The organism is Rhizobium aethiopicum (assembly GCF_014197535.1).
In the GTDB taxonomy this organism is placed as follows: domain Bacteria; phylum Pseudomonadota; class Alphaproteobacteria; order Rhizobiales; family Rhizobiaceae; genus Rhizobium; species Rhizobium aethiopicum_A.
Genome location: NZ_JACIFV010000015.1, coordinates 1 through 57083 on the forward strand (window position 1 = coordinate 1; position 57083 = coordinate 57083).

At 62.9% G+C, this 57083-nt stretch carries 53 protein-coding genes (1 of these 53 running past the window's edge); 36 read left to right on the top strand and 17 right to left on the bottom strand.

What is annotated here, in order from left to right; all coding sequences use genetic code 11:
• Positions 1-437: DUF4372 domain-containing protein (locus tag GGD53_RS19405; protein ID WP_184458491.1), on the bottom strand; the 437-nt coding region annotated here is incomplete at its 3' end.
• Positions 438-809: 372 nt separating this feature from the next.
• Between GGD53_RS19405 and GGD53_RS19410 the strand changes: the two genes are divergently transcribed.
• A complete protein-coding gene (locus tag GGD53_RS19410; protein ID WP_184458494.1) occupies positions 810-1850 on the top strand; it encodes a LacI family DNA-binding transcriptional regulator in 1041 nt (346 codons plus the stop codon).
• 101 nt (positions 1851-1951) lie between these two features.
• Positions 1952-2989, top strand: a complete 1038-nt coding sequence (locus GGD53_RS19415; protein WP_184458496.1) for a LacI family DNA-binding transcriptional regulator — start codon at positions 1952-1954, stop codon at positions 2987-2989.
• Between the two features lie 45 nt (positions 2990-3034).
• Here the strand turns inward: GGD53_RS19415 and GGD53_RS19420 are convergent, their stop codons facing one another.
• Positions 3035-4234, bottom strand: a complete 1200-nt coding sequence (locus tag GGD53_RS19420) for a multidrug effflux MFS transporter (RefSeq protein ID WP_184458498.1) — start codon at positions 4232-4234, stop codon at positions 3035-3037.
• 237 nt (positions 4235-4471) lie between these two features.
• On the opposite strand from GGD53_RS19420, the gene GGD53_RS19425 reads away from it, so the two are divergent.
• Entirely contained in the window at positions 4472-5176 is a 705-nt protein-coding gene (locus GGD53_RS19425) for a TetR/AcrR family transcriptional regulator (RefSeq protein ID WP_184458501.1), read from the top strand.
• A gap of 12 nt (positions 5177-5188) precedes the next feature.
• Here GGD53_RS19425 and GGD53_RS19430 read toward each other — a convergent pair whose 3' ends face one another.
• Positions 5189-5629 (bottom strand): response regulator, encoded by a 441-nt coding sequence (locus tag GGD53_RS19430; RefSeq protein ID WP_184458503.1) that lies wholly within the window; start codon positions 5627-5629, stop codon positions 5189-5191.
• A gap of 283 nt (positions 5630-5912) precedes the next feature.
• On the opposite strand from GGD53_RS19430, the gene GGD53_RS19435 reads away from it, so the two are divergent.
• The gene (locus GGD53_RS19435) at positions 5913-6452 is read left to right on the top strand and encodes a L,D-transpeptidase family protein (protein WP_184458505.1); all 540 of its coding nucleotides are present in this window, start codon (positions 5913-5915) and stop codon (positions 6450-6452) included.
• Between the two features lie 49 nt (positions 6453-6501).
• On the opposite strand, the gene msrA is transcribed toward GGD53_RS19435, so the two are convergent.
• A complete protein-coding gene (gene msrA / locus GGD53_RS19440) occupies positions 6502-7197 on the bottom strand; it encodes a peptide-methionine (S)-S-oxide reductase MsrA (RefSeq protein WP_184458507.1) in 696 nt (231 codons plus the stop codon).
• 197 nt (positions 7198-7394) lie between these two features.
• Here msrA and GGD53_RS19445 point away from each other — a divergent pair, with 197 nt between their 5' ends.
• From GGD53_RS19445 to cueR, 5 genes are all read left to right on the top strand, one after another.
• Entirely contained in the window at positions 7395-12863 is a 5469-nt protein-coding gene (locus GGD53_RS19445; RefSeq protein ID WP_184458509.1) for an alpha-2-macroglobulin family protein, read from the top strand.
• The gene (gene pbpC, locus GGD53_RS19450; RefSeq protein WP_184458511.1) at positions 12863-14944 is read left to right on the top strand and encodes a penicillin-binding protein 1C; all 2082 of its coding nucleotides are present in this window, start codon (positions 12863-12865) and stop codon (positions 14942-14944) included. The genes GGD53_RS19445 and pbpC overlap by 1 nt, the downstream gene beginning before the upstream one ends.
• 59 nt (positions 14945-15003) lie before the next feature.
• Positions 15004-17613, top strand: a complete 2610-nt coding sequence (gene treY / locus GGD53_RS19455; RefSeq protein WP_184458513.1) for a malto-oligosyltrehalose synthase — start codon at positions 15004-15006, stop codon at positions 17611-17613.
• A 158-nt stretch (positions 17614-17771) separates the two neighbouring features.
• Entirely contained in the window at positions 17772-20291 is a 2520-nt protein-coding gene (locus GGD53_RS19460; RefSeq protein ID WP_184458515.1) for a heavy metal translocating P-type ATPase, read from the top strand.
• Between the two features lie 9 nt (positions 20292-20300).
• Positions 20301-20690, top strand: a complete 390-nt coding sequence (gene cueR / locus GGD53_RS19465) for a Cu(I)-responsive transcriptional regulator (protein WP_064808024.1) — start codon at positions 20301-20303, stop codon at positions 20688-20690.
• 22 nt (positions 20691-20712) lie between these two features.
• On the opposite strand, the gene GGD53_RS19470 is transcribed toward cueR, so the two are convergent.
• Positions 20713-20997 (bottom strand): hypothetical protein, encoded by a 285-nt coding sequence (locus GGD53_RS19470; protein ID WP_088392196.1) that lies wholly within the window; start codon positions 20995-20997, stop codon positions 20713-20715.
• A gap of 187 nt (positions 20998-21184) precedes the next feature.
• On the opposite strand from GGD53_RS19470, the gene GGD53_RS19475 reads away from it, so the two are divergent.
• The 3 genes from GGD53_RS19475 to GGD53_RS19485 are packed head-to-tail and all read left to right on the top strand — an operon-like array spanning position 21185 to position 23209.
• The gene (locus GGD53_RS19475; RefSeq protein WP_184458517.1) at positions 21185-21724 is read left to right on the top strand and encodes a sigma-70 family RNA polymerase sigma factor; all 540 of its coding nucleotides are present in this window, start codon (positions 21185-21187) and stop codon (positions 21722-21724) included.
• Positions 21711-22478 (top strand): anti-sigma factor family protein, encoded by a 768-nt coding sequence (locus GGD53_RS19480; RefSeq protein WP_184458519.1) that lies wholly within the window; start codon positions 21711-21713, stop codon positions 22476-22478. Before GGD53_RS19475 ends, GGD53_RS19480 begins: the two co-directional genes overlap by 14 nt.
• A 20-nt stretch (positions 22479-22498) precedes the next feature.
• Complete coding sequence (locus GGD53_RS19485) at positions 22499-23209, top strand: Bax inhibitor-1/YccA family protein (protein ID WP_184458521.1); 711 nt, start codon at positions 22499-22501, stop codon at positions 23207-23209.
• 123 nt (positions 23210-23332) lie between these two features.
• Here GGD53_RS19485 and GGD53_RS19490 read toward each other — a convergent pair whose 3' ends face one another.
• The 4 genes from GGD53_RS19490 to repA all read right to left on the bottom strand — a co-directional run bounded on the left by GGD53_RS19490 (position 23333) and on the right by repA (position 28201).
• Positions 23333-24466: an RHE_PE00001 family protein gene (locus tag GGD53_RS19490; protein WP_184458523.1), complete on the bottom strand. Its 1134-nt coding sequence runs from the start codon at positions 24464-24466 to the stop codon at positions 23333-23335.
• Positions 24467-24640: 174 nt separating this feature from the next.
• Positions 24641-25858: a plasmid replication protein RepC gene (repC, locus tag GGD53_RS19495; protein ID WP_184458524.1), complete on the bottom strand. Its 1218-nt coding sequence runs from the start codon at positions 25856-25858 to the stop codon at positions 24641-24643.
• 154 nt (positions 25859-26012) lie between these two features.
• A complete protein-coding gene (repB, locus tag GGD53_RS19500; RefSeq protein WP_184458525.1) occupies positions 26013-27008 on the bottom strand; it encodes a plasmid partitioning protein RepB in 996 nt (331 codons plus the stop codon).
• Positions 27005-28201, bottom strand: coding sequence for a plasmid partitioning protein RepA (gene repA, locus GGD53_RS19505; RefSeq protein WP_184458526.1), 1197 nt, complete (start codon positions 28199-28201; stop codon positions 27005-27007). Before repA ends, repB begins: the two co-directional genes overlap by 4 nt.
• A gap of 202 nt (positions 28202-28403) precedes the next feature.
• Here repA and cobF point away from each other — a divergent pair, with 202 nt between their 5' ends.
• From cobF to GGD53_RS19530, 5 genes are all read left to right on the top strand, one after another.
• On the top strand, positions 28404-29168 hold the full coding sequence (gene cobF, locus GGD53_RS19510; protein WP_184458527.1) for a precorrin-6A synthase (deacetylating): 765 nt from the start codon (positions 28404-28406) through the stop codon (positions 29166-29168).
• Positions 29169-29231: 63 nt separating this feature from the next.
• A complete protein-coding gene (gene cobG / locus GGD53_RS19515) occupies positions 29232-30611 on the top strand; it encodes a precorrin-3B synthase (protein ID WP_184458528.1) in 1380 nt (459 codons plus the stop codon).
• A 2-nt stretch (positions 30612-30613) separates the two neighbouring features.
• Entirely contained in the window at positions 30614-31246 is a 633-nt protein-coding gene (locus tag GGD53_RS19520) for a precorrin-8X methylmutase (RefSeq protein WP_184458529.1), read from the top strand.
• Complete coding sequence (locus GGD53_RS19525) at positions 31243-31974, top strand: precorrin-2 C(20)-methyltransferase (protein ID WP_184458530.1); 732 nt, start codon at positions 31243-31245, stop codon at positions 31972-31974. The genes GGD53_RS19520 and GGD53_RS19525 overlap by 4 nt, the downstream gene beginning before the upstream one ends.
• Complete coding sequence (locus GGD53_RS19530; protein ID WP_184458531.1) at positions 31971-32735, top strand: precorrin-3B C(17)-methyltransferase; 765 nt, start codon at positions 31971-31973, stop codon at positions 32733-32735. Before GGD53_RS19525 ends, GGD53_RS19530 begins: the two co-directional genes overlap by 4 nt.
• Here GGD53_RS19530 and GGD53_RS19535 read toward each other — a convergent pair.
• A complete protein-coding gene (locus GGD53_RS19535) occupies positions 32699-33466 on the bottom strand; it encodes a cobalt-precorrin-6A reductase (RefSeq protein ID WP_184458532.1) in 768 nt (255 codons plus the stop codon). The two genes, GGD53_RS19530 and GGD53_RS19535, sit on opposite strands and share 37 nt — an antisense overlap.
• Here GGD53_RS19535 and cbiE point away from each other — a divergent pair.
• Both cbiE and cobM read left to right on the top strand, forming a co-directional pair.
• Entirely contained in the window at positions 33465-34697 is a 1233-nt protein-coding gene (cbiE, locus tag GGD53_RS19540; protein ID WP_184458533.1) for a precorrin-6y C5,15-methyltransferase (decarboxylating) subunit CbiE, read from the top strand. The two genes, GGD53_RS19535 and cbiE, sit on opposite strands and share 2 nt — an antisense overlap.
• A 4-nt stretch (positions 34698-34701) precedes the next feature.
• Positions 34702-35460, top strand: a complete 759-nt coding sequence (gene cobM / locus GGD53_RS19545; RefSeq protein ID WP_184458534.1) for a precorrin-4 C(11)-methyltransferase — start codon at positions 34702-34704, stop codon at positions 35458-35460.
• A gap of 57 nt (positions 35461-35517) precedes the next feature.
• On the opposite strand, the gene GGD53_RS19550 is transcribed toward cobM, so the two are convergent.
• Together GGD53_RS19550 and GGD53_RS19555 are read right to left on the bottom strand one after the other, a co-directional pair.
• Complete coding sequence (locus GGD53_RS19550; protein WP_184458535.1) at positions 35518-36330, bottom strand: TIM barrel protein; 813 nt, start codon at positions 36328-36330, stop codon at positions 35518-35520.
• A gap of 162 nt (positions 36331-36492) precedes the next feature.
• On the bottom strand, positions 36493-37521 hold the full coding sequence (locus GGD53_RS19555; protein ID WP_184458621.1) for a LacI family DNA-binding transcriptional regulator: 1029 nt from the start codon (positions 37519-37521) through the stop codon (positions 36493-36495).
• 129 nt (positions 37522-37650) lie between these two features.
• Between GGD53_RS19555 and GGD53_RS19560 the strand changes: the two genes are divergently transcribed.
• The 8 genes from GGD53_RS19560 to nadC all read left to right on the top strand — a co-directional run bounded on the left by GGD53_RS19560 (position 37651) and on the right by nadC (position 45622).
• The gene (locus GGD53_RS19560; protein ID WP_184458536.1) at positions 37651-38739 is read left to right on the top strand and encodes a fatty acid desaturase family protein; all 1089 of its coding nucleotides are present in this window, start codon (positions 37651-37653) and stop codon (positions 38737-38739) included.
• A 22-nt stretch (positions 38740-38761) separates the two neighbouring features.
• A complete protein-coding gene (locus GGD53_RS19565; RefSeq protein WP_184458537.1) occupies positions 38762-39076 on the top strand; it encodes a MocE family 2Fe-2S type ferredoxin in 315 nt (104 codons plus the stop codon).
• A gap of 10 nt (positions 39077-39086) precedes the next feature.
• Complete coding sequence (locus tag GGD53_RS19570) at positions 39087-40313, top strand: FAD-dependent oxidoreductase (RefSeq protein WP_184458538.1); 1227 nt, start codon at positions 39087-39089, stop codon at positions 40311-40313.
• Between the two features lie 26 nt (positions 40314-40339).
• A complete protein-coding gene (locus tag GGD53_RS19575; RefSeq protein WP_184458539.1) occupies positions 40340-41155 on the top strand; it encodes a 3-methyl-2-oxobutanoate hydroxymethyltransferase in 816 nt (271 codons plus the stop codon).
• 78 nt (positions 41156-41233) lie between these two features.
• Positions 41234-42172, top strand: coding sequence for an NUDIX hydrolase (locus GGD53_RS19580; protein WP_184458540.1), 939 nt, complete (start codon positions 41234-41236; stop codon positions 42170-42172).
• A 69-nt stretch (positions 42173-42241) separates the two neighbouring features.
• Entirely contained in the window at positions 42242-43213 is a 972-nt protein-coding gene (gene nadA, locus GGD53_RS19585) for a quinolinate synthase NadA (protein WP_184458541.1), read from the top strand.
• Positions 43210-44754: an L-aspartate oxidase gene (locus GGD53_RS19590; RefSeq protein WP_184458542.1), complete on the top strand. Its 1545-nt coding sequence runs from the start codon at positions 43210-43212 to the stop codon at positions 44752-44754. Before nadA ends, GGD53_RS19590 begins: the two co-directional genes overlap by 4 nt.
• A 1-nt stretch (position 44755) precedes the next feature.
• The gene (gene nadC, locus GGD53_RS19595; protein WP_184458543.1) at positions 44756-45622 is read left to right on the top strand and encodes a carboxylating nicotinate-nucleotide diphosphorylase; all 867 of its coding nucleotides are present in this window, start codon (positions 44756-44758) and stop codon (positions 45620-45622) included.
• On the opposite strand, the gene GGD53_RS32175 is transcribed toward nadC, so the two are convergent.
• Positions 45619-45753, bottom strand: coding sequence for a hypothetical protein (locus GGD53_RS32175; protein ID WP_281413923.1), 135 nt, complete (start codon positions 45751-45753; stop codon positions 45619-45621). The two genes, nadC and GGD53_RS32175, sit on opposite strands and share 4 nt — an antisense overlap.
• Before the next feature lie 140 nt (positions 45754-45893).
• Here GGD53_RS32175 and GGD53_RS19600 point away from each other — a divergent pair, with 140 nt between their 5' ends.
• The 5 genes from GGD53_RS19600 (at position 45894) to GGD53_RS19620 (ending at position 50445) form a co-directional block, all read left to right on the top strand.
• Positions 45894-47849: a BTAD domain-containing putative transcriptional regulator gene (locus GGD53_RS19600; RefSeq protein WP_184458544.1), complete on the top strand. Its 1956-nt coding sequence runs from the start codon at positions 45894-45896 to the stop codon at positions 47847-47849.
• A gap of 103 nt (positions 47850-47952) precedes the next feature.
• Positions 47953-48096, top strand: coding sequence for a hypothetical protein (locus GGD53_RS19605; protein WP_176536271.1), 144 nt, complete (start codon positions 47953-47955; stop codon positions 48094-48096).
• A gap of 14 nt (positions 48097-48110) precedes the next feature.
• Positions 48111-49373, top strand: a complete 1263-nt coding sequence (locus GGD53_RS19610; RefSeq protein WP_184458545.1) for a YcaO-like family protein — start codon at positions 48111-48113, stop codon at positions 49371-49373.
• Positions 49370-50113 carry a TfuA-like protein gene (locus GGD53_RS19615; RefSeq protein WP_184458546.1) on the top strand — a complete coding sequence of 248 codons (744 nt, stop codon included), beginning with the start codon at positions 49370-49372 and terminating at the stop codon, positions 50111-50113. Before GGD53_RS19610 ends, GGD53_RS19615 begins: the two co-directional genes overlap by 4 nt.
• A gap of 65 nt (positions 50114-50178) precedes the next feature.
• Positions 50179-50445: a hypothetical protein gene (locus GGD53_RS19620; protein WP_004668299.1), complete on the top strand. Its 267-nt coding sequence runs from the start codon at positions 50179-50181 to the stop codon at positions 50443-50445.
• A 41-nt stretch (positions 50446-50486) separates the two neighbouring features.
• On the opposite strand, the gene GGD53_RS19625 is transcribed toward GGD53_RS19620, so the two are convergent.
• The 3 genes from GGD53_RS19625 to GGD53_RS19635 form a co-directional block, all read right to left on the bottom strand.
• Positions 50487-50891, bottom strand: coding sequence for a helix-turn-helix domain-containing protein (locus GGD53_RS19625; RefSeq protein ID WP_184458547.1), 405 nt, complete (start codon positions 50889-50891; stop codon positions 50487-50489).
• 262 nt (positions 50892-51153) lie between these two features.
• On the bottom strand, positions 51154-51990 hold the full coding sequence (locus tag GGD53_RS19630; protein WP_184458548.1) for an amidohydrolase family protein: 837 nt from the start codon (positions 51988-51990) through the stop codon (positions 51154-51156).
• An 87-nt stretch (positions 51991-52077) separates the two neighbouring features.
• Entirely contained in the window at positions 52078-52863 is a 786-nt protein-coding gene (locus GGD53_RS19635) for an IclR family transcriptional regulator (protein ID WP_184458549.1), read from the bottom strand.
• 300 nt (positions 52864-53163) lie between these two features.
• Here GGD53_RS19635 and GGD53_RS19640 point away from each other — a divergent pair, with 300 nt between their 5' ends.
• Both GGD53_RS19640 and GGD53_RS19645 read left to right on the top strand, forming a co-directional pair.
• A complete protein-coding gene (locus GGD53_RS19640; RefSeq protein ID WP_184458550.1) occupies positions 53164-53898 on the top strand; it encodes an SDR family oxidoreductase in 735 nt (244 codons plus the stop codon).
• A gap of 77 nt (positions 53899-53975) precedes the next feature.
• Complete coding sequence (locus GGD53_RS19645; RefSeq protein ID WP_184458551.1) at positions 53976-55253, top strand: L-fuconate dehydratase; 1278 nt, start codon at positions 53976-53978, stop codon at positions 55251-55253.
• Between the two features lie 60 nt (positions 55254-55313).
• Here GGD53_RS19645 and GGD53_RS19650 read toward each other — a convergent pair whose 3' ends face one another.
• A complete protein-coding gene (locus GGD53_RS19650) occupies positions 55314-56207 on the bottom strand; it encodes an NAD(P)/FAD-dependent oxidoreductase (RefSeq protein WP_184458552.1) in 894 nt (297 codons plus the stop codon).
• Positions 56208-56328: 121 nt separating this feature from the next.
• Between GGD53_RS19650 and GGD53_RS19655 the strand changes: the two genes are divergently transcribed.
• Both GGD53_RS19655 and GGD53_RS19660 read left to right on the top strand, forming a co-directional pair.
• The gene (locus GGD53_RS19655) at positions 56329-56976 is read left to right on the top strand and encodes a TetR/AcrR family transcriptional regulator (RefSeq protein ID WP_184458553.1); all 648 of its coding nucleotides are present in this window, start codon (positions 56329-56331) and stop codon (positions 56974-56976) included.
• A 36-nt stretch (positions 56977-57012) separates the two neighbouring features.
• Positions 57013-57083 carry the 5' end (the start) of a class I SAM-dependent methyltransferase gene (locus GGD53_RS19660; RefSeq protein ID WP_184458554.1) on the top strand. Its footprint extends 793 nt past the window's final position, so only the first 71 of its 864 coding nucleotides appear in the window; the start codon lies at positions 57013-57015; the stop codon falls past the right edge of the window.

Consider the following 57083-nt stretch of genomic DNA (forward strand, 5'->3'; position numbering starts at 1 on the left):
ACCTTCATGCCGCGGATGCGGCCGTTCGACTTGGCCCAGTCACAGAGCTTGCCGAGCGGGATGGGGGTTGAATCGATCAGCCGCAGCATCGCGGTGCCCTCACGACGCATTTTGCGGCCGAGCTGGCTAGCCAGCAGCGCGAAGGTCTCGGCAAAGATGCCGGCCGGCCGCCGCCTGTTGGCATCCGACAGCGTCGAGCGCTGCAGCCGGCCGCAGCCGAGATGATAATGATGCTGAGCATTGGCGTTCCAGCCTGCTTCGAGCGCTCGCAGGCTGCCGGCAGCCCCGAACTGGGCATAGATCAGCGCCACCAGGTGATCCCAGCTCTTGAAGCATTTGTCGTAGGCATCGCCGTCGTGCCGATCGACGATCGCCTGGAATTGACGCCGATCGAGGCTTTCAATCAACTGCCCGAAAATGCTAGGCGTAAAGCGCATGCTCCGTTCCTTTTTCTGAGTCTCGACAACCAGAAAATAGACGGAAAACCTCCGTCTGACGGGGCATGCGCCTGCGGCATTTCGATTCACCCAGAACTTTCCCCGGACAGCCCTGCCACAAGGGGGAGGGGCTAACACGCTGCGCCAACTGCGCAGACGTCAGCCTTTCTGCGGATGCAAAGGGTAAAGCGGATGCGAGGGTGAAGTGGAAAGCAGGGGCCGGCATGTAAGCCCCTCCCCCTTGTGGGGAGGGGTTGGGGAGGGGTTTTTGACACGCCACCCGGCATGCGGGCGAGAGCACCATCGCAAAAAATCCCGCTCATCCCGCAGCCTGTCATCCGGCTGTCAGAGACAATCAATACGTGACAGCCGATGAATGATGGCCCCGTGCCCGACGGCAAGATGCCGAAAAAAGAGCGCATGCGTTTCGTCAGCGCCGAACAGGTGGCGCAGCTGGCGGGCGTTTCGCGTTCCGCCGTGTCTCGCACCTTCACGCCAGGCGCAAGCGTGGCGCCTGCAACGCGCGAAAAGGTGCTGCGGGCGGCTGAAGAACTCGGTTATCACGTCAATGATCTGGCGCGTGGCGTGCTTGCCAATCAGAGCCGCCTCGTCGGCATCGTCGCCACACGGCCGGAGGTGGGTTTTCGCGCGCATCTGGCCGCCGCTCTTGCCAAAGCCCTGATCCGACGCGGCAGCATTCCGATCCTCATCAACACCGGCCAGGCGGAAAACGAACTGCTCGCCGCTCAGAAGATGCTGATCGGCCACCGCGCCGAGGCGATCATCATCCTGTCCGGCTCGCCGCCGGCGAGTTTCCTCGAACTCGCCCAGCGCAACGGCCAGCCGCTCATCGTCATTGGCCGTTCGGAGCCCGACGCCGACCATGTGCGCGCCGGCAATTCAGAGGCCTCGCGCAAGGCGGCGACGGTCTTCTATGAAAGCGGCAGGCGTTGGCTGGCGGTGATCGGCTCCAATTCGGGAACGCCTGCGATCGTCGAGCGCGAAAGCGCCTTCATTTCGGCAGCCGAGTCGCTCGGTGCATCCGCTGTCGTCGCACGCGGTGGCGATTCGGATTATCAGGGCGGCGTCACCGCCGGCCGCGCCCTCTTCTCCGAAAGAATAAAGCCGGACGCTATCTTCTGCGCCAACGACCTGATCGCCTTCGGATTGATGGATGTCATGCGCCTGGAAGCGCGGCTGCGCATTCCGGAGGATGTCGCCGTCATCGGTTTCGATGACGTGCCGGAATCCTCCTGGCTGAGTTACCAGCTGACCACCTTCCGACAAGACCCGCTTATTATGGCGCAGCGCGCCGTCGATCTGATGGAGCGGCGGCTCGAAAACCCGGACTCGCCCCCGGGCTACGAACGCGTCATCCCGGAACTCGTCATCCGCCAGAGCTTCAAGCCTTAGCTTTTCGCAGACGCCATCCTGTGGCAAGAAGGATCTGGCAATCGAGGCGTTACGTCCTTTGCGCGTTTGCGCGGCGTCGTCAGAGAGGAAGATCGCTGCAGATGAAAGGAATTCGCCAGCTCGCCGAGCACCTCGACATTTCGATCGGGACGGTGTCCCGGGCGCTGAACGGCAAGCCGGATGTCAATGAAGACACGCGCCGGCGCGTGCTCGCCGCCGCAGAGGAGCTCGGTTACGTCGCCAACCAGTCGGGTCGCAGCCTGCGCCAGGGCGTGACCAACGTCATCGGGCTGATGCTCGAAGTCAGCCGCGAAACGGTCGAAAACAGCGACGACTTCTTCCTCGGCGTCACCGACGGGCTGCAGAGCGTCTTTTCCCGCCATAAGCTCGATCTGGTCATGCTGCCCTGCCCCGACGACGAGGATCCGCACGAATATCTAAAGCGCATGGTGGCGCGCCGCCTCGTCGACGCGCTGATCATCTCGGCGACGCGGCGCACCGACCGGCGCATCGAGCTTCTGGAAAAGGCCCGCATCCCCTTCGTGGCGCTCGGCCGCAGTGCGTCCGGCGGCAGCTATACCTGGATGGACCTCGATTTCGAAGGTGTGGCGGCACGCGGCGTCGACCGTCTCGTCGCCAAGGGCCACCGGCGGATTGCCGTAGCCGCTCCCTCCTCCGATATCAATCTCGGCTATATCTTCCTCGACAGTTATCGCCAGGCGCTGAAACGGCACGGCATTCCTTTCGACCCCGCCCTCATCATCCGTGTGAAGTCGAGCGAACAGGGCGGCTATCAGGCCGGCCACGAATTGCTGATGATCGAAGAGCGGCCGACCGCGATCATCCTTATCCACGAACTGATGGCGATCGGGCTGTACCGGCGGCTTGCGGAAGCCGGCATCGTGCCGGGGCGCGACCTTGCCGTCGTCGGCTTCCGCGAGGAGCCGCGCACGCATTTCCTGCAGCCGTCGCTGACCTCCTTCCGGATGTCGTTGCGTGATCTCGGCGCTCAGCTCGGCGAAACCCTGCTCGCGACCATGCCCGCCTATGCCGATCATTATCCGCAGGGCGCCCGCAACAGGATCTGGCCGCTGGAGCTCGTTCCAGGCGAAAGCGACGCCTTCACGCTGACCGGCTGAACCCCGTCACACGGGCGAGGTCTGCCGAGTGCGGCCTGTTTCCGGTTACTCGGCGGCAGCGACGGCGGTGCGGCGGCCGATCGTCGCCTGGGTGAGCACGAAGGCGGAGAAGGCGCAAAGCGCGATGCCGGCGGCCATCGGAACGGCGGTGCCATCGAAGAACAGGCTCGATATGACCATGGCGACGGCGGCGATCACGAAATGCAGCGTGCCCATCAACGACGAGGCGGTGCCGGCGATCGCGCCGTGATCCTCAAGGGCAAGCACAGCGCTCGTCGGAATGACGAGGCCGAGGAAGCCGTAGCCGATGAACAGGAAGGTCGCCATAACAGGCAGCTGGTTGAAGCCTGAAGCCATCACCACCGCCATGACGATCATGGCCAGCGCAAAGGCGCTGACGGCAATCCGCATGACACGCACCAGGCCGAAACGCTCCCCGAGCCAGCCCGTCGCCTGCGATACCGCGAAGAAGGAGACGGCATTGATCGAGAAGGCGAAGCTGTATTCGGTCGGCGTCAGCCCGTAATGCTGGATCAGCACGAAGGGCGAGTTGGCGAGATAGACGAGGAAGCTCGAAATGCCAAGACCGCCGATGAAGGTCAGCGTCAGGAAATTGCGGTCGGCGAGCAGCAGGCGATAGGCCTTCATGGCGCTGCCGAGGCCGCTGCCGTTGCGCTCCTCCCCCGGGCGGGTTTCCTCGAGCTGGGTCGAAAGCAGGACGAGGCCGATCACTGCGGCACCGGTCACGGCCCAGAATACGCCGCGCCAGCCGGAGAGTTCGATAACGGCGCTGCCCGTCAGCGGCGCCAGGATCGGCGATATCGAGAAGACCAGCATCAGCAGCGACATCAGCCGCGCAGCCTGGACGCCGGTATGCATGTCGCGGACGATGGCGCGTGGAATGACCATGCCGGCGGCACCACCGATGCCCTGGACGAAACGGAAGGCGATCAGCGTTTCGATATCGGTCGCAAATGCGCAGCCGATCGAGGCGAGCGCGAAAAGACCGATGCCGAGATAGAGCGGCAGCTTGCGTCCCCACATGTCCGACAGCGGCCCGTAGACGAGCTGCGCAAGCGCAAAGGAGATGAAGAAGGCGAGCAGGGTCAGCTGGGTGACGCTGTTATCGGCATGCAGGTCCTGGCCGATGGAGGGCAGCGCAGGCAGATACATGTCAATGGCAAAGGGACCGATGGCCGACAACAGGCCGAGAATGAGGGCAATGCGAAAGAAGGAAGCCGTCATAATGGTGATCTTTCGTAAAAGCGCAGCGGAGGCGCCGGATCGTCGCTCCGCGCTCTTTGGAATCGACGCATCGTGCTCTCCGAGCCGATGCGCTGGGTTCAATGATGATCGTTCGCGCGAAGACGAAGTTGGGAGCTCATATCTCCAGCGGCTGAACCAAGAGTGTCAATAAATTTGGACACGCCTGTAAAACTAGACGCCATTGTCTAAACCGTCAAGACGTCTTATCTTCGCTCCATGAAAGACAGCATGATACCGGCAGTCCGGATGGCGGGGCATACGCAACGTGGACAATGCGCCAAGCGTATGTCGATCCTCGACGCCGCCGCCGATGTCTTCTGCCGCCAGGGTTTTGCAGCCGCCAGCATCGACGAGATCGCCGCCGTTGCCTGTGTCTCCCGCCAGACGATCTACAATCATTATCGGGAAAAGGAGACGCTGTTCGTCGCCGTCGTCGAAGATGTGATGAACCGCGCCAACGCCATGCTCTTTTCCGTGCTGTCGACCTTTCCTGACAGCGCCGACGATCTGGAGGACGGTCTGACGGCGTTTGCGGTGCGCCTCAACAAAAACTGCATCTGCAATCATGACGGAAAATTCCTGCGCAAACTGGTGCAGACGGAGGGTGAGCGATATCCGCACCTCTTCGAAAGCTGGCGCCAGCAGGGGCCGGGCAAGCTGACCACTGCGCTTTCCGCGCTTCTCGCGCGCCTCGCCCACAGTCAAGCGCTTGCTATCGATGATTTCGACGTCGCCGCCCGGCAGTTCGTGGCGCTCGCCAATGCCGACCTGCAGATGATGACGCTGTTCGGCGGCACACCCAGCAATGAAGAACTGGAAAAGGCGGCGCGCAATGCCGTGCGGACCTTTCTCAAGGCCTATGGCAACCCGAAGGCCGAAAAGGCCGGCGGAGAGCCGCAGCTCGCGGCCATACTAGGCTGATCTCCCCTACGATCACGTAAAGACCGTCATCTGGGCCGGCACGACTGCGAAGCGGCCGACACGGCGCGCGGCAAGATATTTCAGCAGCTGTTCCACAAGCGAAGGCATGACCGGCTTCTGGACGACGCCGACCGCTCCCCTGACGCCGCCGGCGACGGTCTCGGGATTGCCGGTCATGAAGACGACGGCGAGACCATGCTCTTCCGCCAGCCGCCTGCCGAGCTCAGGCCCGGTCCGGCCATCGGCGAGATTGACGTCGACGAAGGCGATATCGGCGGAGGGCGCCAGCCGCAGCGCCTGTTCGCGATTGTTCGCAATGCCTGCGACCTGCATGCCGATCGCTTCCACCGTCGCGCCGAGATCAAGCGCGATCAGGAATTCATCTTCGACGATCAATACTCTCTGATTCATGAGATCATCTCGTTGGCAGCGCCGCACGACATTGATGGCCATGATCCGTCCTCTTGTTACGCACATACTTCGAAAGAAGGAGCCACTCGGCAGTCTGCCCTGCCGAAACTCATTGTCGTAACGGGAAACCTGACGATATGTTCCGCGGTGAAACGCGATTTTCGTCATTTAACCTGTTGTTAACGTTGATAAATCCTTAACACGGAGCCGACAAGGCAAAAACCCGCCGCTCAATCCTTGTTGAATTTCAACCGCCTACTTCTGGATGAGAGCGGGCAATGATACGATCGGATTATTCCATGGGGCTCGGCGATTGAGGATCACGTTGCGAAGCAAACTTATCGTCCTGATCATCGTGGCCGTCAGCCTGTTCGCCTATACCAAAGTGATGGCCAGGATCGGCTCGGGCTCGCCGCCCGCGGATGCACCGCCGGAGCAACGCGCCGACCTCATTCGCGTTTATAAGTCCGAACGCCGCATGGTCCTTTTCAGAGGCGACGCTGCGATCTCGACTTATCAGATTTCGCTTGGAAGTGCTGCCGATGCAGGCCCCAAGCACCGCGAAGGCGACGAGAAAACACCGGAAGGGCGTTACGAAATAGACTGGCGCAATCCGAAATCGGTAGCCCATCTGAGCCTGCACATTTCCTATCCGAATCCGAATGAGCGACATGAGGCCGAAGTGAACGGCTATCCGCCCGGCGGCAGCATCATGATCCACGGGCTGCCCAATGGCTGGGGCCTGCTCGGAGAGGCCCATCGACTGTGGGACTGGACGGATGGCTGTATCGCGGTCACCGATGCGGAAATGCGCGATATTTGGGCCCGCGTTCCCGACCACACACCCATCGACATCATGCCTTGAGCAACTGCGATCCGTACCGGATCAACCTCCGAAACTGAGCGGGCTCAAATCAGCCCTTGGTCTTCCCGACGAGGACCGGCTGGCTGCGGTAGTCGGCGGGAAACAGCGACTTCAAATTCTCGATCTTCGGCAGGTCGTTGTAGACGATATAGGGATAGGTCGGATTCCGCGTCAGGAAATCCTGGTGATAGGCCTCGGCGGGATAGAAGCCGGCGGCATCGGACACCTTGGTGACGATCGGCTTCGGGAAGACGTGCGCCTTGTCGAGCTGGTCGATGTAGCGCTCGGCCACCTCTCGCTGCCCGGGAGCGGTGACGAACAGCGCCGAGCGGTACTGGGTGCCGCGATCCGGTCCCTGGAAATTCAACTGCGTTGGGTTATGGGCCACGGCGAAGAAGATCTGCAGCAACCTGCCGTAGCTCACCTTCTTCGGATCGAACCTCACCTCGACGGCTTCGGCGTGACCGGTCGAACCGGTGCTGACGGTTTCGTACTGTGCCGTTTTAGCCTCGCCGCCGGCATAACCGGAGACGGCGCTCTCGACGCCCTTCACATGCTGGAAAACGCCCTGAACGCCCCAGAAACAGCCCCCGGCGAAAATGGCGATCTCGGTACCGGACCCTGCGGTTTCGTCAATGGCCGGCGGCGGAATGACGACCGCTTCCTCGGCGGCACACGCCATGCCCCCACCTAGCAAGACGACGGCAGCGACGAGGAGCGAGTTAAGGTTGGAAGAGATGGGCATTGTGCTACCTCCTAGGGTCGCCCAAATCCTTGCCCATCCTTGTAAAAGCGGCAAATCACAAGACGTTCACTCACGCCGATGTGAGAACCCAATGAAAGCGTGTGTTTGAAGAAGAAACAGCGCTCAAGTTGAGTTGACAATCTCGTGAGGAGTGAGGAGAGTGCCGCCGGTCTGAGCCAGCATTCCGGGGGGAACCTATGTCCGTGCGCTCGTTCTTTGCTTTCGCCACAATCGCATTTTTTTCCGCATTCGCCGTCGGCCTTCCAGCCGCCGCTGCGGAGACCAAGCGTGACATCCAGACGATCAAGGATGCCGATTTCTTCGGCTTCGATCTTCGCACCGAGCAGAACGTCTCGCTCGACCAGTGCAAGACCTCCTGCATCGGCGACAAGAGCTGCAAGGCCTTCACCTACAATCCCAAGGTGAAATGGTGCTTCCTGAAATCCGATTTCAAGACGATGAACGCCTTCCCCGGCGCCATCGCCGGCAAGATCGTCGAGACGGCAGCCCAGAAGGAACCGGATATCGGCGCCGCACCGCGCCCGGCTTTTCTGAGCAACGACCTCATCCAGCAGGCCCACGACTTCAGGGACAATCTTGCCCTGACAGACGGCCAACAGGGCCAGGGCGCCGACAGCCTGACGGCCAATGCCCGTCTCGACATGACCGCCAACAACCTGACCGACGCGCTGGTCGCCTTCCACGGCGCGTTGTCGCTCACGCCAGGCGATGCCGATCTCTGGCTCGAAACCGCCCGTGCCGCGATTTCCTTCGGCAGCACGGAAAGCAGCGTCACCGGCCAGGCCGTGGTCGACGCGCTGAACGGCTACGAGCTGACCCGCACCAAGGCCAAGCGTGCCGAGGCGCTCGCCGTGCTCGCCACCGCTCTCGAACGAAACGCCAATTACCGCCCGGCGCTCGACGCCTACAAGGCGAGCCTGGCGCTGGTTGCCTCCGACGAGGTGCAGAGCGCCTACCTGCAGCTCAAAACGACGCAAGGCTTCCGCATCACCGAACACACGGTCGACGCGGACAGCGCCACGCCGCGGGCCTGCGCCACCTTCTCCGAGTCGCTGGTCAAGACCACCGACTACACGCCCTTCGTGACGCTGAACGGCGAGGCCCCAAAGGCGGTCGAGACCAAGGACAAGCAGATCTGCGTCGAGGGTCTGACACACGGCCAGACCTACAAGATTGCCTTCCGCACCGGCCTGCCGTCATCGGTCGACGAGACGCTCGATGCGCCTGTTACCATCGACGTCTATATCAAGGATCGCAGCCAGATGGTGCGCTTCACCGGCGACAGCTTCGTGCTGCCCTCGACGGCGCGCCGCGGCATCCCGATCGTTTCCGTGAACCTGACCTCGGCCAATCTCAAGCTCTACCGCATCGGCGACCGCGCTATCGCGCCGCTCTTGACCAACTCGCAGTTCCTGACCCAGCTCGACGGCTACAGCGCCCAGACCATCGAGGATCAAAACGGCGAACTCGTCTGGCAGGGTGCGATCGAGATCGCCAACGAGCTCAACAAGGACATCATCACCAGCTTCCCCGTCGACGAGGCGCTGCCCGAGCGCAAGCCCGGCATCTACGTGATGACGGCGACGGCGCCGAATGCACCGGCGCAGGAGTGGGATTCGCAGGCGACGCAATGGTTCCTCGTCTCCGATATCGGCATCAGCACCTATGCCGGCACCGACGGGCTCAACGTCTTCACCCGTTCGCTCGCCTCTGCCAAGCCGATAGCAGGCGTCGAATTGCAGCTGCTTGCCAAGAACAATGAGGTGCTTGGCACGGCAACGACCGACGAAAACGGCCGCGCCACTTTCACCGCCGGCTTGATCCGCGGCACGGCGGCGCTGACGCCCGCCGTCATCGCCGCCAGGAACGGCGCCTCGGATTATGTCTTCCTCGATATGACACGCGCCGGCTTCGATCTCTCCGACCGCGGTGTTACCGGCCGCGCCTCACCCGGCGCGATCGACGTGCTGACCTTTACCGAACGCGGCATCTACCGCGCCGGCGAAACGGTGCATGCGCAGGCGCTTGCCCGCGACACCGACGGCAACGCCATCGAGAACCTGCCGCTGACCTTCATCTTCAGCCGGCCGGATGGCGTCGAAGATCGCCGGATGGTCAGCCAGACCAGCAATCTCGGCGGTTATTCCGTCGATTTCGCCACCCAGGAAAACGCCATGCGCGGCACCTGGACGATGAACATCTATACCGATCCGAAGGGCAGCGCGATCGCCAGCAAGAGCTTCCTCGTCGACGATTTCGTGCCCGATCGCACCGACATGGAGATCAAGACCGAGGCCAAGGAGATCGGCCCGGACACGCCGGCGAACATCACCATCTCAGGCAAATATCTCTATGGCGCTCCGGCCGTTGGCCTGACGCTCGAGGGCGATGTCGTCGTCAAGCCGACGCGTGAGAGCGCCGCCTACAAGGGTTTCTTCTTCGGGCTTGCCGACGAGGAAGCGAGCGAGGATTCGCGTCTGCCGATCGACGGGCTGCCCGAACTCGACGAAAACGGCGAAGCTTCGACCGACGTCACAGTCGGCGACCTGCCGGCAACGACGCAGCTGCTCAACGCCACCGTCTATATGCGCATGCAGGAAGCGGGCGGGCGTGCCATCGAGCGCTCGCTTGTCCTTCCGGTGAAGAGCGAGCGCGCTTCGATCGGCATCAAGCCGGAATTTTCCGACGAGCTGCCCGAGAATTCCGTCGCCAACTTCGCTGTGATCGGCGTCAATGCCGCCGGACAGAAGCAGGAGACGAAGGGCCTGCGCTGGAAATTCTACAGCCTCAACCGCGAATACCAATGGTATCGCGAAGGGACGGCCTGGAAATACGAGCCGGTCTATACCGCCGAGCAGATTTCCAACGGCAGTGTCGACGCGACGATGGACGGCGGCAAGATTTCCGTGCCGGTGACCTGGGGCCGCTACCGCCTCGAAGTGGAAAGCCCTGACGCCGACGGCCCGACCTCCAGCGTCGAATTCGACGCCGGCTGGTTCGTCGCCTCGACGTCGACCGAAACGCCGGACGGCCTGGAAATCGCCCTCGACAAGGACAGCTACAAGATCGGCGAAACCGCCAAGCTGAAAATCACGTCGCGCTACGGCGGCGAACTGATGGTGACGGCCGGAACCGAAAAGCTCGTTGCCGTAGAGAACGCCACGATCGGCGAGACCGGCGGCGAGATCGACATCCCGGTCACGGCGGACTGGGGCGCCGGCGCCTATGTCACGGCAACGCTCTTCCGCCCCGGCGACGCGCAGGACAGCCACATGCCGATGCGCTCGATCGGCATCAAGTGGCTGAAGGTCGACCCCGAACAGCGCGCGCTTGATGTGAAGCTCGATGCGCCGGAAAAGATGCTGCCGCGCGGACCGCTTAATATCAGCCTGCAGGTGGCGGGCGCCGGCGCCAACGAGGATGCCTATGTGACGGTTGCCGCCGTCGATGTCGGCATTCTCAACCTGACGCGCTATGAAGCGCCGAATCCGGAAGACTGGTATTTCGGCCAGCGTCAGCTCGGTCTCGAGATCCGCGACCTCTATGGCAGGCTGATCGACGGCTCGCTGGGCGCGACCGGCAAGCTTAGGACCGGCGGCGACGGCGGTGCGATTGCGCTGCAGGCAAGCCCGCCGACGCAGAAGCTCGTCGCCTTCTTCTCCGGACCGGTCAAGCTCGACTCCGAGGGCAAGGCGAAGGTCTCCTTCGACATTCCGCAGTTCAACGGCACGGCGCGCGTCATGGCGGTCGCCTGGTCGAAGACGGGTGTCGGCCACGGCGTCAAGGACGTCATCATCCGCGATCCCGTGGTGGTGACCGCAAGTCTGCCGAAATTCCTTGCCCCTGGCGACAAGGCCAATCTGCGCCTCGACATCGCCAATACCGATGCGCCGGCCGGCGATTACAAGCTGCAGCTGACCGGCAATGACGCGGTCGGCATCGAGCAGGCTTCGGCCGCCCAGACGATCCGCCTCGAAGCCGGGGCGAAATCCGAACTGACGCTTTCGCTCATCGGCAAACAGCCGGGCGCCGGCAGCGTCTCGATCAATCTTTCCGACGCCTCCGGCCTTTCGCTTGATCAGACCGTCGATGTACCAGTGCGCCCCTCATCCCTGCCGATCACCCAACGCAGGGTGCTGGCGCTGAAGCCGGGGGCCAAGCTGACGGTCGACAAGAACCTGTTGGCCGACAGCGTGCTGCCCGGCGCCTCGATCAGCGTCAACGTCACCCGTTCGGCGGCCTTCGACATTCCGGCGCTGCTAATGACGCTCGACCGCTATCCCTTCGGCTGCGCCGAGCAGACCACCAGCCGGGCGCTGCCGCTGCTCTACTTCGCCGAAGTGGCGAAGCAAGCCGGCATCGAAAACGACGAGGACGTGCACAAGCGCGTGCAGGATGCGATCTATCGCGTGCTCTCCTACCAGGCCTCGGCCGGCAGCTTCGGCCTCTGGGGTCCGGACTCCGGCGACGTCTGGCTCGATTCCTACGTCACCGATTTCCTGACGCGGGCCCGCGAAATGAAATATGACGTGCCGGAAAAGGCCTTCGTGCAGGCCCTCGAAAACCTGCAGAACACGCTCTCCTACACCACCGACATCAAGGGCCAGGGCGACCAGATCGCCTATGCCATCTATGTTCTTGCCCGCAACAAGAAGGCCGCGATCAGCGATCTGCGTTATTACGCCGATACGATGATCAACGACTTCCCGACGCCGCTTGCCAAGGCGCATATCGCCGCCGCATTGGCGCTTTATGGCGACGCCCAGCGTTCGAAGAACATTTTCATCGACGCGCTGCAGATGTCGCAGCAATCGATGGTGTCGCGCGTCAACCTCTCGCGCACCGACTACGGCACGATTCTGCGCGACGGTGCGGCGATCCTGGCGCTCGCCGCCGAAAGCCGGCCGGTACCGCCTGTCATCCCGGATCTCGCCAAGGCCGTTGCCAAGGAATGGGGCCGCAGCAAATACAAGAGCACCCAGGAAGAGGCTTGGATGCTGCTTGCCGCGCGCGCCCTCCAGGGCGGTGATGACGGACTGAAGATCGATGTCAACGGCGCGGCGCATAGCGGCGCCTATATGGCGCGCATGACCGGCGATGCGCTCGCCGATCATCCGCTGACGCTGACCAACCAGACGAACGACTCCGTCTCGGCTGTCGTCACCATCGTTGCCGCCCCCACCGTGCCGCTGCCGGCCGGCGGCGACGGCTTCCTGATTGAGCGCAGCTATTACACGCTCGACGGCGAGGAGGCCAATGTCAGCGAGGCGCAGCAGAACGAACGCTATGTGGTCGTCATCCACGTGCGCGAAACCAATGACTGGCAGTCGCGCATCGTCATCACCGACCTTCTGCCGGCCGGCTTCGAGATCGACAATCCGAACCTCGTCGACAGCGCCCAGATGACGAATTTCGACTGGATCGGCGAAATATCAGCCGCCCATACCGAATTCCGTTACGACCGCTTTGTCGCCGCCTTCAACCGCGCACCGGGCGACGAGCGTGAATTCAACGTCGCCTATGTCGTACGCGCCGTCACCCCCGGCACCTACGACCATCCGGCCGCAAGCGTCGAGGACATGTACCGGCCGGAGCTTTCGGCCCGCACGGCGACCGGCAAGATGGAGGTCGTAGCAGCACAATAATGAGGCTGTGGCACAAATTCGCGATCGGCTCCGCCGCCGGCATCCTGCTTGCCGGCGCGGCTCTCTTCGCGCTCGACGCCGCCGACCGGGCTTTTCCACCGCCGCTCGACAAGGCTGATGTGGTTTCACCGGAGGTGCTGGATGCCGATGGGCAGCTGCTGCGCGCCTTCGCGACGCCGGAAGGCCGTTGGCGGCTGAAGACTGTAGTCGCCGATGTCGACCCGCAATTCCTGCGCATGCTTGTTGCTTACGAGGATCAGCGTTTCTACGATCACGTCGGCATCGATGTCTGGGCGCTCGGGCGTGCCAGCCTGCAGTTCGTCCGCAACGGCCGCATCGTCTCCGGCGCCTCGACGCTTTCGATGCAGGTGGCCCGACTGATCGAGCCGCGCGCCGAACGCTCGTTTTCGGCAAAACTTCTGCAGCTCGCACGCGCCGTGCAGATCGAACGGCGGTTGTCGAAGGAAGAGATCCTCGATCTCTATCTCACCCATGCGCCCTATGGCGGCAACCTCGAGGGGGTGCGCGCCGCAAGCCTTGCCTATTTCGGCAAGGAGCCGCGCCGCCTGACGGTGGCCGAGGCGGCGCTGCTGGTCGGCCTGCCGCAATTGCCGGAACGGCGTCGGCCGGATCGCAATCTGAAGGCGGCGCAGGAGGCGCGCAAACGCGTGCTCGATCGCGTCGCAGTGGCCGAGGCCGTCGGCGATGGCGAGGCGGAACGAGCCGAAGCTGTCGCCATTCCGCCGCGACGCCTGCAATTGCCTGCCTTGGCCGCCCATCTCGGCGAAGCCGCATTGCGCAAGGAGCCTCTGGTCCTCAAGCATCGGTCGACGTTGAAGAAGCAGGTGCAGCAGGGGCTGGAATCCGTGGCGCGCGCCGCGGCGATGAAACTCGGGCCGAAGCTTTCGCTCGCCATGGTGATGGCGGATGCGCAGACCGGTGCGATCGTCGGCGAGGTCGGCTCGGCCGATTATTTCGACGCCAGCCGCTCCGGCTGGATCGACATGACCCGCGTCAATCGTTCGCCGGGCTCAACGCTGAAGCCTTTCATCTACGGGCTCGCCTTCGAGCAGGGCCTCGTCTCCCAGGAGACGATCATCGAAGACCGGCCGGCCGATTTCTTCGGCTACCGGCCACGCAATTTCGACATGAGCTATCAGGGCGACGTCACCGTCCGTGAGGCCTTGCAGCTCTCGTTGAACGTGCCGGCCGTCAAGCTGCTCGACGCCGTCGGGCCATCGCGGCTGCTGGTGCGCTTCCGCCGCGCCGAGGTGCGCCCGGCCCTGCCGCCGAACGAGACGCCCGGACTGGCGATCGGTCTCGGCGGCGTCGGCCTCACGCTTAAGCATCTGGTGCAGCTTTATACGGCGCTCGCCAATCGCGGCCAGCCGGCACGGCTCGGCGACGGTGTCACCGGCACACCGGGCAAAATCGACGGCGAACCGCTGTTGGAGCCGATCGCCGTCTGGAACGTAGCCGATATTCTCTCCGGCGTCATCCCACCGGCCGGCGCGCCGCAGCGCGGCATCGCTTACAAGACCGGCACGAGCTACGGCTATCGCGACGCCTGGTCGGTCGGCTATGACGGCCGTTACGTGCTCGGCGTCTGGGTCGGCCGGCCTGATAACAGCGCCGTGCCCGGTCTGACCGGCTATGGCACCGCCGCGCCGATCCTGTTCGAGGCTTTCGCCAAATCCGGCATATCAACGACGCCCCTGCCCCGCCCGCCCGCAGGCGCCGTGCGCATCGCCCAGTCCGAATTGCCGATCAGCCAGCGGCGTTTTGCGCTCAATGCCAGCGGCCTGCTCGTCGCCTCCGGCCGCGAGCCCGCGCCGCAGATCGTCTATCCGCCCGAGGGCGCCCATATCGATCTCGGCGCAAAGGGGGGCGATCTGTCGCCGCTGCTGTTGAAGCTGCAGGGCGGCCGCGCGCCCTTCCGCTGGCTTGCCAACGGCAAGCCCTTGCCCGATCTCTCGCGCCGGCGCACCCAGCAATGGCTGCCCGACGGCGGCGGCTATTCGAAATTGACCGTCATCGATTCAGCCGGACGCGCCGCAAGTGTGGGCGTTTTCATCGATTGAGGAACCAAAGACCGGGCACAACCGTTGGAAAGGGTCTCCCTCCAACGTCAGACGGCCTCATGACTCTTCCGACAGCGACCTACCGGATACAGTTCCGCAACGGCATGACCTTCGATCGTGCCTGCGACCTCGTTCCCTATCTCAAGACGCTCGGCATCAGCCACCTCTACGCCTCACCGATCTTCACCGCCGTCAGCGGCTCGACTCACGGCTATGACGTCACCGACGCCAATGAGATCGATCCGGCGCTTGGCGGCCGCGCCGGGTTCGACCGGCTGACGGAAAGCCTCGCCTCCGCAGGCATGGGATTGGTTCTCGACATCGTTCCGAACCATATGGCCGCTTCGCCTGAGAACGCCTGGTGGCGGGACGTGCTGGCCTTCGGTCCGCAGAGCGCCTATGCCAGCCATTTCGACATCGACTGGAGCGAACCGCTGACCCTGCCGCAGCTCGGCCAGGATTTCGAAGAGGCGCTGGCTTCAGGCGAACTGCGCCTCGTCCTCGACGAGACGCACGGCAACTTCGCCTTGGCCTATTTTCAGACGCTGTTGCCGGTCAAACCCGGCAGCTACGGCGCGATCGCAAACCGGCTCGACGATCTGGTCGCAACGCGAATGGCGGAGGCCGCGGCTGCGACGTCAGGCGAGGACTTCGCCCGCGCGTTGCGCGACATTCTCTTCGAGGGCGGCGATCGGGCGCTCCTTCGGGAGAAGCTCGAAGACGTCTCGTCCGATCGCGATTTCGTGAGAAGCCTGCATGAGGAGCAGCATTGGCGGCTGAGCCATTGGAAGGAAGCGGCGCGGCATCTGAGTTACCGCCGGTTTTTCGAGGTGACCGGACTGGTCGGGACCCGCGTCGAAGATCCCTCGGTGTTCGAGGACATGCATCGGCTGGTGCTCGAACTGGTGCGCCATGGCAAGGTGCAGGGCCTGCGCATCGACCATGTCGACGGGCTTGCCGAACCCAAGGCCTATCTCGACAGGCTGAGGTCAGCAGTCGGGGCCGACACCTACATCGTCGTCGAAAAGATCCTCGGGGCGGGCGAGAGCCTGCCGGAGAGCTGGCCGGTCGCGGGCACCACCGGATATGAATTCATCGCCGCTCTCGGCGAGCTCTTCATCGACGCCGGCGGCCTGCGGATATTGGACGATGCCTATCGCGGCCTCGCCGGCGAGGCCGGCGATCTCGATGAGGGCCGGCGCCTTGCCAAGCGACAGATGGTCGAGCGCAATTTCGCCGGCGAGACCGGCAGGCTGGTTGCGATGGCGGCGAGCATCTTTCCCGAAATAAGCCGAGAAGAGATCGCCACCGCCATACGCGAGCTGCTGATCGCATTCCCCGTCTACCGCACCTATGGCGACGGCGGTCCGCTGAGCTGGCAGGATTCGGCCGTCCTTGCCGCGACCGCATCGCAGGTCATGGCGCAGCTCGACGACCGGCGCGCGCTGGATCACGTGCTGAAGCTTCTTGAAGGCAAGATCGAAGGGGATGCGGCGCATGAATTCCGGATCCGCTTTCAGCAGCTGAGCGGGCCGGTCATGGCGAAGGCGACAGAGGATACGCTGTTCTACCGCTATAACAGGCTACTTGCCGCAAACGAGGTCGGCGGCGAACCCGGAAAGGCGCCTGAGGGGCCGGACGGCTTCCATCGTCGCATGGCCGAGCGGGCGCGGCTGCAGCCGCATGGGCTTTCGGCAAGCGCCACGCACGACACCAAACGCGGCGAGGATGCGCGCGCGCGGCTCTATGTGCTGAGCGAGGGTGCCGATGTTTTTGCTCAGGCGGTGGCGCGTTGGCGTGACATGAATAGGCCGTGGCTGAAGGATCTGCCGGACGGTGCAGCACCCGAGCCGAATACCGAATGGATGCTGTATCAAGCGCTCGCCGGCGTCTGGCCGGAGGATTTCGACAGAGGACAGATAGAAGAGCTTCGCGCCCGCTTTACCGATTACGCTATCAAGGCGGTGCGCGAGGCGAAATTGCGCAGCGCCTGGAGCGAACAGGATGACGCCTACGAGGAGGCGATCACGGCCTATGCGGCGGCGCTGGTGTCGCCGGACAACGACGCCTTTCTGGACGATTTCGAAAGGGTGCTGCAGCCCTTCATTGCGGCCGGCTACGTCAACAGCCTGTCACAGACATTGCTCAAGCTGATGGCGCCTGGAATTCCCGACATTTACCAGGGCGCGGAAGTTTTCGACTTCAGTCTTGTCGATCCCGACAATCGCCGGCCGGTCGATCATGCCAGGCTGAAGGCCTGGCTTGATGAAGCGGGACCGATCGCCAAGCTTCAGGCGGCGGCCTTGAAGCAGCGCATCGTTACAATTGGGCTGCAGCTGCGCCAGCGGCAGCCGGTGCTCTTCGCCAAAGGCGATTATCTGCCGTTGAAGACGACAGGCAGCCGCCGTGATCACGTGCTGGCTTTCGCCCGCGTGCACAACAGCGAATTCGCGATCACCGTCGCCCCGCGGCTGATGTTCGGCTGGCTCGATCCCGGCGTGCTTTTTGCCGGTCCGGAGTTCTGGGAAGACACGGCGATCGCGGTGCCCTCCCCTCTTCACGGGTTGAAGGCGGATCTCGTGACCGGAAAAACAATAGAGCCGGGAGGCAGCATTTCGGTCGCCGCACTGCTCGGGAGCCAGCCGCTCGGGCTGATCAGCCCGATCTGAGGATCGGGCGCGATTTGAGGATCGGGCGATGCCGCCGTCGCGCTGCGCAGCGCGGCGTTTTCGAAAAAATCGATGTCGTCAAAATTAGCGCTTGACCTTCCAGTTGCTGGAAGGTGGATAAGCCTCTCCAACTGCCCTTCGGGGCAAAGGAGATAGTCATGGATACCAAACACGAACACCATCACCACAGCCACGGCGACGGTCACTGCCATTGCGGCCATGATCATCAGGAGAAGGCGGCCGAACTGGTGGTCCGCGATCCCGTCTGCGGCATGACGGTCGATCCGCAAGCCGGCAAACCCTCGTTCGAACATATGGGTCGTCTCTATCATTTCTGCTCCGAGAGCTGCCGGACGAAGTTTGCGGCTCAGCCGCAGGATTACCTGACGGCGAAGGATCCCGTCTGCGGCATGGCCGTTGATCGTTCGACGGCAAAATACTTCGTGAAATTCGAGGGCGAAAAATTCTACTTCTGCTCGGCCGCTTGCCAAACAAAGTTCGAGGCCGACCCCTCGGCCTATCGCAACGGCGCCCGTCCGGCGGCAAAGCCGGCGCCGAAGGGTACGCTTTATACCTGTCCGATGCATCCGGAAGTCGTCAGCGACCGGCCTGGCGACTGCCCGAAATGCGGCATGGCGCTGGAGCCGATGGGCATTCCTCCGGCCGACGAAGGAGCGAATCCGGAACTTGTCGATTTCGTCAGGCGGCTTTGGGTCAGCGCCATCCTTGCCCTGCCGCTGCTGGCGCTCGGGATGGGACCGATGCTCGGCCTGCCGCTCCGGGAAGCGATCGGCGAACCGCTGGCGACCTATATTGAGCTATCGCTGGCAACGCCGGTCGTGCTGTGGGCCGCCCTCCCCTTCTTCCGCCGCGCCTGGGCGTCTGTCGTCAACCGAAGCCCGAACATGTGGACGCTGATCGGCCTCGGCGTCGGCACCGCCTATGTCTACAGCGTCGTCGCTACGCTTGCGCCCGGTCTTTTCCCGATGAGCTTTCGCGGCCATAGCGCCACCGTGCCGGTCTATTTCGAGGCGGCCGCCGTCATCGTGGCCCTGGTCTTCGTCGGCCAGGTGCTGGAATTGAAGGCACGCGAGCGTACCGGCTCGGCGATCCGCGCTCTGCTCGACCTCGCGCCGAAGACGGCGCGGCGCATCGATGCCGATGGCAGCGAGCGCGACGTGCCGGTAGAGGAGATTCAGACCGGCGACCGGCTGCGCGTGCGCCCGGGCGAGCGCGTACCGGTCGACGGTTCCGTCCTCGAGGGCCAGTCGACCGTCGACGAATCGATGATATCGGGCGAGCCTCTGCCCGTCGAGAAGACGACGGGCGACGGGCTGACCGGCGGCACGATCAACAAGAACGGCTCCCTCGTGATGTCGGCCGAGAAAGTCGGCGCAGACACTGTGCTGTCGCGCATCGTCGACATGGTCGCCAAGGCGCAGCGTTCGCGAGCGCCTATTCAGGGCGCGGTCGACCGGGTGTCGGCCGTCTTCGTGCCCGCCGTCGTCGCCATAGCCATGCTTGCATTCGTCGTCTGGGCAGCCATCGGACCGGAGCCGAGCCTGGCAAACGCGCTGCTTGCCGCCGTCGCCGTTCTGATCATCGCCTGCCCCTGTGCGCTCGGCCTTGCGACACCGATGTCGATCATGATCGCGACCGGGCGCGGCGCTGGTGAAGGCGTGCTGATCAAGGACGCCGAAGCGCTGGAGCGCTTTTCCAACGTCGACACGCTGATCGTCGACAAAACCGGCACGCTGACCGAAGGCAAGCCTGTGCTCACCGACATCGTCGCCGTCGGCGGCGTCGAGGAGAACCGGCTGCTGTCGCTGGCCGCGAGCCTCGAGCGCGGCTCCGAGCATCCCCTGGCCGAAGCGATCGTTGCCGGCGCCGAAGAGCGCGGTGCCGCCTTCGTGGAGGTGAGCGGCTTCGAGGCGAAGACCGGCAGGGGAGTCCAGGGCATAGCCGACGGCACAAAGGTGGCGCTCGGCAATGCGGCGCTGCTCGCCCATCTCGGCGTCGATCCTTCGGCGCTGTCGGAGAAGACCGAAGCCCTGCGCGGCGACGGCAAGACGGTGATGTTCGTGACGATCGACGGCAAGCTTGCCGGTCTCGTCGCGGTCGCCGACCGGGTCAAGCCGACGACATCGGCCGCGATCAAGGCGCTGCACGACAGCGGGCTGAAGATCATCATGGCGACAGGGGACAACGAGCGCACGGCGCGGGCGGTGGCGAAAAGCCTCGGCATCGATGAGGTCCGTGCCGACGTGCTGCCGGAAGGCAAGAAGGCGCTGATCGAGGAACTTCGCGCCAAAGGCGCCGTGATCGCCATGGCCGGCGACGGGGTCAACGACGCCCCGGCTCTTGCGACCGCCGATGTCGGCATCGCCATGGGCACCGGCGCCGATGTTGCAATGGAAAGCGCAGGCATTACCTTGGTCAAAGGCGATCTCAACGGGATCGTCAGGGCGCGGCGGCTGGCGGAGGCGACGATGCGCAATATCCGCCAGAATCTCGGCTTCGCCTTCGGCTACAACGCGCTCGGCGTGCCGGTCGCTGCCGGCATCCTTTATCCCGTTTTCGGCTTGCTGCTCTCGCCGATGATCGCGGCGGCGGCGATGAGCCTCTCGTCCGTATCGGTGATATCAAATGCGCTGAGACTGCGCTTTGCAAAATTATAGGAGACGGCAATGAATATCGGCGAAGCATCTGAGCGGTCCGGCCTGCCTTCGAAGACCATCCGCTACTACGAGGATATCGGCCTGATCCGCCCCGAAAGGGGCGGAAACGGCTATCGGGACTATGCTGCGGCCGATGTTCACAAGCTGCGCTTTCTGCAGCGTTCGCGCGGCCTCGGCTTCTCCGTCGAGGAATGCCGGCAATTGCTGGCGCTTTATGAGGACAAAGCCCGGGCGAGCGCCGATGTCAGGGACATTGCCGAGACGAAACTCGGGGAGATCGACCGCAAGATCCGCGAGCTCACGGAACTTCGCCGCACACTCGAGCATCTCGTGCATGCCTGCCATGGCAACGACCGGCCGGACTGTCCGATTCTCGAAGAGCTCTCGGACGGTCGCTGACCGCCTTAGAAACGCCGGAAGGCTAGCTGAACGTCCTGAAGGGAGCCTGCTCGGCGGGTTCGTCCTCGTCGCCGTCATCAAGCACGCCTTCATCGAGACGATGCTTGATCGCAAGCGCGTAGATCACGTCGAGAATATTGCGGTCCCTGAGATGAGGATCGGTCAGAGCGAGAAGAGAAGCCCTGACGATCTTCTTGCTGGTGGCTTTCGAGCACCGCGCCTTGACGAAATCATAGAGTGCCTCACCCGTCAGCCCTTCCATGGCGCCGTCCACGAGAGCTTCGTAGACCCGCTTCTTTTCCTTCATTCTTTATCTTCCCCTGCAAATCAGCGGCGTGATGATCTGTCATGTAATTGTCATAAACAATCGCCGATTTAGGGCGCACATGTGCTCGCGGGTGCTATTTCCCTCCGGTTCTTCGGCGGCAATCCGGCCGGCATGATTTTTTTATGCCGCCGGGAATAAAATCCGCCGCGCTTGCGTATACTCAAGCATGGAACGCAAAGACCGCCCCTTCGATGTCATCGGACAGCTTGCAGCGCTGAGGCGCTACGCTCGCGCGCTGGTGCGCAACTCGGATGAGGCGGAGGATCTGGTGCATGATGCTCTGGTGCGCGCCTTCGAGAAGAGAAAGAGCTTCCGAAGCGGCGGTAATCTGCGCACCTGGCTGCTTTCCATCCTGCACAATGCCCATATCGATCGTCTTCGCCGGAATCGGTCGCTGACGCGTCGCCACGACGAAGCGGTTGTCGAAGCCGAGCAGTCGCTGCCGGCCGGCCAGGAACATGCCGTGCGCCTGCAGCAGGTGCGCGACGCCTTCTTCGACCTGCCGGAGGAGCAGCGCGAGGCGCTGCATCTCGTTGCCATCGAAGACCTTTCCTATCAGGAAGCCGCTAATGCGCTCGGTATTCCGATCGGCACGCTGATGTCGCGCATCTCCCGCGCCCGGGCGCAGCTGCGCGAATTCGAGGAGAAGACGCCGCGCGTTTCGCATCTCAAATTAATCGGAGGGAGCGGCAATGAAAGCAGTTGATCCGATCATCGATGCCGATCTCGACGCCTATGTGGATGGCGAGCTCGATGTCGCCCGCCGTATTCAGGTCGAGTCCTATCTCTCGGAGAATCCAGCGATTGCCGCTAAGGTTATGGCCGATCTCAGCATGAAGGGTGAGCTGCGCCTGGCGCTTGCCGGCGAAAATGCCTTCGGCCGTGCCGAGACCCGCGATGCCGCTCGCCGGCTGGAACGCGGCCTTTCCTATGGCCGCATCCTCCAGTCCATGCAGCGCATCGCCGCCGTCGGCATTCTGGTCACCGCCGGCTGGGTGGCGCATAATTCCTTCGGCGCCTTTTCGGCGACCGAGGTGGCTGCTTCCGTTCCGGCCCCCGCCTATGTCGAGGATGCCGTCCGCGCCTATCAGACCGCGGCCCTGCGCGCCTCGATGCCGTCGCAGACCCCGACCAGCTATAGCGCCGAGGACATACGCGCCGCCACCGCGATCGTCATGCCCGAATTGCCGAAAGACTGGAAGATCGCCGACGTGCAGATATTCCCGTCCGAATTCGGCCCGAGCGTCGAGATGGCGATCAAGTTGGCCGATGGAAAGCGGCTCTCGCTTTTCGCCGTCCGTCCGGGAGCCTTCGAGGTCCGGCCGGTCAGCCATCTCGCACTCGAAAAAGCGGAAGCCGCCTATTGGCAGATCGGCGAGGTCGCCTATGCGCTGATCGCCGACGATAGCGGACTCAATCTCGATCAGGCGGCCGAACGACTCGCCCGTTCGCTCTACTAGTTCAAACCGAGGAGATCAGCATGAACCCGATCAATCCCCGATACGGAGCCGTCGCCGGCTCACAGGCCCTCTTCGACGAGGGTCTGCGCCAGCATATGCTGCGCGTCTACAACTATATGGGCCTTGGGCTCGTCATAACGGGCATCGTTGCCTTCATCGTCGGCTCGACGCCGGCGCTTTATGTACCGATCTTCGGCTCACCGCTGAAATGGGTGGTGATGCTGGCGCCGCTCGCCTTCGTCTTCTTCTTCTCCTTCCGCATCCAGACGATGTCGGCGAGCACCGCCCAGATCACCTTCTGGGCCTTCTGCGCCGTGATGGGCCTGTCGCTTGCCTCCGTCTTCCTGGTCTTCACCAAGACGAGCATCGCCCAGACCTTCTTCATCACCGCGGCCATGTTCGGCTCCATCAGCCTTTACGGCTACACGACCAAGCGTGACCTCTCGAAGATGGGCTCGTTCCTGATGATGGGCCTCTTCGGCATCATCATCGCCGCCATCGTCAACATCTTCCTGGGCTCGAGCGCGCTGCAGTTCGCTATTTCGGTGATCGGTATCGTCGTTTTCGTCGGTCTGACTGCCTACGACACCCAGAACATCAAGGAACAATATTCGGAAAATTACGATCAGGAATCGAACCAGAAGCTTGCCGTCTTCGGTGCGCTCTCGCTCTACCTGAACTTCGTCAACATCTTCCAGCTTCTGCTCAACTTCACCGGCGAGCGGGAATAGGATCGCGCTTCTGGGGGCAATGGAAGCGCAAGAGCGTCCGGTCTGCAATCTGTGACAGGATCGCAGACCGGGCGTTCACTCTCAAAGACACGGCCGGACGTCGACCCGGCCGTGTTTTTTATTTCAGATGATGCCCCATGCGCGATAGCGGCCGCGGCCGGTGATTTCACGAATGCCAATCTCGTTGACGAGGTTCAGCGCGCCGCGCGGCGTGATGCGCAGATGACGGGCGATCATCGCTGCCGATACCATCGGCCGCGACAGGATGAAATCGGCAAGCTCCGGCAGGCTGCTGTTCGAGCGACGGCCGCGAAAGCGCAGCTCCATTTGCGTGCGGGCCAGCGACAACCGATCGATTTCCTTGAGGCCGGCCGCCGCAGCCAGCTGCATCGCTTCGAGAAAAGCTTGCAGCCGCGTCGCCCGGTCGCGGGCCCGACGCCGCTCGTGGCGCACCAATTTCAGCCCGCCGTAAAAGGAAAAGAGATGCGAAGCGACCTTGCCGCGGGCGCGCAGGTAGCTTTCGACCAGAAGCCCGCCGAGCCAATGCTGACGCCGCAAAGGCTCGATCCTGTCCCAGGCTTCGAACAGGATGACGGCGCCGAGAACCGGCGGCAGGCTGTCGGCCAAGGGCAGCACGCCCCGCCACTCCGCGAGCCGCTGCTCCTCATCCCATTCCTCGTCGCCCAACAGGCCGAGAGGGTCATCGTTGCGCTTGACTGGAGATATTGCGGCCGCCTCGCCGGACGGCGCTTTGCCCGTATGGATGTCGATGAGCTTCTGCGAGCGGGCAAGAATCGCATCGATCTCGGCCAACTCGGCAGCGAGCGGCGCATCTTCATTCTCGCCCTCTTCGTCGGCCCCGACCGCAATCGCCTGGCTCTTGGCCTCGTGAGTGATGCCCTCCCCTTCCCCCGCGGTCGCGGTCAGCGTTGCCAGCCCCGAGGCGCCGAGCGCCCAGGACGGTTCGCCGGTCCAGATGCGCCGACGCGTCCGCAGCACCGAATGGGCGATCGTCAGTTCGTGGCTGGGAGCGCGGCTATCCATATGCGCGTCGTGCAGAACGAGGTCCTCGACGTGGACGAGCTCGCCGGCGACCCATAGCGCACCTGCGGCATCGAAGAAGTGGCTGCGTTCGGCAAATCCCTCACCAACCGACGAGCGCAACACCCGCTCGTCCAGCCGCGCCACCGCATCCTCCGCCGCGGCAAGCAATGGCAGCAGGATTTGGAGCATTACACCGTCGATATCGTAGCGCATTGTTAAGCTTTGCGGTTTTTCACAAATGGAAGCAAAAGGGCAGTTTTCTTCCGCCATCTATGACATGGTTAACGGTTCGTTTCAACAAAGTGCGGGAAGGAAGCGAAGAAGATGGCCGATGGCCGATCCACAATCCCTTTAACCGCTGCGACTGGCGCGAAGCTTTTGGGCCGTTCATCCCGTTTTTCTCGCCATCGGGGGACCATTGGCCCGCATCAACGCCATCAACATCGGACCGAGCGAGAACTCACCGCGCTCCGCTCGCCGCGTCAGATCACGCAGGTAGCCGCCCGCCGAATTGATATGGCCGCCGCGTTCCAGAATGCAGGCGATCACAGTGGCAGCATTTTCCGGCCCCATGACATCGCAGGCCTGCTGATAGGCGCTGGGGCTGACGCCGAGGGTTGAACGGACGACGACGGCGGCGGCCATCAAATCCCGCCAGCTGCCGATGCCGCCGCCCGGCCCATAGGCAACAATCTCGGGGCAGGCCTGCAGCACCATGGCAAGGGGGAAGGATTTCGGCGGCTCCCGCCGCGGCCGCGGTTCTTCCTCCGGCTTTGCGCCCTGCTTCGGTTCGAAGCTTGGTTCAAGTTCAGATATGGGGTGTGGGTTTGAATTATGTATGTGCCAACCGTTTCGGCTGTCATTGGCGTCTGTTTTTTTTGCTTTTGTCTTCGATTCCAGCGTCTTGACGATTAGTTCGCGGAAGGCTTCGAGATCGGTCAGCAGGTTCTGGAGCTCCGCGGTCGACGGACGGCGCGGCAGGCTTGCCGAGAGGCGATTGAAATGCTGCTGCATCTCGATCCATTCGCCGGCAATTTCTTCTTCCAGCGCGATCTCGATGAGCTTGGTGATGTCACGCCGGCAAAGGCTCAGCCGCTCTCTCAGGCGCTTCCATTCGAGCTTGTCGGCCAGCACCTGCGCCGCCTGGGCTTCGATCTCGCGAGCGCGCACGAGGAGTGGCGCCAGGCTGAAGCCGAAGGCCTCCCCGAGCCCGCCCTCGCCGTTGCGGCGGGCAAACCGTTTTCCGTTCGGACTGTCCCGCCGGATGATCAGGCCGGCCTCCACCAGCATCGCCAGGTTTCGGCGCAGCGTGGTGCCGGCCATGCCATGGGTGCGCAGTGACAATTGCTCGTTCGACGGAAAGACCACGAAACCGTTGGCCTCGGCAATCTCGTTCTTCGGATAGAAGGTCAACAGCGCGTTGAGAACGGCAAGCGCCCGGTCGGACACGCCGATCATGCTCTTTGCTTCGCAGAGCGCGCGAAAGATCTTCCATTTGTCGACCGATGCGTCCGGATCGACTTTGCTGGCATTTTCCTGGCTTGCCAGCATGCCAAACGTCATCGATCGCCGCCCAAAGGGCGTCGATACATATTGAGGCTCCATGTCCCTCACCTTTTTTCAAGGCAAAAGAAATCTACCACCCAAAAGGATGCCGAAGATGCTTGACACTGATTCGAGGAAGTGCGATTCTCAGATTGTCCAGATATGAGAAAGGCTTCCGCGACGGCAACGTTCGGAGGCTTTTTTCTTTTGCGGCTTACTCTCCTGCTTGCAACTTGCCGGCCTGATAGGCTTCGTAAAGCTCATCGAGACGGCGTGAAATGTAAGCGCCGAAATCCGGCGCGTCGCCGGTTTTCAACGCGATCGTGAAGGAATTGCCGGCGCTCTTGATTCGGCCGGCAATCTTGCCGCCGCTCTTCGGCTTCCAGTCATATTCCGTGGGCTCCGGCTTCGCATCTTTCCTGGCAACTTCGGCGACCAACAGCTCGAATCGGCGGTCGCTCTCCTCCGCCTTGAACCGATCCGAGGCGATGAGCTTCGCAAGCCGCGCCACCGTCGTCCCATTCCAGTCCTGGGCAAGCGCCACCCACTTGCGTCGTCCGATACCGGGTGCGTCCCCCACCGACCTGATGATTTCGGCCGGAATGGCCTTGGCGACCGACAACAGTTTCGATAGCTCGGTCTTATCGGTGGACAGCGCCTTCATGATAACGGGACGCTCAAAGCCCTTGAGCTCGAGATTGAGAGCAAAGACGGCACGTTCGATATAGGAAAGGTTCCGGCGCGCCGAATTCTCGATGCCCTGCGCAATGACGACATCGGTGTCGTCGAGCTGACGGACGATCGCCTGCACCTTACGCCCGAGCAGCTTGACGGCCTGCAGCCGGCGATGGCCGTAGGCGATCTGGTAACGCTCGCCGTCTTCGGGATGGCGTCGAACAAGGATCGGCACTTCCTGGCCATTGTCGGCAATCGACTGCACCAGCTCGTCCTCGCGATCGAGCGGCTGGTCGGCAAGGCGATCGCGGACGAAGGATGAATCGATCAGGTCGGGATCGAGTTCGACGATGCGCTCGCCGGAGAGCAAAGCCTCCTGCATCGCCCTGCTCTCCTCCTCCATGCGGCCAAGGGTCAGCGCCATTGTCCGAACCGGACCAGCCGATCCGCGCGAAGAAGGCTCCTCGTAGTTGGCCGCGGCCAACTCCTGCGCTGTATCGTCGAAAAGACCTTTCAGGCGATCGCGTCTGCTCATGTGCGGCCCCAGGCTTTGTGAATGCCGGCAAGAACCTCGCCATTGGCAGCGTTGACCGATTCCAGCGCCCGATCATAGGTCGAGCGGCGCACCTGCCCCTTCTCGATTTCAAAAAGCGTCTGTTTTGTCAGGCCGGCATCCGCGATTGCCGTCGATTTGAGAATGGTTGCCGTCAGCACGTCGTCGCCGAAGAGACTCCGTAGCAGCGCAACAATCTGCGACTGCGGCGCATCGAAGGGTTCGTGGCGGGTGACGACATATTTGATGAAGTCGTGCTGCAGGTCGCCGCCCGCCCTGCGAACCACGGAGAGAAGATCCGAGGTCATCAGCAGGAACTGCGACATGGAGGCGACATCGACCATTTGCGGGTGGATGGTGATGAGCAGCGACGTGGCGGCGCAAACGGCACCGAGGGTGAGGTAGCCGAGCTGCGGCGGGCAGTCGATCACCACCACGTCGTAATCGGCCTCGACCTCGGCAATGGCGACGCCGACGCGACGGAAAAACAGCTCGGCCGGTTTCTGGCGGTCATTGAGCGCCCGCGGCGTCTCATGCTCGAACTCCATCAGTTCGAGATTGCCGGGCACCAGATCGAGTCCGTCGAAATAGGTCTTGCGGACGATCTCCTTCAGCGGCTTACGAGCTGCATCGTAGCGAATGGCACCATACAGCGTATCGCCGTCTGAAAGATCGAATTCCGGCTGCACACCCAGCATGGAGGAGAGCGAGGCCTGCGGATCGAGATCGATCGCCAGCACCCGGTAACCCTCCAGCGCCAGATATTGCGCCAGATAGAGCGTCGTCGTCGTCTTGGCCGAACCGCCCTTGAAATTGGTGACGGCGACCGTCTGCAGCTTTTCGCCGGGGCGTCGCCACGGGAGGTAGCTCAGCGCATCCTTCGGCTTGAGATTCGCCATATAATGGCGCAATTCATTGATCTGCCCGAGCGTATAGGAGCGTCGACCATTCGAGGAAAGTTCCGGCTGCGGCCCCTTGCCATCCAGCGAAAGCTGACGAAGATACCCGTCAGAAACGCCGATCATTTGGGCGGCTTCGCCGGAAGAGAATGTGCGCAGCGTCTTCTGCGCAAGCGGCGGAAACAGCTTGTCGCGGAGGAGCTTCAGCTGCCGCGAAAGCTGGTTCGCATGCCGCTCGATCCGCACGTCTGTCGTCGATACGCTAATGTTGTCCAAAACACCCAATCCTTTTCGATGCGCTTTTCTGTCAACATAGCGTCAAAAAGCGTATCGAAAGTGACACGATTCGGGATTTACGGCAACAATAGGGGTCAAGCCGCCGTGGCGCGCGAGTTGGCCGCGGCCAACTCCCTGCCCCGCCCTTGCGGCCAGCCCGGTTTTTCGGCAATACCGCTTGGCCACACGGGGAAATATCCGCTTGAAGCATATCAATATCATCGGAATCGGCACGGGCAATCCGGAGCACGTCACCATACAGGCGATCAAGGCGATGAACGCCGCCGAGGTGATCTTCCTGCCGCTCAAGGGCGCCGGCAAAGAAGAGCTCGCCGAGATCCGGCGGGAGATCTGCGAGCGTTATGTCACCCGCTCAGGCGTCCGGATCGCGGAATTCGAGGTGCCGCAAAGGCAGACCGCAGACAGAAGCTACTCACAAAGCGTCGATGCCTGGCACGGCGAGATCGCCAATATCTATGGAGAATTGATTTCGGGGCTGCCGGACGGCGGCACCGGCGCCTTTCTCATCTGGGGTGATCCCAGTCTTTACGACAGCACGATCCGCATCATCGAACGCGTGCGCCAAGCAAACAGCATTGAATTCGACTACAGCGTCGTTCCCGGCATCACCAGCATCCAGGCTTTGGCGGCCAGCCACAAAATCCCGCTCAACCTCGTCGGCAAGCCGGTCGAGATCACCACTGGGCGGCAGCTGGCGCGGGATGGACTTCGCGGCGGCAGCACGGTTGTCATGCTCGATGGCGAACAGGCTTTTGCGAAGATCGACGATGCCGACGCCGAGATCTTCTGGGGCGCCTATCTCGGCACTCAGGACGAGATCATCCGATCGGGGCGGCTCGCAGACATCGCGGCCGATATTCAGGCGCTGCGGACCGAGGCGAGACAGCGGCACGGCTGGATCATGGACATATATCTTTTACGCAAGGGACGCGACTTCGAGGAATAGCCGCCGCCGTCATGTTTTGCCGCACAGGCCGCGATCATGTAAGGGATGATCAGAGGATTGAGAATGGGCACGAAGGCCGCCAAGGCAATCGACAGGACAGACGAGGCGGATCTCGATGATCGGCCGCCGGCGAAGCAACGCCCGCGCGGCGCCTGTCCGGCCCTTGCCGCACCGATGCCGACCGGCGACGGGTTGCTCGTACGACTGCGTCCGGCCGGTGGCGCCTTGACGCTGGCGCAATTCTCAGCGCTTGCCCGCTCGGCTGCGGAGCATGGAAACGGCATCGTGGAAATCACCGCGCGCGGCAACCTGCAGATCCGCGGACTACGGGCCGAGACCGTGAGACGTCTCACCGCCGATATTGATGCCGCCGGGATCGCCGTGCCGGACGGGCCGGCCATCGAAATATCGCCGCTGCACGGCATCGATCCCGAGGAAACGGGCGATCCGGAAGCGCTGGAAAAAACCTTGCGCAGCAAGCTCGCAGAGCTGCTCGCCTCGCCGCGGCTCGCGCCGAAACTCTCGCTCATCATCGACGGCGGCGGCGCATTCGGTTTGTCGGCGCTCTCGGCCGACATCCGTATCGTCGCACAGCCCGGCGCACAATGGCTCGTGACGATCAACGGCGACGGCGAGACGGCAACGCCGGTCGCGAAGGGCCCCATGGAGACAGCAATATCAGCCGTTGGCGAGATTCTCGATCTTCTGGCGGTGGGGCAGAGCAGGCGGGCGAGGGACATCGATCCGGCCCTTCTGCGGGCGCGGTTTCCCGCTATGGACGCCATCCGATTTCGTCCGTCGCATCAAGAACAAACGCCGCTTTCCGGCTTGCACCGACTGAAGAACGGGAAACACGTGCTTGGCGTGCGGCCGGAATTCGGCCAGATGAGGGCGCCCGATCTGACCGCCCTGCTCGACGACGCAAAAACTCATGGCGCAACAGCCATCCGGCTTGCGCCCGGCCGCGGCTTCTTCTTCACCGGCTTTCCGGCAGATGCGGCGCCGGCTCTGCAGATCACCGCGAGCAACCTTGGCTTTACCGTGCAACCCGGCGAGAAAAGCGAATATGTCGCTGCCTGCGCCGGCGCCGGCGCCTGCGGCTCCGCTTTCTACGAGACGAGAGCCATGGCGCGCCGCCTCATTGCCGCAGCACCCGTTCTCTTCGACGGATCTCTGACGATCCATCTCTCCGGCTGTTCGAAAGGCTGCGCCCATGCCGGGCCGGCGCTGACGCTGACCGGATCGGCGGATGGTTTCTGCCTCGTCATCAACGGCCTTGCCTCAGATCTACCGGATGAACGGATCGCTGGCGGTCGGATCGATTTCGCTATAGAGAGGCTCGCCCGGTCCATCGAAGACAACAGGAGCGCTGGCGAATCGGCCGCCGCCTGCCTTACACGGCTTGGCGCAACCAGCGTTTCGAAGGCGCCGCGACAGGAATAGGAATGCCAGACTACGATTACATCCGCAGCGGCGACGCGATCTACGAGCGTTCCTTCGCGATCATCCGCGCCGAGGCAGATCTTTCGCCTTTCACCGAAGACGAGGCTGAAATCGCCGTTCGCATGATCCATGCCTGCGGGCTCGTGGAAGCGGCGAAGCATTTCGTCTTTTCCACCGATTTCGTCAGCACCGCGCGCGACGCGCTGAAGGCCGGCGCGCCGATTTTCTGCGATGCGGAAATGGTGTCGCACGGCGTCACACGGGCGCGGCTGCCGGCGCTGAACGAGGTGATCTGCACGTTGCGCGATCCCGCAACGCCGGAGCGCGCACGCGAGATCGGCAATACACGCTCGGCCGCCGCCATGCATCTCTGGCTCGATCGGCTCGGCGGGAGCATTGTCGCGATCGGCAACGCGCCGACCGCGCTCTTCCATCTTCTCGAACTCCTGCGCGACGGCGCGCCGAAACCGGCGGCGATCCTCGGCATGCCCGTCGGGTTCGTCGGCGCGGCGGAATCGAAGGATGCGCTGGCGGAAAATTCCTATGGCGTTCCCTTCGCCATCGTGCGCGGCCGGCTCGGTGGCAGCGCCATGACGGCGGCCGCCATCAATGCGCTGGCGAGGCCGGGCCTATGACGACACCAGGCCGTCTCATCGGCGTCGGCACGGGTCCCGGCGACCCGGAGCTTCTGACCCTCAAGGCCGTGCGCGCCATCGAACGCGCGGATGTCATCGCTTACTTTGCCAAGCAGGGCAGGGGCGGTAACGGCAAGGCGATCGTCGAGCCGTTGTTGAAACCTTGGGTCACTCTGCTGCCGCTCTACTATCCCGTCACCACCGAGATCGACAAGAATGACGAACGCTATCAGAGCCTGATTACCGAGTTCTACGACCGGTCTGCAAGAGACATCGCCGGGCATCTCGACGCCGGGCGCACCGTCGCCGTTCTCAGTGAAGGCGACCCGCTCTTCTACGGCTCCTATATGCACCTGCATGTCAGGCTTTCCACGCACTACCCTACCGAAGTGATCCCCGGCATCAGCGCCATGTCGGGCTGCTGGTCGCTGGCCGGCATGCCGATTGTCCAGGGCGACGACGTGCTTTCCGTACTGCCCGGTACGATGGCCGAGAGCGAACTGACGCGCCGCCTTGTCGATACGCAAGCTGCCGTCATCATGAAGGTCGGCCGCAATCTGCCGAAGATCCGCCGGGCGCTTTCGGCAGCCGGCCGGCTAGCGGACGCCGTCTATGTCGAGCGCGGCACTATGGCGAATGCGGCGATGGAAAAGCTTGCCGACAGGAGCGACGGCGATGCGCCCTATTTCTCGCTCGTGCTGGTGCCGGGCTGGGAGGGCAGCCGATGAGTGGCAGGCTTTTCGTCATCGGCACCGGTCCCGGCAATCCCGAGCAGATGACGCCGGAAGCGCTGGCCGCCGTCGAGGCGGCGACGGATTTCTTCGGCTACGGACCTTATCTCGACCGGCTGCAGCTCCGCTCCGATCAGCTGCGGCATGCGTCTGACAATCGGGAGGAGCTCGACAGGGCAGGGGCGGCGCTTTCCATGGCAGCGGATGGCGCCAACGTCTGTATCGTCTCCGGCGGCGATCCCGGTGTCTTCGCCATGGCCGCTGCCGTCTGCGAGGCGATCGAGAATGGGCCGGCGGCGTGGCGCGCCGTCGATCTTACCGTGCTGCCCGGCGTCACGGCAATGCTGGCGGTGGCCGCAAGAGCTGGGGCGCCGCTTGGCCACGATTTCTGCGCAATATCACTATCAGATAACTTAAAGCCTTGGAATATCATAGAAAACCGGTTGGGTCTGGCGGCAAAAGCGGGCTTCGTCATCGCGCTCTATAATCCGATCAGCCGGGCGCGGCCGTGGCAACTCGGCGAGGCTTTCAAGCTGCTGCGCGACTATCTGCCGGCAACGACCCCGGTGATTTTCGGGCGCGCGGCCGGGCGGGCAAACGAGCGCATTGCGGTGCAGCCGCTATCGCAAGCGGATGCATCGATTGCCGATATGGCGACCTGCATCATCATCGGCTCCACCGAAACGCGGATCGTCGCCCGCTCCGGCAAGCCGGACCTGGTCTACACGCCACGTTTCATGGCGGGGGGAAAGAGGTGATCGATCGCCGCAAGCGCCGCCTCGACGGTTTCGACCGATGTGATGATTGGCGACGGCGCACGCGCCACCATCATCACCTCGATGCCGAGCAGGCGCGCCGCCTCGATCTTTGCATAGGTGGCCGTGCCGCCGCTGTTCTTGGCAATGATGACATCGATATGATGCCGCCTCAGCAAAGTGCATTCGCTTTCCAGCGTAAAGGGACCGCGGTCGAGGATGTATTCGACATTTGCAAGCCGAAGCGGCCGTTCGACGGGATCAACGCTGCGGATGAGATAGTGATGTTGCGGCGCCGCTTCCGCGTGGTGAGCGCCCTGCCGGCCCGACGCCAGGAAGATACGTCGGGGAGATTGGCCGAGTGCCGCGATGGCCGCCGGGATGCTCTGCACGTCCCGCCAGCGATCGCCCGGCAGGCGTTGCCATTCGGGGCGACGCAGAGCGATCGCAGCGACAGCGGCAGCCTCGGCTGCGACGGCGGCATTTTTGGAAATTCGTTCGGCGAAAGGGTGCGTGGCGTCGATCAGCAGGCCGTAGCCGCCGGCTTTCAGAAGATCGGCCAGCGCCATGGCACCGCCGAAACCACCGATACGGACCGGAACAGGCTGCACGGCCGGTTTCTCGGTACGTCCGGCAAGCGACAGCAGAACATCGCAATCATCACGCGCCGCGAGCGCTTCGGCGAGCAGGCGCGCCTCGGTGGTGCCGCCGAGGATCAGGATGCGAAGTCCCATGTCTGATGTCTTTCCCACTTGCAACAAGCGCTGGCTGACTATTATCGGCATCGGCGAAGATGGTCCAGCAGGGCTGGGCGAGGAGGCGAAGAGGCTGATCGCGACCGCACCCACCGTCTTCGGCGGAGCGCGGCACCATGCGCTTGCCGCATCGCTGATATCGGGCGAAAAGCTTGCCTGGCAGAGTCCCTTCGAGCGCTCGGTCGATGCCGTCCTTGAAAGGCGCGGCACGCCTGTCGTCGTGCTCGCCTCCGGCGATCCGTTTCTCTATGGCGTCGGCGCAACCCTCTGCCGCCGTGTCGCGGCCGAAGAGATGCGTGTCATTCCGGCGCCTTCGGCCTTCAGCCTTGCCGCGTCCCGGCTCGGCTGGCCGCAGCAGGACGTGACGACGATCTCGCTGCACGGACGCCCGCTCGACCTAGTCCGACCGCATCTGCACTCCGGGCGGCGCATCATTGCTCTGACCTCTGATGAGAAGGGACCCGGCGCGCTCGCAGCCTTGCTTGTCACCACCGGCTTCGGTCAGTCGAGACTTACCGTGCTAGAAGCCTTGGGCGGTGCGCGGGAACGGCAGAGATGCGTCGTGGCGGCGCATTTCGATCTCGCTGACATTGACCCTCTGAACGTCTGCGCGCTCGAGATCACGGCAGGGGAGGGGGCTCGCATCCTGTCTTTTGCCGCGGGTCTCGAGGATGATTTGTTCGAGCATGACGGTCAGATCACCAAACGCGAGATCCGGGCGATGACGCTTTCGGCGCTTGCGCCACGTCACGGCGAACTGCTTTGGGATGTCGGCGCCGGCTCGGGATCGATCGGCATCGAATGGATGCTGTCTGATCCCAGCCTGAAGACGATCGCCGTCGAGCAATCGCCGCAGCGGGCGGCGCGGATTGCCCGCAATGCATCCGCCTTCGGCGTGCCGCATCTCGCCGTCGTCGAGGGTTCGGCGCCCGATGCGCTGCGAGGCCTGCCGGAACCGGATGTGATCTTCCTCGGCGGTGGCGGCAGTGAAGCTGATGTCATCGACATTGCCATCGCCGCGCTGAAGCGGGGAGGGCGGCTCGTCGCCAATGCCGTGACGCTTGGCATGGAAGCGGTATTGATCGCCGAGCATGCAAAACGCGGCGGCTCCCTCACACGGATCGAAATATCGCGCGCTGCGCCGCTCGGCAGCATGAGCGGCTGGCGGCCGGCGATGCCGGTAACGCAATGGCGCTGGACGAAAGGATAACGGGATGACGGTGCATTTCATTGGCGCGGGACCGGGCGCTGCGGATCTGATCACGGTGCGTGGCCGCGATCTCATCGCCCGCTGCCCGGTCTGCCTTTATGCCGGCTCGATCGTCTCGCCGGAACTGCTGCAATATTGCCCGTCTGGCGCGCGCATCGTCGATACTGCCCCGATGTCGCTCGATGAGATCGAGGCGGAATATCTCCGCGCCGCTGCCGCCGGCCAAGACGTCGCCCGGCTCCACTCCGGCGACCTCTCCGTCTGGAGCGCGGTGGCCGAGCAGGTGCGCCGGCTGCAGAAGCACGGCATCGCCTATACGATGACCCCGGGTGTTCCGGCCTTTGCCGCTGCGGCCGCAGCACTCGGGCGCGAACTGACGATCCCGGCCGTCGCCCAAAGCCTGGTGCTGACCCGCGTGTCCGGCCGCGCTTCGCCGATGCCGAATGAAGAGACGCTGGCGAAATTCGGCGCGACGGGCGCTACACTGGCGATCCATCTGGCGATCCATGCGCTGAAACAGGTGGTCGACGAGTTGACGCCGCTCTACGGCGCAGACTGCCCGGTCGTCATCGTCGTCAAGGCCTCCTGGGCGGACGAGCGCATCCTTTCCGGCACGCTCTCTGATATCGAGGCAAAGGTTGCGGCTGAACCGATCGAACGCACGGCGATCATCTTCGTCGGACCGTCGCTCGCGGCGGAAGATTTTCGCGAGAGCTCGCTCTATGATCCGGCCTATCAGCGTCGGTTCAGGGGCCGGGAATAACGTCTCACGATCGGCCGCTCGCCAGCGGCCGATCGTGAAGAGAACGTGCGTCGGGCCTCAGACCCGCGCGGTCAGATAATCCATGCTGGCGCGCAGCGCAGCGGCCGGATCCTTGACCGCATGAACTTCCGCAGCAAAAGGTTCGAAGGAGAACGGGCCCTTATAGCCCGCCTGCAGCAACGCCTTGATCTGCCCGGCATTGTCGAGCCGGTCGTCGCCGTCCACGAGCACGCGATGGGAGTCACGCATATCGGCAACGGAAACCGAGGGATCGCTGACGCCGGAAATGTGCACGAGGCCGGCGAGCTCGGGGAAGGTTGCTGCTTCGCCGGCAAGGTGATGGTGGAACGTGTCGTGGACGAGCTTGAAGGTCGACTGCACGCCGAGTTCCCTGATCGCCTCGGCCGCCTCGGTCTTCGAACGCAGCGAGCAGATCTCGAAACCGAGCGGCTCGACGAGGCCGATGATGCCGGCTTTGTCGAGCATCGGCTTCAGTGCTGCCAGGGACTGGCGCAGATTGGCCCGGCGTTCGCCGTCGGCGCAGCCTGTGCCATCGTTCTTCGGAACGAGGACCAGCGCCTTGGCGCCACAGGCGGCGGCATAGTCGATCAATTCCCTAGCTTCCCTGGCGCGGGTTTCGTTCCATTCGTTGAAGCGCTGCAGGGCGTTGATCGAAATGATCGTCAGCCCGTGGCGGACGGCGGCTTCTCTGATCGCTTCGGGTTTGGTGCCGTCGAGAATGGCATTGCCGGAAAGGTCGTTGCGGATCTCAACGGAATCAATGCCGAGCGACTTTGCCAGCGCGAAGAAATCGTCGACAGCAAGCGACGGCGCGGCCATGTGGTTGAGGGCAAAGCGGATCGAAGTCATGACGGGTATATCCTCCTCGTCTCCGCGACAGAAGCGGAGCAGTACTCGTGAATGGGCGAGCGAATCTCTATCCGAATTTGCCGGGCAATCCATCCGTCATTGCCGGCGCCCGCCCTCATTGCTGAAAGAATTTCAGGCGGAATGATAGAATTCCATCACTCCTCAGATATTCTCGGAAATATAGATATTGAAAGGCAGGAAGGATTGGCCGGGAACGGCAGCCTCACCATGTTCTATCGCGCCGAGCATCAGCGATAAGAGCTCCTTGCAGAGAGCGGGCAGGGGAGTGGCGACCACCATGGTGACGATGTCGTCGGCGAGACCAGCCTTGCTCTCCGGCGTCAACTCATTGACGACAAGCACGATCCGGCCGCCGACATCCTCTTCACGGAACGCCGAAATCGCCCCCTCCATGCCGCCGCCGCAGACATAAAGCCCGACGAGGTCGGGATGCTTCTGCAGCAGCGTCAGCGTTGCCTCATGGGTGATTTCGGCGGTCTCCAGGTTGATCAATGTTTCGACGACATCGAATTCAGGCGCATTCTCCCGGAAATAGGAGCGGAAACCGATCTCCCGCAGTTCATGGCCGTGGAAGCGGTGACTGCCGACAAAACAGGCGACCTTGCCTGGCCTGTGCGCCGTGCGCGCAATCATCCACGCGGCGGTGCGTCCCACCTTGCGGTTGTTGACGCCGACATAGGCGTCGCGCACGCCGGTGGCGAGATCGGAGAGCAGCGAGAAGACGGGAATGCCGCGCTCCTTCAATTCCTCCACCGCGGTCGTCACCGCGGGATAGTCCGGGCCGACGACGGCTACGGCCTGATTGCGGGCGCCGAGCGATTTGATCTTCTCATTGATGGCGGCAGGGGTCGTCGCAGACGGGTATTCGATCTGGACCTGGAGACGGGCGGTGGTGACGGCGCGCGCCGCTGTTTCGATTTCGCGGGCGAAGGTCTGATAGAAGGCCTGCGTCGGCTTCTGCAACAGGAAGGCGAGCTTGTATTGCGGCAGATCTTCGAAGACGCGCTGGCGGATGAGGCCGACCGCGTGATAACCGATCTCCTGCGCCGCATCATAGACCCGCCGCGCCGTTTCCTCTCGCACACGATGACGAGCGTTGAGAACGCGGTCGACAGTGGCGACGCTGACGCCGGAGGCGCGGGCAAGATCGGAGATGGTGGGACGGCGCATGGTGTTCCTGATGTATTCGCTCATGGATGCGAGCCATTCATGATGGCTTTTGATAGATTACATCAAGCCTGCATTGAGCGTCGCCCAAAGTCAACCTATTCTCCGGGCAACGGCATAGGGAGGCGGATAATGGCGAGCCAGACAAAGAAACGTGACTACGACCTGCTCGGTGAAAGCGGCCGCACCGCGGTGGAGACGGGACTGGCGGCTGCCGAATGGTATCACACCGAGATTCCGCGCAAGGAGATGAAGGCGCTGATGCAGCGCTCCGATGCGCCGGCCATCCGTGACACGGTCATCTGGCTCGGCAGCATGCTGGTCTTTGCCAGTCTCGGCATCTATTTCTGGGGTTCCTGGATCGCGCTGCCCTTCTTTCTCGCTTACGGCGTGCTCTACGGCTCGGCCTCCGACAGCCGCTGGCATGAATGCGGTCACGGCACCGCGTTCAAGACGCGCTGGATGAACGACGCCGTCTACCAGATCGCCTGCTTCATGATCATGCGCAATCCGGTGACCTGGCGCTGGAGCCATACGCGCCATCATACCGATACGGTCATCGTCGGCCGCGATCCGGAGATCGCCGTCATGCGGCCGCCGGATCTCTTCCGGCTAATCCTGAATTTCTTCGGCATCCTCGACGTCTGGCATACCGCCGTCGACATGCTGCGCAACGCCTTCGGCGTCATCAGCGCGACGGAGAAGACCTTTATTCCGGAGATGGAACAGCCGAAGGCAATCCGTTTCGCCCGCATCTGGCTGGCGATCTACGTCGTCACCATCGCAGTTGCCATCGCCATGGGTTCGATCCTGCCGCTGATGCTGATCGGCCTGCCGCGCCTCTACGGCGCCTGGCACCATGTCCTGACCGGCCTCCTGCAGCATGGCGGCCTTGCCGACAACGTCATCGATCACCGGCTGAACAGCCGTACGGTCTATATGAACCCGATCAGCCGTTTCATTTATTGGAACATGAACTACCACGTCGAACATCACATGTTCCCGATGGTGCCCTATCACGCGCTGCCCCGGCTGCACGCCATGATCAAGCACGATCTGCCGGCGCCGAACCGGTCGATCTGGTCGGGCTACCGCGAGATGATCCCGGCTTTCCTGCGCCAGTTGCGCAACGAGGATTATTTCCTGAAGCGGGAATTGCCGGCCACCGCGCGGCCCTACCGCGAGGAATTCCACAGCGAACTCGCCCCGGCGGCGCAATAATCACAATCGAGGGAGGTTAAAGATGAGCGGAAACTGGATCGAAGTCTGCGGCAAGGACGAGATCGACGAAGAGGATGTCATCCGCTTCGATCACGGCGGGCGCACCTTCGCGGTCTACCGCAGCCCCGACGACGAATTCTTCGCCACCGACGGGCTCTGCACGCATGAACATATCCATCTCGCCGACGGGCTTGTCATGGATGAAATCATCGAATGCCCGAAACATAACGGCCGCTTCAACTACAAGACGGGCGAAGCCAAGGGCGCGCCGGTCTGCGTCAATCTCAAGACCTATCCGGTGAAGGTCGAAGGCGGCTCCGTCTTCATCGCTGTCTGAGGAGGCGGATGTGGCTCATTTCGTCATCCTCGGTGCGGGCGAATGCGGTGCCCGCGCCGCTTTTGCTCTGCGGGAAAAAGCTTTTGCCGGCGAGATAACGCTTGTCGGCGCCGAACCCCTTCACCCTTATGAACGGCCGCCGCTTTCGAAGGCCGCTGCCGCCGATGCCGGCGATCCGAAATTCATCGCGGCTGCGGAAAAATACGCCGAAAGCGGCATCAGGCTGCTGACCGGTCTTGAAGCCAGGGATTTCGATCCTGCCTCCCGCACCGTCATGCTTTCGGATGGCACTGCGCTCTCCTACGACAAGCTTCTGCTGGCGACGGGGGCGGCCGCGAGATCGTTCCCCGGCGCTCCGGAAGGCAATCCGCATATCCGTTCGCTGAGGACGCATCACGATGCGGCCGCTCTGCGCGAGGCGATGAAGCCGGGGCGGCATATCGCCATTATCGGCGGCGGCTTCATCGGGCTCGAACTTGCCGCGACGGCGCGCCTGCTTGGCGCCGACGTCACCGTTATCGAGGGGCTGGAGCGCGTGCTGAAACGCGGCGTGCCGGAGGAGATCGCCCATCTGCTCACCGAACGCCACCGCGCCGAAGGCGTCGATATCCGCTGCGGCGTCTCGATCGAGGTGTTGACCGAGGAAGACGGGAAGGCCGTCGTCAAACTGTCGACTGGCGAGGCGGTAGAGGCCGATCTCGCCCTCGTCGGCATCGGCGCGCGGCCGAATGTCGACATCGCCGAAAGGGCGGGGCTTGCAATCGAAAACGGCATTGCCGTCGATACCTATCTCCGGACCTCGGCGCCGGATGTTTTTGCCGCCGGCGACTGCTGCTCCTTTCCGCTGCCGATCTATGGCGGCCGGCGTGTCAGGCTCGAATCCTGGCGCAATGCCCAGGAGCAGGGCACGTTGGCCGCAGCCAACATGCTCGGCCTCGACGAAGCCGTTTCATCCGTGCCGTGGTTCTGGTCGGATCAATACGACATGACGCTGCAGATATCAGGCCTTGCCGAAGGGGCGGTGCTGCATCTGCGCCGCGACCTCGGACCAGACGCCTTCATTCTCTTCCACCTCGATGCCGATGGCCGCTTGGTCGCTGCAAGCGGCATCGGACCGGGCAATGCCGTGGCGCGCGACATCAGACTTGCTGAAATGTTGATCGCGGCTGGCGCCCATCCGGACCCTGCCGCGCTGACATCAAGCAAGGTCAAGCTGAAATCCCTTCTGGCCGCCTGAGCCTCCCGATATTTTCAAAGGAATTGATGATGAAAAAACATAAGCGTGCAACCGTTGCCGATCTGCTTGCGGAAAAGGGCAAGCGCCAGCTGACCATGCTGCGCGTCACCTCGCTCGAGGAGGCCGAAGCCGCTGAAAAGGCCGGGATCGACATGGTCTCTGTACCACCGTCGCTGCTCGGTCCGGTCTTCCGCGAGATCGCCCCCACGCCCTTTGCCATTCCCGGACTTGAATATGGCGACCATGTCTCGGCGGAAGATTATCTGCGCGCCGCCTTCGCGGCGCTGAAGACCGGCGGCGATGCCGTCTATTGCGCCGCGAGCCTGCAGACGATCCGGCGCCTGCGAGACGAGGGCATCCCGGTCTGCGGCCATCTCGGGCTGATTCCCTCGAAAGCCACCTGGACCGGAGGCTTCCGCGCCGTCGGCAAGACGGCAGCAAGTGCGGCCGAGATCTGGCGGCAGACCAAAGCGCTCGAGGAGGCCGGCGCCTTCGCCGCCGAAATCGAAGTCGTGCCGGGAGATGTCGCCGCCGCCATCAGCAGCAACACCTCGATGCTGATGATCTCGATGGGCGCGGGCAGCGGCTGCGACGCTCAATATCTCTTCGCCGACGACGTGCTCGGCGCCAATCGCGATCATTATCCCCGCCATGCCAAGGTCTATCGCAACTTCGCCGCCGAACATGACCGGCTGCAGCGCGAGCGCATCGCCGCCTTCACCGAATTCGCCGAGGACGTCAGGACCGGCGCCTATCCGGAAAAGCGTCACTGCGTCGGTATCGACGAGGCCGAACTGAAGATTTTCCTCGACCGGCTGACTAACGAGACGGACAAGCGCTGACGCCTTCCCGGCGACTCCCTTCTTCCCAGCGGGAGAAGGGGAAAGTTGCATTGGCTTCCGTCGCCGGCTGTGGCAGGAATGATCCATTCGATTCATTCGGAACGGAGTATTCGCCCCCCTGTGACGATCGGCTTTGCGCATGCGGAACTGATTGCAGTGCTCGTCGCGGTGACGGGGGATGAGCCGCGCGTCATGACCATCCGCTCCGGCAACGCGCTACCGTCGGGCCCATTCGAAATGGGCCATCGTACCCTGCAATCGGGCTTGCGCGAATGGGTGCAGGAGCAGACGGAACACCCGGTCGGCTATCTCGAACAACTCTATACCTTCGCCGATCGAGACCGGAACAACGAGATTCTTGGCGGGCGGACGATCTCGATCAGCTATCTCGGCCTCGTCAACGAGCAGGCCGGCGCCGGCCGGCCGGGATGGCACGGCTGGTACGACTATTTTCCCTGGGAAGACCATCGGCAGGGCAGGCCGGCCGTGCTGGACAAGATCGAGGCACGCCTCAGAAGCTGGGCGGATGCCGATCCGGCCCGGCGCGACCATCGCCATCGCCGCGCCGATTTCACCTTCGGCCTCGACGGCGGCGGCTGGAATGAGGATCTGGCCCTGCAACGCTATGAACTGCTTTATGAAGCCGGCCTCGTGGCCGAAGCCGGTTGCGGGGTCGAGGCCAATCTCGGCCGGGCGATGTTTGCCGATCACCGCCGCATTCTGGCGACCGGGATCGCCAGGCTCCGCGCCAAGATTAAATACCGCCCGGTCGTCTTTGAACTGATGCCGGAGAGTTTTACGCTTTTGCGGCTGCAGCGCACGATCGAGGCTCTGGCGGGGCTGACGCTGCACAAGCAGAATTTCCGCCGCCTGATTGAACAGCAGGAACTGGTCGAGGAAACCGGCGGAACCGAAAGCGAAACCGGCGGCCGGCCGGCCAAGCTCTTCCGCTTCCGCCACACCGTGCTCGAAGAACGGGCGCTCGCAGGAACGAAATTACCGCTCTCCCGCAATTGACATATGCTCATAACGAGAATATGTCTTTGCCTATGATATGCTCAAATAGAGTATAATTAGGAGCCGGTCATGAATCACCCAGTTTCCGCATCCTCGCTCTACAACCGCGTCAGCCGCGTCATCCCCAAAGCCGAATGGATGTCGTTCGCGGACGACGTGGACGCCATTCTCGAGCTCAAGCGCCGCCGCAATGCCGTCATTCTCGCTCACAACTATCAGACGCCTGAGATTTTTCACGGTGTGGCCGATATCGTCGGCGACAGCCTGGCGCTCGCCCGCAAGGCTGTCGAGGTCGATGCCGATGTCATCGTGCTGGCCGGCGTGCATTTCATGGCCGAGACCGCCAAGCTTCTGAACCCTGGGAAAACCGTACTGATCCCCGATCTCGGCGCCGGCTGCTCGCTGGCGGATTCGATCACCCCGGAGGATATTGCGCTGCTGCGCCAGGCTCATCCCGGCGTGCCCGTCATCACCTACGTCAATACCTCGGCCGCGGTGAAGGCCGCCTCCGACATCTGCTGCACTTCGGGCAATGCCAAACAAGTGGTGGAGTCGCTCGGCGTGCCGAAGGTGCTGATGATCCCCGACGAATATCTGGCACGCAACGTCGCCCGTGAGACGGACGTCGAGATCATCGCCTGGCATGGGCATTGCGAAGTGCATGAACTCTTCACCGCCGACGATGTCCGCCAGCTGCGTGAAAGCCATCCCGGCGTGACGGTGCTCGCCCATCCGGAATGTCCGCCGGAGGTGGTGGCGGAGGCCGATTTCGCCGGCTCCACCGCTGTGATGTCGGATTATGTCGGCAGACAGAAGCCGGCGCGCGTCGTGCTGCTGACCGAATGCTCGATGAGCGACAACGTCGCAGTCCACCATCCCGACGTCGAGTTCATCCGCCCCTGCAATCTCTGCCCGCATATGAAGCGGATCACGCTTGCCAATATCCGCACCGCACTTGAGGAAAATCGCCATGAAGTGAGGGTCGACCCGGCCATCGCTTTCGCCGCCCGCCGTGCCGTCGAGAGGATGCTGACGATATGACCGAGATCCTCAAGCAGTTGGCCGGCCGCACCGTCATCGTCGGCAGCGGCCTCGCCGGGCTGATGACGGCGCTGACACTGGCGCCGGAACGCTCCATCGTCGTCACCCGCGGCGCCCTCGGCGCCGAGACATCGAGCGCCTGGGCGCAGGGCGGCATTGCCGCCAGCATCGCCGCCGACGACAGCGCTGCACTGCATCTTGCCGATACGCTTGCAGCCGGCGACGGGCTCTGCGACCGGAGCGTCGCCGCCGGCATCATTGCGGAGGCGCCGACGGCCATTGCAGCACTGGAACAAGCCGGAGTCCGCTTCGACCGTAATGAAGCCGGGAAACTCTCGCTCGGATTGGAGGCCGCCCATAATCGCCGCCGTATCGTCCATGCCGAAGGCGACGGCTCGGGTGCGGCGATCATCGCAGCGCTGGTGCGTGCCGTGGCGCGCACACCTGCCATTACCGTGCTCGAAGGCTTCGAGGCGCGACGGATTTTGATGGACGGCGAGCGCGTCGCCGGGCTGCTCTGCGCGACCGCAAGCGGCGGGGCCGCGGTTCTTCCGACGACAAGGCTGGTGCTCGCCACCGGCGGGATCGGCGGGCTTTATGATGCGACCACCAATCCGATGGGCAATTTCGGTCAAGGAATTGCGCTCGCGGCAAGGGCGGGTGCCGAGCTTGCCGATATGGAATTCGTGCAGTTTCATCCGACGGCGCTCGATTCACGCCGCAGTCCCCTGGCGCTTGTCAGCGAGGCGGTGCGCGGCGAGGGGGCCTTGCTCGTCAACGAACGCGGCGAACGGTTTATGGCTCGCATACCGGGCGCCGAACTTGCGCCTCGCGACGTGGTAGCGCGCGCCATCAGTGCCGAGATCGCTCGCGGCGGCCGCGTCTTTCTCGACGCTAGCAAGGCGCTCGGCAGCCGCTTTGCCGCACGCTTTCCCGTCATATCAGCCCTTTGCGGCGAGGCCGGCATCGATCCGGCCAAAGACCTTGTGCCAGTGCGTCCGGCCGTGCACTACCACATGGGCGGCGTCGCGACGGATGACAATGGCCGCAGCTCGGTCCCCGGCCTCTGGGTCGCCGGCGAGGCCGCGTCGACCGGTCTGCACGGCGCGAACCGGCTTGCCAGCAATTCGCTGCTCGAGGCGGCGGTCATGGGCATGCGGGCGGCGCGCGACATATCGGCTATGCCGGCGGGCGGCACCGGCGCCATCTTCGCAGAACAGCTGCCGGCGCCCACCGACGCATCCTCCATTCGCACGATCGTCTCGCGCCATCTCGGCGTATTGCGCAATGCAGATGCCCTTCACGGAACAATCGCCGCGTTGCTGCCACTTGCCGAGGGCGACGGTCCTGCCGCCGATCCGGCCATTGTCGCATTGCTGATCGCCGTCTTTGCCAGCCTGCGGATGGAATCGCGCGGCGCCCACGCCCGCACCGATTTTCCCCTGAAGCTCGCCGATACGCAGCGCCGCCGGATGCGGCATTCCCAAGCGCTGGAGATTGCCCGCGCCACACCACCCTATTCGCTGGCCAGGAGCGCCTGACATGAGCCTCGCCCCCCTTCCGCGTCTGATTATCGAACGCCCGGTGCGGGCAGCCCTGCTCGAAGATCTCGGCCTTGCCGGCGACATCACCTCGGCATCGGTCATTCCCTCAGATCACCGCTCCACGGTGGTGATGGCCGCCCGCCAGCCCGGCGTGATCGCTGGCCTCGATACGGCCGACCTCGCCTTCACGCTCGTCGACCCCGAAATCGTCATGCGCCGCCACATCGCGGACGGCGATGCGGTCAAATCAGGTGACGTCATCGCTACCATCGAGGGTCCTTCGCGCGGACTCTTGACCGGTGAGCGCACCGCGCTGAATTTCCTCGGCCATCTCTCCGGCATCGCCACCGTCACGGCCGGGATTGCCGCCGCCATCAGCGGCACCAAGGCCTCGGTCGCCTGCACGCGCAAGACGACGCCAGGGCTGCGGGCGCTGGAAAAATATGCAGTGCGGGCCGGCGGCGGCATGAACCACCGTTTCGCGCTTTATGACGCGGTGCTGATCAAGGACAACCACGTGGCCATATCAGGCGGCGTTGCCGAGGCGATCCGGCGGGCGCGGGCCTGGGTCGGCCATCTGGTGAAGATCGAGGTCGAAGTGGACAGGCTCGATCAGCTGCAGGAAGCGATGGCGGTCGGCGTCGATGCCGTTCTGCTCGACAATATGACGCCGGACCAGCTGCGCGAGGCCGTCGCCATCGTTGCCGGGCGGGCAATCACCGAGGCATCCGGCCGGGTGACGCCGGCAACGGCCGCTGCAATCGCCGCTTCCGGCGTCGACCTTATTTCGGTCGGTTGGCTGACGCACAGCGCACCAGTGCTGGATATCGGCCTCGATTTCGTCGAGCCCGCCGGCGCGGCTTAAACCAGCGCCAAATAGATCGCGCCGATGCTGTGATCGATCAGGATCGCTTGCTGTTGGTTGCGGCTGTCGAGGCCGCAACGGCTGGAATAACGGATCCAAATCACGTCGGGGCGCAAAGTGTTGGCAAGCATTTCCGGCCGCTTATGTGAGAAAATGCAAATATTCGGTGTAAAAACTTCTTTTTGCGCTATGCGCGGGCCTATTATCGCTCTAACATGTTCCTGAGCGACCGGTGCACATGCGCGTCTGGTCTTCAGGGGTGAGAAGCGGGATGCAACGGACATCAGGACAGATGTCGACGAACAGGCTTTGCCTGCTCGGAAGACCGCGACTGCTGGCAGCGGGGAGGGAACTCCCCTTGCCGGAGAAGTCTTATTTTCTCTTCGCCATGCTCGCCGCCGAAGCCAATCTCGAACTCGACCGGGAAACCGTCAGGCGGCAGCTCTGGCAATCGGAAGCCCCGGAAAAACGCGCAGGCAGTCTGCGCCAGCTGCTGGCGCGCATCGAGCAAAGCATTCCCGCCGACCTTCCGCCGCTGCTGAAAGCGACCCGAACCCATATCGGCCTTGCCGACGGCTGGGAAGTCGACGTCCATATACTGAAGCAGAAGGGGCCGCTCGCGGCCGAAGACGGCGACATTCTGAATGGCGAATTGCTTGAAGGCGCCAAGTCGCCGACGCAGGGCGCCGAAGACTGGCTGACTTTCGAGCGCCAGCGCATCGATGAATTGCGCGCCGCCCATCTGACGCGGCTGGTGGAAACCGCTGAAGACAGATCGGATGAAGAGCAGGTGGTCTTTGCCCGTCGCCTGCTGGAGCTCGACTCCGCCAGCGAGACGGCCTATCGGGCCCTGATGCGCACTTATGTCAGGATGAACGATCCGGCCGCGGCCCGCCAGTCCTATTTGAAGTGCAAGAGCCAGTTGAAGGAAGAGTTCGACACCGAGCCGGAGGAAAGCACCACCGCGCTCGCCCGCGAACTCGGCCTGATCCCAGCAGCTCAGGCCGCAGCGACCGAGCGTCCGTCGGCAGCGCCCGACGGCTTCGCCGATCTGCTCGGCCAGCCGCGGATTATCATCCTGCCGCCGGAAAGCATTTTCACCGACCCGCTAATGGAGCGCGTCGGCAGGGCCCTTCTTGAAGACGTCACCATCGGCCTCAGTCAGCAGCGCGGCTTCAAGGTGATCGCAGCCCATACGAGCCTCGAAATTCTCAGCCGTTCGGTAGATCCGGCCCGCGCGGTGCCCCGTGCGCTCGACCTCAGCTTCGACTATGCGGTCTACGTCACCATCCAGGGCCGCGACGAGGATGTCTATGCAACCTGCCGTCTGACGAGGACGACGACGTCGGAGGTGATCTGGGCTCTGGAACTGCCGCTGGTCATGCAGAAGATCAGCGAATCCTTCGCGCATCTGACACGGCGCATCGTCTCCTCGCTCGCCGACACGGTCGAACGCCACGAGCTGGCGATGCCGATCGGCGAGGCGCCGCCATCCGCTTACCGTCTCTATCTCGAAGGCAAACGGCTGATCGCCCAGACAGACCTCCAGCATCTGCGCCAGGCGCGCAAGTGGTTCAGATCCTCGCTCAATCGCTACGAGAATTTCTCGGCCGCCCATGCCGGCGTGTCGCGTGCGCTCGGCATGGAATGGCTGATCCGCGGCATGCAGGACACTGACCTGCTCGACGAGGCGAATGGCGCCGCCCGGCTGGCACAGCAGTCCGACCCGAACAGCGGCCGGGCCTACCGCGAGCTCGGCTTCGTGGCGCTGTACCGCCGCCGTTTCGACGAAAGCCTGGACTATTTCCAGCAGGCCCAGGATCTCAATCCCAACGACGCCGACATCCTCGCCGATTACGCCGACGCGCTCTGCCACTACGGCGATTTCGACAAGGCGCTGGATCTGAACAATGCGGCTTTCAAACTCAATCCGCTGCCGCCAGATTATTACTACTGGAATCGTGGCGGCATCCACTTCGATCGCGGCGAATACAACCAGGCGATCGAGGCGCTTGAGCCGGTGCAGTCGAAACAGGCGACCGCTCGACTGCTGGCAGCCGCCCACGCCATGGCGGGCGATATGAAAAAGGCCGGCAAATACGCTAACGTCGTTCTAGAAAATTTCCCCGATTTCCGCAGCGAAGACATCCGCCATTTCGTTCCCGACCGCGATCCCCGCTATACGGAAACGCTGATTCATGGCCTCCAACTGGCCGGACTTCCCTGATTGCATGGCCTTTTAACGAAGCCTGTAACGGTTAAATGACGCAGACAATGTTCCTCTGCAATGGTTAACGGCAGCCGGCTGCCTATCCCATTGGAGATGGACAATGAAAACCACTGTTGAAACCCATGCAGCAATGCCCTCCCAGCCACGCTTCTCAGCCGCAGCCAAGGCTGCGATGAAGCAGGACGAACTCAACGTCACGGCAAATGCTCTCGAAAACCTGACCCATGCGCTGAAGTTCCGCTAAGGGGCGAGATCGGTATGTCCGCCTTCGCCGATCTTGAAACACTAGCCGATGATCTCAAACGATCATCGGCAGGCGTCAGCGACTATCACGACCGTGCAATCACGCCGGCGCAGACACTTGCGGCCATCAGGCCGCATCTGCGCGAATTCGGCATCACGCGCGTCGGCCTGCTGACCGCTCTCGACGTGCTGAACATCCCCGTCGCCTTCGCGACGAGGCCGAACAGCCACACGCTTTCGGTTTTCCAGGGCAAAGGCATCGACAATGATGCCGCCATGGCCTCGGCCGCCATGGAGGCGATCGAGACGCGGATCGCGGAAAATGCGCCTGCCGACCTGACGCAGGCGACGGTGGAGAGCATGCGGGCGGAACGCGCCGCTATGATCGATCTCGATAATGTAGCACGCTGTGCGCCCGATGAAATCGGCGGTGACCCCATCCCCTGGTGCTCCGGACTCGACATCCTGTCCGGCAGCAGCGTCTTCGTCCCCTGGTGGCTTGTCGGCCTCGACCATCGCGGCGAGCGGCCGCCGGGCTTTGAGCAGTCGAGCGATGGGCTTGCCTCCGGCAATACGCCGGCCGAAGCGGTCCTGCACGGACTTTGCGAGCTGGTGGAGCGCGACGCCTGGGCTCTGACCCAGCTGAAATCGCCGCAGCGCCTCAAGGAGAGCCGCATCGACCCCGCCTCCTTCGGCGATCCGGTCATCGACGTCATGACCGACCGGATCACGCGCGCCGGCATGCGGCTGCTGCTGCTCGACATGACCACGGATATCGGCGTTCCGGCTTTTCTGGCCGTCATCATGCCGGGCAATCTTTCCGACCGCGTCGACGCGCGCTGGTCGCATGTCTGCGGCGGCTGCGGCTGCCATCCAGATCCCGTGCGCGCCGTGCTGCGCGCCATCACCGAAGCGGCCCAGAGCCGGTTGACCGCGATCGCCGGCAGCCGCGACGATTTCTCACCGCGCATCTATCAGCGGCTCGACCGGAGTGCGGCGATGCAGCAGCTGGTCGAACTCTGCGAGAGCGACGGCCGGATGCGCGCCTTTCAGAGCCGCCACCGCCGTGCCGCGACGATCCAGGAGACCATCCGCCACATAGCCGACCGGCTGGTGGCGAGCGGGATCGAGCAGATCGTCGCCGTGCCCTTTGCCCATCCGGCTTTGCCGGTCTCGGTCGTCAGGGTGATCGTGCCGGGCCTGGAGGTCGATATATCAGGTCAGTACGTCCAGCTCGGCCTGCGCGCCGTCAACACCATGAGAGGAGCCCAATCATGAAGGTTCTGTTCGTCGGTCCGAGCCTTGGTGGCGGTCTTGCCGCAGCGAGAAACATGTCTCCCTGCATCGATTTCCGCCCGCCCGCCGCCCGCGGCGACATCCTGAAGGCGGTCGAGGATGGCGCCACCGCGATCGGCCTCGTCGACGGCTATTTCGGCGAGCTGCCTTCGGTCTGGCACAAGGAAATTCTCTACGCGCTCGAACATGATGTCGCCATAGCCGGCGGCGCCAGCATGGGCGCATTGCGAGCTGCGGAATGCGCTCCGTTCGGCATGGTCGGCCTCGGCTCGATCTTCGAAGATTACCAGTCCGGACGGCTGCTCGATGACGAGGCCGTTGCGCTGGTCCATGCGCCGCAGGCGCTTGGCTGGCTGCCGCTTTCCGTCCCCTGGGTCGATTTCGAGCCGACGATCGATGCGCTTTATGCCTGCGGCGAGATTTCCACGGGTGAGCGCAAGAAACTGCTGCTCTCCGGCCGCTTCCTGCATTTCTCCGAGCGTACCTATGCGCGCGTGATCGACGAGTGCCATTTCCGCAAGCCGCGCCGCGACCACCTCCTCGCCGCTCTCCGCAAGAAACGGGTTGAGCGCAAGCGCGACGATGCGCGGCTGGTACTGGAGTGGCTGCACCGCGACGAATTCGCGCCCGTCAACCGTGACTGGCGCTTTGCCGCAACCTCGCATTGGGAGCTTTTGCACGCCGAAGTCACACGCAATGTGACTGCTGTAACGCTAGAATAACGGTCTCGGCGAAATGATGCAGTACTGATGGAATCTGAGGCTTCACGGCCAAAGGGGCGGGAACAATGTTTGAACAACATAACGAAGGTACAGGCAGTGAATACGCAAGGATCTTCCGGCTGCTGTCGGCAGCCAAGGAGGAGGCTGAAAAGCTTCAGCTGCGTAACCTGATGCACCTGACGAACATGGCACTGCTGCAGGTCGTAATCGATTGGGACGGCATAGATCCGGACAGGGAGCTTGACGTCAACCTCGAGAAACTGCTCGGCAGCAAGGCCAAGATCGCAATGAAGGACGCTAGCGAGAATCTGATCCTGATCGATCGCCATTGACCTTCATGCCGTCCGTTAGGACAACGTGAAGGAGATCCGGCCTATTCGGCCGCTTCACCGTCGGCCTGTTCGGTGTGAGCGATTGCCTGAACAAGCTTCAGGATCTTCTTGCGAAGAGCTTCGTTTTTGATCGAGAAGAACGCCGCATTCAAAAGGACACCCTCGCGCGAGATGACAAACTCCTCGCTGGGAGCGGGGTTGTCGTTAGCCGTCTCAGGCGTGGACAGGTCGTCAAAGAACGTCCTGACGTCGACATTCAGCGCGCCGGCGATTTCAACCAGCATGCTGGCGGAAACGCGGTTGGAGCCTTTTTCGTATTTCTGGATCTGCTGAAACGTTACGCCGACACGATCGCCCAATTCCGTCTGCGAAACTTTGCGCAGCAGACGCTGTATGCGGATCGTCTTTCCGACATGAACGTCCACTGCGTGCGGTTCTTCTTTCATTTGTTTTTCCCTCCTGAGGACACGGACATGAGGTTATTCGCCATATCCGTGTCTGACAACTTGTAACTGAGACACACAAAGCTAGCAATTGTTTGGCTATAAGTCGTCCCAAACCGAAACATTGCATCGCTTCATATTAGCAGCAGCAAAAAACATGCCAAAGTAGCACTTTTGGGGGGTACATCATCCGATTTCAGGGTGCGGGCATGGTAGTTTGCTGCGGACCTTTCAGCCAAAGGATCGGGACGGCGTAAACAAAAAGTTACAAGGACCAGAGGCGCTGGGCATTGGCGAAGAGCAGCTTGGACCGCTCCGCCTCGCTGCTGCCGGAGATGACGGCGTGGGTCGCTGCAACCCAGGTGGAAAGGCCGCCGCCGAGCGTGCAGACCGGCCAGTCGCTGCCCCAGACGACACGATCCCAGCCGAAACTTGCGATGACATGTTCGATATAGGGCGTCAGCGTCTGTGCTGTCCATGTCTGCGCATCCGCATAGGCGACGACGCCTGATATCTTGCAGATCACGTTCGGCCGGCGGGCGATCTCCGAAATGCCGGCCTTCCATGGCTCGAAGGCATCGGAGCCGATATCGGGCACGCCGCAATGATCGAGGACGAACTGAACGTCGGGCGCGAGATCGACGAGAGCGGTGACGCGACCGGCCTGATGCGGCAATGTGCAGAGGTCGAAGGTCAGGCCGCTGCCACCGATGCGCCGGATGTTGTCTCGAAACAGGACGCCTTCCGAGACGGTGTCGGGCACGACATGCAGCACGCGGCGGAATCCCTTGACGAAGGGATCGGCCTTCTGCCGCTCGAGATAGGCGGCAAAGCCTTCCTCCTCGGGACGGCAGGAGACAATCGCCCCGGCAATCAGGTTGCCTTGCCTTTTGGCGAGAGAGGCAATGTGATCGGTCTCGGCCTGCATGACGGCCGGATCGACATCGACCTCCATATGCAGCGCCGTCGTAATGCCGCAGCGCCGCGCCTCGGCCGCATAGGTCTCATAGAGAAAGTCACGATCGAGAGCCGGCACGCCAGAGAGCCAGGGATAAGAAAGCGCCGACCGGTCGATGATGTGCACGTGGGTGTCGATGAGCACGTTTTCCTCCTCCAGGATGGCTTTGCCGCACCCTATTTCTCATGAATGGATTATTCAAATAGAAATTCCCAAGCTCCTCCCACCTGTTCAGCCGGAATTGACGACATCCGCTCCGGCCAGCAGCGAAAGCTGAGCGGCGGTCTTCTGTATCAGCGTGATTGTCTGGGTGATGTCGGGAGCAGACGGCGCGTTGACAAGAGCAATGAAGGGGCAGGTCAGGGCGGCGATGCAACGTCGATCCGGCCCGAGAACCGGCGCCGACAGATTGTAGACGCCGGACGTCTGAGCGCTCGCCATCATCTCGTAGCCACGCTCGCGGATCTGGTGGAGACGATCGTAGAATTCGGCGCCGAGGTCTATATCGGCGCGGTTGCGCGCATGCTCCGATATCATCATCTCCCGCTCCTCGTCGCTGCGGAAGGCGAGCAGTACATGCCCCGAGCCAGTGTCGAACAGGCTGATATGGGCGCCGATGCGGATCGAGAAGCCCCAATAGTCCGGCGCTTCCTGCTGGGCGATGACAACGGCGGCGCCCCGGTCGAAGACGGCGAGATGATTGGCCTGGCGTGTGCGCTGGGCGAGATCGCGCATTAGCGGCGTGGCGTAGGAGGCAAGCCGGCGCACAGGCGCATGCAATTGCGCAAGGCCGAAGAGCTTCAGCGTCAGCGAATAGCGATCGCCATCCAGCCGGGTGACGTAACCGCGACGCACCAGCCGGTCAAGCATGCGGTAGAATTCATTGGGACTGCGGTCGAGCCGCTTGGCGATCTCAGCCTGGGTAAGGCCGCTGTCGACGCCGGCGAGCAGCTCCAGGATATCGAGGCCCTTGTCAAGCGCAGGAGCGCGATAGCGGTCTGACTCGTCGGTCTCCATTCCTTCCTCCTGTGAATATTATTCTGCATATACGCAGAACCACCGCCGGCAAAGGAAAACTTCACGCTTGACCCTTGGCCAATCGTCTGTTTGTCTATAAACAGACAAATCATAATTGAAGACAGCCGATCAGCAGAAACGACGAGAGGCGAGGCTTCGTGCCTTGGTCCAGACCGGACGAAACGCGCAACGAGAGAAAATGGCAGGCTCTGATGGACGCCCTATTCCATCACCGCTCGGCCTTCGGCAAGATAACCGCATGCATCGTCTCATGTAGACAATCCAGAAGAGGCCCGTGACATGACAAACAGACTTTCCGGCAAGACCGTTCTCATCACCGCGGCCGGCCAGGGCATTGGCCGGGCGACGGCGGCAGCCTTTGCGGCGGCCGGCGCCAAGGTCCATGCCACCGACATCAACACCGATGCGCTGGCGACCCTTGCCGCGGAAACCGGCGTCTCCACCCATAAGCTCAACGTGCTCGATGGGGATGCAGTCACGGCGCTCGTCGCCGAAATTGGCACTGTAGACGTTCTGTTCAACTGCGCCGGCTTCGTCCATGCTGGCTCGATCCTGGAAATGCCGGATTCCGACCTCGAATTCGCTTTCGACCTCAACGTCAAGGCGATGATCCGCACCATCCGGGCGGTGCTGCCCGGCATGCTCGAACGCAAGGACGGGTCGATCATCAACATGGCCTCCGTCGCCTCCAGCATCAAGGGCGTGCCGAATCGCTTCGCCTATGGCGTCACCAAGGCGGCGGTCATCGGTCTTACCAAATCGGTCGCCGCCGATTATGTTGCTCAAGGCATCCGCTGCAATGCCATCTGCCCAGGCACAGTGGAAAGTCCATCCTTGCAGGACCGCATGCGCGCCCAAGGCGATTACGATGCGGCACGCTCCGCCTTCATCGCCCGCCAGCCAATGGGCCGGCTCGGCACGCCGGAAGAGATCGCCGATCTCGCCGTCTATCTCGCCGGCGCTACCTACACTTCGGGCCAGGCGATCGCCATCGACGGCGGCTGGACGATCTGACGTCGGCTCGTGACGCCGCCGGCAGACCGCCGGCCGAACCGGCTATCGCAATTGGCCCATAAATCGGGAGGAACAACATGACCCGCATCACCGACCTTCGCGTCTTCGATCTCCGCTTTCCCACCTCGCAAAGCCTGGACGGATCCGATGCGATGAATCCCGATCCCGACTATTCGGCCGCTTATGTCGTTCTCGATACGGATGTCCCGGGCCTTGCCGGCCATGGCCTGACCTTCACCATTGGCCGCGGCAACGACATCTGCTGCATGGCGATCGAAGCGATGCGCCACCTCGTCGTCGGGTCCGATCTCGGCGAGGTTCTTGCCCATTCCGGCAAATTCTGGCGGCATCTGACCAGCGACAGCCAGTTACGCTGGATCGGCCCGGAAAAGGGCGCCATTCACCTGGCGACCGGCGCGGTCGTCAACGCCGTCTGGGATCTGCTCGCCAAACAGGCCGGCAAGCCGGTCTGGCGGCTCGTCGCCGACATGTCGCCGGAAGAGATCGCCGATATCGTCGACTACCGCTACCTCACCGACGTGCTGACGCGCGATGAAGCGGTCGCTGTCCTCAAGAAGGCGGAAGCCGGCAAGGCGGAACGGATCGCCATTCTCGAAAAGGAGGGCTACGCCTGCTATACGACTTCGGCCGGCTGGCTGGGTTATGAGGACGAGAAATTGCGCCGGCTCTGCCAGGAAGCGATCGATGCCGGCTTCAACCATATCAAGATGAAGGTCGGCCGCGATCTCGACGACGATATCCGCCGTCTGAGGATAGCCCGCGAAGTGATCGGTCCCGATCGTTACCTGATGATCGACGCCAACCAGGTCTGGGACGTGGGTCAGGCGATCGACTGGGTCAAGGCGCTTGCTTTCGCCAAGCCCTTCTTCATCGAAGAACCCACAAGCCCCGACGATGTCGCCGGCCACCGCAAGATCCGCCAGGCAATCGGCCCGGTGAAGGTCGCGACCGGCGAGATGTGCCAGAACCGCATTATGTTCAAGCAATTCATCGCCGAAGGCGCGATCGACATCGTCCAGATTGATTCCTGCCGTATGGGAGGGCTGAACGAGGTCCTCTCTGTCCTGCTGATCGCCGCCAAGTTCGGCCTGCCGGTCTGGCCGCATGCCGGCGGCGTCGGCCTCTGCGAATATGTGCAGCATCTGTCGATGATCGATTATGTAGCGGTGTCGGGCACCAAGGAAGGCCGCGTCATCGAATATGTCGATCACCTGCACGAACATTTCCTCGATCCCTGCCGGATCGAGAACGCCGCCTATATGCCGCCGACGCTGCCGGGATTTTCCATCGAGATGAAGCCGGCTTCGATCAGCAACTATACGTTCCGGGGCTGAGGAACCAGTGCCAGCGGCGCGCTCGTCCCCGCCAGAACCCGGAGAAGGAATTCGCGGCTCTCAAACCAGCATCGACTGCTGGGCGAAGATACCCGCCATCGCGCCTTGCCATGATGCCGTGGTGACCGAGGGCATTCCGGGATTGGCGAGGTCGCCGGCGGCGTAGATGCCGGGGATGCTGGTCTCGCGGCGCTCATCGACCTTGAGGGCGATGCCGCTGGGCGTATCGACTGTGGCGAGCCCCAGTGATTCATGCAGGCTGGCGGACGGCTTGTTGCGCGGATGGGCGAACAGGATGTCGACCGCAACATCGGGGCCGGTATCGAGTTTGACGGTGGCGCCATGGCCACCGTGATGGGCGATCCCGGTGACCCGGCCCTCGACAACAGGTATGTTGCGACTTGCCAGATCGGCCCGGATATCGGGCGGAATGTCGTGACCATCGGCGAACAGCGTCAACCTGTCGGTCCAATCGTGGAAAAGCCTGGCCTGGTTGTGCGACTGCCGGCCGGACCAGACGAGGCCCCAATGCTGGCCGGCGACTTCAAAGCCGTCGCAATAGGGGCAGGGCACGATGGAGGTGCCCCAGCTTTCGGCAAAGCCCGGAACATCAGGCATCTGGTCCGCGATGCCATAGCTCAGGATCACGCGGCGCGCCTTGAGGCCTTCGCCATCGCTAGTGAGGACTGAGAAGTTGTCGATGGCGCCGGAGACACTTTCGGCCCGGCCACTGACCAGCTTGATCGTGGGATAACGCGCCAGCTGCTGCCGCGCCTCGGCCAGGATGTCCAGCGGCGGCTTGTGATCGTGGCCGAGCAGACCATGCGAGTGGCCGGCGAAGCGATTGCGCGGCAGGCCGGTATCGAGAACGGAGACCTTGCGGCGGGCACGGCCGAGCTGCAAAGCGGCGGCGAGACCGGCAAAGCTGCCGCCGATGATGATGACGTCATCCATGGTAATGGGCTCCGTGTTGCGGATGGAGGACAGGATAAAATCCACTCTTGACTTGCATATTTTTGATACTGCATGGTATCGTAATGCTTTAATAAAGATACTGTCAAGGATCATAATTGCCGTGACCGAAAATAGTCGAGGCCGGCGCGGCCGGCCAGCCAACGAGGCGCTAGGCCAAACGATAGTCGACGCAGCATACGAACTCTTTGTGGAATTGGGTTTTCAAGCGACGACATTGGACAAGGTCACCCAGCGAGCGAAGATATCCAAGCTCAGCATCTATCGGCACTTCGAGAACAAGGAGGCACTGTTCAGCGCGGCCGTCGCCGCCCGCTGCCATCAGTTTGCACCACAAGCCCTTTTTGAAGGTGTCGACGGTTCGGCCGAAGATCAACTCATGGCGGTGGGATCATCCCTCCTTCGCACGCTGTTGAGCCCGGACGTCCGCAGTGTCGAAGCCATGGTCATGGCCGACAAGACGAATCAAAAGTCGTTAAGCAAGCTCCATTACGACGCCGGCCCCGCCCATGTCATCGCCCAAATCGAGGCCCTGTTGTATCGGTTGCACGCGAAGGCGGTTCTGAACGTGCCCGATCCTCTCCTATCCGCCCGCTTGTTTGCCGCGCTTTTCAAAGGGTCCGATCTCCTGATTATCGCACGCTTCGATGAGGCGAGAGCAGAGGACGACAACGAAATTGAAGCCTATTGCCGGTCAGCTGTCGCCATGTTCATCGCCGCGCACGGTCGCAACGACCAAGCGGGGGGATAGTCAGGTTAAAGAACGGATCACAACAAGGATCATGGCATGACAGAGAAAGATGTTTATCAGGAAGCCGACTGGAATGGCCAAAGCGGGGAGCGCTGGGTCGCCCACCA

Coding starts and splice junctions, on each gene's coding strand:
- GGD53_RS19520 (WP_184458529.1), top strand. CDS start 30,614: ATGCCAGACTACGATTACATCCGCAGCGGCGACGCGATCTACGAGCGT.
- GGD53_RS19560 (WP_184458536.1), top strand. CDS start 37,651: ATGGCGAGCCAGACAAAGAAACGTGACTACGACCTGCTCGGTGAAAGC.
- GGD53_RS19565 (WP_184458537.1), top strand. CDS start 38,762: ATGAGCGGAAACTGGATCGAAGTCTGCGGCAAGGACGAGATCGACGAA.
- GGD53_RS19620 (WP_004668299.1), top strand. CDS start 50,179: ATGTTTGAACAACATAACGAAGGTACAGGCAGTGAATACGCAAGGATC.
- GGD53_RS19600 (WP_184458544.1), top strand. CDS start 45,894: ATGCAACGGACATCAGGACAGATGTCGACGAACAGGCTTTGCCTGCTC.
- GGD53_RS19580 (WP_184458540.1), top strand. CDS start 41,234: ATGATCCATTCGATTCATTCGGAACGGAGTATTCGCCCCCCTGTGACG.
- GGD53_RS19470 (WP_088392196.1), bottom strand. CDS start 20,997: ATGAAGGAAAAGAAGCGGGTCTACGAAGCTCTCGTGGACGGCGCCATG.
- msrA (WP_184458507.1), bottom strand. CDS start 7,197: ATGCCCATCTCTTCCAACCTTAACTCGCTCCTCGTCGCTGCCGTCGTC.
- GGD53_RS19615 (WP_184458546.1), top strand. CDS start 49,370: ATGAAGGTTCTGTTCGTCGGTCCGAGCCTTGGTGGCGGTCTTGCCGCA.
- GGD53_RS19430 (WP_184458503.1), bottom strand. CDS start 5,629: ATGGCCATCAATGTCGTGCGGCGCTGCCAACGAGATGATCTCATGAAT.
- GGD53_RS19485 (WP_184458521.1), top strand. CDS start 22,499: ATGAACCCGATCAATCCCCGATACGGAGCCGTCGCCGGCTCACAGGCC.
- treY (WP_184458513.1), top strand. CDS start 15,004: ATGACTCTTCCGACAGCGACCTACCGGATACAGTTCCGCAACGGCATG.
- GGD53_RS19575 (WP_184458539.1), top strand. CDS start 40,340: ATGATGAAAAAACATAAGCGTGCAACCGTTGCCGATCTGCTTGCGGAA.
- pbpC (WP_184458511.1), top strand. CDS start 12,863: ATGAGGCTGTGGCACAAATTCGCGATCGGCTCCGCCGCCGGCATCCTG.
- GGD53_RS19550 (WP_184458535.1), bottom strand. CDS start 36,330: ATGACTTCGATCCGCTTTGCCCTCAACCACATGGCCGCGCCGTCGCTT.
- cbiE (WP_184458533.1), top strand. CDS start 33,465: ATGTCTGATGTCTTTCCCACTTGCAACAAGCGCTGGCTGACTATTATC.
- GGD53_RS19650 (WP_184458552.1), bottom strand. CDS start 56,207: ATGGATGACGTCATCATCATCGGCGGCAGCTTTGCCGGTCTCGCCGCC.
- GGD53_RS19530 (WP_184458531.1), top strand. CDS start 31,971: ATGAGTGGCAGGCTTTTCGTCATCGGCACCGGTCCCGGCAATCCCGAG.
- GGD53_RS19410 (WP_184458494.1), top strand. CDS start 810: ATGAATGATGGCCCCGTGCCCGACGGCAAGATGCCGAAAAAAGAGCGC.
- GGD53_RS19640 (WP_184458550.1), top strand. CDS start 53,164: ATGACAAACAGACTTTCCGGCAAGACCGTTCTCATCACCGCGGCCGGC.
- GGD53_RS19480 (WP_184458519.1), top strand. CDS start 21,711: ATGAAAGCAGTTGATCCGATCATCGATGCCGATCTCGACGCCTATGTG.
- GGD53_RS32175 (WP_281413923.1), bottom strand. CDS start 45,753: ATGCTTGCCAACACTTTGCGCCCCGACGTGATTTGGATCCGTTATTCC.
- GGD53_RS19590 (WP_184458542.1), top strand. CDS start 43,210: ATGACCGAGATCCTCAAGCAGTTGGCCGGCCGCACCGTCATCGTCGGC.
- nadC (WP_184458543.1), top strand. CDS start 44,756: ATGAGCCTCGCCCCCCTTCCGCGTCTGATTATCGAACGCCCGGTGCGG.
- GGD53_RS19605 (WP_176536271.1), top strand. CDS start 47,953: ATGAAAACCACTGTTGAAACCCATGCAGCAATGCCCTCCCAGCCACGC.
- cobM (WP_184458534.1), top strand. CDS start 34,702: ATGACGGTGCATTTCATTGGCGCGGGACCGGGCGCTGCGGATCTGATC.
- cueR (WP_064808024.1), top strand. CDS start 20,301: ATGAATATCGGCGAAGCATCTGAGCGGTCCGGCCTGCCTTCGAAGACC.
- repB (WP_184458525.1), bottom strand. CDS start 27,008: ATGAGCAGACGCGATCGCCTGAAAGGTCTTTTCGACGATACAGCGCAG.
- GGD53_RS19420 (WP_184458498.1), bottom strand. CDS start 4,234: ATGACGGCTTCCTTCTTTCGCATTGCCCTCATTCTCGGCCTGTTGTCG.
- GGD53_RS19635 (WP_184458549.1), bottom strand. CDS start 52,863: ATGGAGACCGACGAGTCAGACCGCTATCGCGCTCCTGCGCTTGACAAG.
- GGD53_RS19525 (WP_184458530.1), top strand. CDS start 31,243: ATGACGACACCAGGCCGTCTCATCGGCGTCGGCACGGGTCCCGGCGAC.
- GGD53_RS19535 (WP_184458532.1), bottom strand. CDS start 33,466: ATGGGACTTCGCATCCTGATCCTCGGCGGCACCACCGAGGCGCGCCTG.
- GGD53_RS19610 (WP_184458545.1), top strand. CDS start 48,111: ATGTCCGCCTTCGCCGATCTTGAAACACTAGCCGATGATCTCAAACGA.
- cobG (WP_184458528.1), top strand. CDS start 29,232: ATGGGCACGAAGGCCGCCAAGGCAATCGACAGGACAGACGAGGCGGAT.
- GGD53_RS19475 (WP_184458517.1), top strand. CDS start 21,185: ATGGAACGCAAAGACCGCCCCTTCGATGTCATCGGACAGCTTGCAGCG.
- repC (WP_184458524.1), bottom strand. CDS start 25,858: ATGGAGCCTCAATATGTATCGACGCCCTTTGGGCGGCGATCGATGACG.
- GGD53_RS19425 (WP_184458501.1), top strand. CDS start 4,472: ATGAAAGACAGCATGATACCGGCAGTCCGGATGGCGGGGCATACGCAA.
- GGD53_RS19445 (WP_184458509.1), top strand. CDS start 7,395: ATGTCCGTGCGCTCGTTCTTTGCTTTCGCCACAATCGCATTTTTTTCC.
- GGD53_RS19625 (WP_184458547.1), bottom strand. CDS start 50,891: ATGAAAGAAGAACCGCACGCAGTGGACGTTCATGTCGGAAAGACGATC.
- nadA (WP_184458541.1), top strand. CDS start 42,242: ATGAATCACCCAGTTTCCGCATCCTCGCTCTACAACCGCGTCAGCCGC.
- GGD53_RS19645 (WP_184458551.1), top strand. CDS start 53,976: ATGACCCGCATCACCGACCTTCGCGTCTTCGATCTCCGCTTTCCCACC.
- GGD53_RS19460 (WP_184458515.1), top strand. CDS start 17,772: ATGGATACCAAACACGAACACCATCACCACAGCCACGGCGACGGTCAC.
- GGD53_RS19415 (WP_184458496.1), top strand. CDS start 1,952: ATGAAAGGAATTCGCCAGCTCGCCGAGCACCTCGACATTTCGATCGGG.
- GGD53_RS19555 (WP_184458621.1), bottom strand. CDS start 37,521: ATGCGCCGTCCCACCATCTCCGATCTTGCCCGCGCCTCCGGCGTCAGC.
- GGD53_RS19490 (WP_184458523.1), bottom strand. CDS start 24,466: ATGCGCTACGATATCGACGGTGTAATGCTCCAAATCCTGCTGCCATTG.